Genomic DNA, 56,742 nt, shown 5'->3' on the forward strand with positions numbered 1-56,742 from the left:
ACCGGCCCCGCAGGACCGTCACCGCACCCACAACAACCCCAGCCCGCCGCTGGGGGCACCTCCCACGCCCTTCAGGCAGTGGGGGAGCCACGGCGAGAAACCCCCACGGCGGGACAGCCAACTACGTACGCGGCGCCGCAAAGCGCAACCGCGCGGCAGCCGACGACGTGGGGCGTCAAACAGCCCGTAGTGCCACCGCGAGGGCTTCCGCTCCTTCCTCGGCCTCGGCCACCGTCAAAGACATCGGTGGAGCGATCCGCAGTGCCGCGCCGCCCTGGCCGCCCTTGCCGATCAGGAGGCCGCGTTCGCGGGCGGCCTCCAGGACCTGGGTGGCTGCTTCGGGGGACGGGGTGTCCGTGCCGGGGCGGACCAGCTCGATGCCGATCATCAGGCCCCGGCCGCGTACCTCGCGTACCACGTCGAGGCCGGCCGCGACCGCCCGTAGGCGTTCGATGAGCAGGCCGCCGACCCGCCGGGCGTTGCCCTGGAGGTCGTGTTCGAGGAGGTAGGTGAGGTTGGCCAGGCCGGCGGCCACCGTGACGGGGCTGCCGCCGAAGGTGGAGATGGAGTTGGCGGGCAGCGCGTTCATCACCTCGGCGCGGGCCACCACCCCGCCGAGGGACATGCCGTTGCCGATGCCCTTGGCGAACGTGAGCAGGTCCGGCGGGCCGTTGTCCGCGTGGGCCTGCCAGCCCCAGAAGTGGTCGCCGGTGCGGCCCCAGCCGGTCTGCACCTCGTCGCTGATCCAGAGGATGCCGTGCCGGTCCAGGACCTCGCGGAAGGCGGCGTAGAGGCCGTCCGGCGGCAGGGTGAAGCCGCCGACGCCCTGGACCGGTTCGGCGATCAGCGCGGCGACGCCGCCGGCCGTCTGCTGGAGCATGTCCTCCAGGTCGGCGACGCAGGCCGCGATGTACGCCCGGTCGTCCAGGCCGGCGTACGGGCCGCGGCTGCGCACCCCGCCGTGGACGTAGAGCGTCTGGAGGGGCGAGAGGCTGGTCGGGGACCAGCTGGCGTTCCCGGTGACGCCGACGGTCGAGAAGGACCGGCCGTGGTAGCTGTTGCGCATCGCCAGGATCTGGTTGGAGCGGCGGTAGTTGGTGGCCAGCAGCAGGGCGGTGTCGTTGGCCTCGGTCCCCGAGGTGGTGAAGAAGACCCGGGCGTCGGGGATGCCGGAGAGCGCCGCGATCCGCTCGGCCAGCTCGACCATGGGCCGGGAGAGGTAGAGCGTCGAGGTGTGGATGATGCGGCCGGCCTGCTCGCTGACGGCCTTGGTGACCTCGGGCAGCGCATGCGCCGTCATGGTGGTGAGGATGCCGCCGAAGAAGTCGAGGTAGCGGTTGCCCTCGGCGTCCCAGACGTAGCGGCCCTCGCCGTGGGTGAGTTCGAGGGGCCGCTCGTAGTAGAGGCTGAGCCAGGAGGGCAGGACGGCCCGGTGGCGGGCGTGCAGGCCCGCCGCGTCGTGGGGGTGGTGGGTCACGGCTGCACCAGCCCCTCGTACGCGTCGGGGCGGCGGTCGCGGTAGAACGCCCACTGCTGGCGGACCTCGTCGATCAGGGCGAAGTCCAGGTCGCGGACGACCAGTTCCTCCTTGGAGTCGCTGGCGACCTCGCCGACGAACTGGCCGCGCGGGTCGACGAAGTAGCTGGTGCCGTAGAAGTCGTTGTCGCCGTACTCCTCGACGCCGACCCGGTTGATCGCCGCGATGAAGTACTCGTTGGCGACCGCGGCCGCGGGCTGCTCCAGCTTCCACAGGTAGGCGGACAGGCCGCGGGAGGTGGCGGACGGGTTGTAGACCAGCTGGGCGCCGTTGAGGCCCAACTGCCGCCAGCCCTCCGGGAAGTGGCGGTCGTAGCAGATGTAGACGCCGACCTTGCCGACGGCGGTGTCGAAGACCGGCCAGCCGGCGTTGCCCGGTTTGAAGTAGTACTTCTCCCAGAAGCCCTTGACCTGCGGGATGTGGTGCTTGCGGTAGCTGCCCAGGACCGTGCCGTCGGCGTCGATGACGGCCGCGGTGTTGTAGTAGAAGCCGGACTGCTCGACCTCGAAGACCGGGACGACGATGACCATGCCGGTTTCGCGGGCGAGTTCCTGCATGCGCCGTACGGTCGGGCCGTCGGGCACCGGCTCGGCCCAGCGGTAGTGCTCGGGCTCCTGGACCTGGCAGAAGTACGGAGCGTTGAAGACCTCCTGGAAGCCGATCACCTTCGCGCCCTGCGCGGCCGCCGCCCGGGCGTGTTCCTCGTGCTTCGCGATCATCGATTCGGTGTCGCCGGTCCAGGTCGCCTGGACCAGTGCGGCACGCACAACATCGGCCATGAGCTGCTCCCTCGTCCGTAAGTCAGCCTGCAGCCCACGCGGGATCTACGCGTGTGGAGGTGACCGTAGGCCTCGCCATGGGCGCTGGCAAGACCATCTCCTGCGTGGCGCGTCCGCGGTGATCGGACCATTTCGACAGGCAACCTTGCAAGTTTGCCTGTCGATCTCTACGGTGGGGGTATGTCGGAAATGGACCAGGAGCGGCTGGCGACGGACCTGCGGGCCGCCGTCTCCCAGCTGATGCGCCGGTTGCGCGCCGCGTCGTCGGACGGCGAGTTCACGCCCACCCAGCGTTCGGTGCTCTCCCGCATCGAGACCGACGGGCCGGCCACGATCGCGGCGCTGGCCCGCGCCGAGCTGGTCCGGCCGCAGTCGATGCGGGTGACCGTCGGCGCACTGGAGGAGCGGGGGGTCCTCGCCCGCAGCCCGCATCCGACGGACGGCCGGCAGGTGGTCTTCTCGCTCACCGAGGAAGGCCGCCGGCTGATCGACGCGGTACGCCGGGCCAAGCACCACTGGCTCGCCGTGGCCGTCGCCGACCGGCTGACACCGGAGGAGCGGCGGACCCTGGCCGAGGCGACCGGGCTGATACGGCGGCTGACGCAGGAATGAGCGATCCCGCCGCCAAAGGAAGAGCCGGCGCCCCCTCGGCGGACGCGCCGAGCAGCACCGCCGGGCCGGGGCGCCCGGACGACCGGGCCTTCGGCGCCCGGCTGATGACACCGCTGCTGCTCGGCTCGCTGCTCAACCCCGTCAACTCGACGATGATCGCCACTTCGTTGGTGGCCATCGGCCAGGACTTCCACGTAGGCGCCGCGGACACCGCCTGGCTCATCTCCGCGCTCTACCTCTCCAGCGCGGTGGGCCAGCCCGCCATGGGGCGGCTGGCCGACCGGATCGGCCCGCGCCGGGTGTTCCTCGCCGGGATGGCGGCCGTCTGCGCGGCGGGGCTGATCGGGGCGCTGGCGACCGGCTTCACCCTGCTGGTCGTCTCCCGGGCCGTGCTCGGCCTCGGTACCGCGGCGGCCTATCCCGCGGCGATGGCCCTGCTGCGCGCCGAGTCCCGCCGGCTGGGCCGGCCGACGCCCCGGTACGTGCTCGGGCGGCTCTCGCTGGCCGCGCTGGGCAGTGCGGCGGTCGGGCCCACGCTCGGCGGACTGCTGGTCGCGACGGCCGGCTGGCGCGCGGTGTTCGCGGTCAACGTCCCGTTGGCGCTGCTGGCCGGGGCGGGTGCGCTGGCCTGGCTGCCGGCGGACGGCCGGCGGAGTGCTGTAAGGGGCGGAGAACGGGGCCGGGAACGGGGCGCTGCCCAGGGGCGCGCCGCGGACCGCACGGCGGCCGGCGCCGGGGCGCTCGACCCGCTGGGTATCGGGCTGTTCGCCGGCGCGCTGACCTGCGCGATGTTCTTCCTGCTGCGGCTGCAGGACCCGCAGTGGCCGCTGCTGGTGCCGACCGCCGCGCTGGGTGGCGTCCTGGTGTGGTGGCAGCTGCGCCATCCGGAGCCGTTCATCGATCTGCGGATGCTCGCCGGCAACCGCGCGCTGGTGCTGACGTATCTGCGGCAGGGGCTGACGTACCTGGTCGTCTACTGCGTGCTCTACGGCTTCAGCCAGTGGCTGGAGGAGGCGCACGGCTACTCGGCCTTCCACGCCGGGCTGGTCATGCTGCCGATGTCCGGCGCGGCCGCCGTCTGCGCGCTCGTGGGCGCCCGGACGAAGGGGATCCGCGCGCCGCTGACCGTCGCCGCGGGCTGTCTCACCGTTGGCAGCGCGGTCTTCCTGCTGCTCCAGGGGGCCAGTCCGCTGCCGGTGCTGCTGTGCGCGGGGGCGCTCTTCGGCATCCCGCAGGGCCTGGCGTCGACCGGCAACCAGGCGGCGGTCTACGCCCAGGCACCCGCCGACGGCGTGGGCGCGGCGGCCGGGCTGCAGCGCACCGCCCAGTACCTCGGCGCGATCACCGCCTCCGGCCTGATCGGGCTGCTCTACGGTCAGCGGGCCGCGGACCCCGGGCTGCACCGGATCGCCCTGATCGGCGTCGTGCTGGGCCTGTTGCTGCTCGTCCTGACCGTTGCCGACCGCACGCTGCGCCGCGGCGCCGCCACCCCGGCCGACGGCTGAATCCGGCCATCGGCCACCGGTCACTCACCGCGCTCGCACCACATCGACCGCACCCATGTCCTCATCCCCCACGCCCAAGGAGCGTCATGCCCGTCACCACTCTCGACCCGAAGACCGCCCTGGTCCTGATCGATCTGCAGAAGGGGATCACCGGGCTGCCCACCGTCCCGCTGCCCGCCGCCGACGTCGTCGGGCGGGCCGCCCGGCTGGCCGCCGCGTTCCGCGCCCGCGAGCTGCCGGTCGTCCTGGTGAACGTCACCGGTGGTGCGCCCGGCCGTACGGAGTTCCCGACGGGTGGCGGTACGCCGCCGGCCGACTGGGCGGAGCTGGTGCCCGAACTGGACCGGCGGCCCGGTGACCTCACCGTCAGCAAGCAGCGGTGGGGCGCATTCCACGGCACCGGGCTGGACCGGGAGCTGCGCGACCGCGGGGTGACCCAGATCGTGCTGGCCGGCATCGCCACCAGCATCGGTGTGGAGTCCACCGCCCGCGCCGCGCACGAGCACGGCTACCACGTCACCCTGGTCACCGACGCCATGGCGGACCTGGACGAGGCGGCGCACCGCAACAGCCTGGAGAAGGTCTTCCCGCGGCTGGGCGAGACCGGCACCACCGAGGCGGTCCTCACGCTCCTCGGCTGACCACGGCGCCGTCGATCCGGGCCGGGTGGGCGGGCGGCCGGTGCTCGTACCAGCGCAGTTCGGCTTCGAGCTGGGCGGCCAGCGAGATCAGCCGCGGCTCGCCGTGGGCCGGGCCGAGGAGCTGGGCGCCCAGCGGCAGACCGTTCGCGCTGAACCCGGCCGGTACGCTCACGCCCGGCCAGCCGAGGACGTTCCACGGCCAGGCGTACGGGCAGGCCGCGATCATGGCCTGATCCGTGCGCCAGCCGTTCATCTTGGCGAGGGTGCCGATGCGCGGCGGCGGGGTCGCCGTGGTGGGCGTCAGCAGGACGTCGTAGCGGCCGAACAGGGCGCCGATGCGCTGCTGTTGGTGCTTCTCGGCGGCGCGGGCGCGGCGCAGTACGGGGCCGCTCAGCAGCCGGCCCAGCCGCGCCGACCCCCGCGTCCGGCGGTCCAGCAGGGAGCGGTCCGGGACCCGGGCGGCCCACTCCCCCACTCCGACCGTGGCCCGCGGGACGAAGGCCAGCCCCACCAGCCCGTAGTCCGGCTCGGCCTCCTCGACGAAGTGGCCGAGCCGGACCAGGGCGCGGGCCACGTCGGTCACCGCCGCCCGGACGTCGGGGTGCAGCGGTTTGCGGGTGAAGGTGGTGGCCGCCTTCCAGGACAGCGCGATCCGCAGCCGGCCCGGGTCGCGGCGGACCGCTTCGTGGGCCGCGATGGCGGGCGGGCGGTGCAGGTCGCCGGCGTGGTTGCCGGCGGCCACGTCCAGCAGCAGTGCCGCGTCCTCGACCGTGCGGGCGAGCGGGCCGATGCCGGTGATCCCCTGGAACGCCTCCGGGTCCGGCCAGGTGGAGATGCGGCCGCGCTGGGGTTTGATGCCGACGAGGTGGGACCAGGCGGCGGGGATCCGTACCGAGCCGGCGCCGTCGGTGCCGAGGGCCGCGGCCACCAGGCCGGCGGCGACCGCGGCGGCCGAGCCGCCGGAGGAGCCGCCCGGGGTGTGTGCGAGGTTCCAGGGGTTGCAGGTGTTGCCGAAGGCCGGGCCCTCGGTGAACGGCCACTGGCCCAGTTCGCAGGCGTTGGTCTTGCCGACGATGATCGCGCCGGCCGCGCGCAGCCGCCGGACCACCTCCGAGTCGCGTTCCTTCGGCGGGAATTCACCGGCGCAGCCGAACGCGGTCGGCTCGCCCGCCACGTCGGTGTCGTCCTTGACGGCGACCGGCACGCCGAGCAGCGGCAGCCGCTCGCCGGCGGCGAGTCTGCGGTCGGCATCGGCGGCCTCCGCGAGCGCGGCCTCGGCACGTACCCGCCGGAAGGCGTTGACGGTGCCCTGGGTGGCCTCGATGCGCTCCAGGGAGCGCCGGACCAGCGCGGTGGAGGTCACGCTGCCGTCGGCCAGCGCCCGGGACTGCTCGGCGAGTCCCTCCAGCTCCCCGGCCGCGGTCCCGGTGTGCCGGGCCGGGGCGCCGGTCGCACTCTCCTGGCTCTCGTCAACGCTCACGCTGCGTGCCCTCCCTGGGACCGCCCATTCGAACGAACGGTCCCAGGAGGCTAATCGGCGCCGCGGCGACCATCAACGTCGCCGCGCGGGACGGTACATCGACGACACACGGACGGCACACAGCGGCCGCGGGAGGGCGGTGACGTCACGTTCCGGACATCCGGCGGGCGTCACGGGCGGTGGCGTACGTCGGGCCGGGCGGTGGCGTTGCGACGGGCCGGGGGGCGGGCCGTCGGAGGCGCTTTCCGCGGCCGTCCGGTGCCCCGCCCTCGAACACCCGGCCGGGCAGCCGCTACGCTCCCCGGCCATGGATGACACCCTGCTGCTCCTGACCGTGGCGGCCGCGGCCCTCGTCGTGGGGCTGGTGGCGGGCTGGGCCGGCCAAGCGGCCGCGGCCCGCCGGAAGCTGGCCCGCGAACAGAGCTTCTTCGGGCTGCCGGGCGGTTCGGAGTGCGTACTGGTCACCCACCGCGACAGTTCCTCGCCCCACTGGTCCATCCCGCGCCATGACGCGCTGGCGCTGCTGGGCCTGGCCGCGGTGATCGAGAACTGCGGTGCGCACCCGGAGGTGGCCCCGCACGACACCGGGCTCCAGGGGTTCGGGGCGCGCACCGAGTTCTGCGTGGGCGACCCCACCGCGCACCGTCGGCTGGCGGCCCATGTGGCCAGTCTGCTGCCGGGGGTCGCGGTGCATCCGGGCGACGAGTCGGGGGCCGGCCGGGGCACCTTCACGATCGGCGGTACGGCGTACCGGGTGGAGCCCGGGACGGTGGAGTACGTGCTGCTGGCCCGTCTGACGGCGGGTGAGGGCGGCCGTCCGGTGTTCCTGGCGGCCGGGCAGCGTCCGGTCACCCACCGGGCCGCGGTCCGCCATCTCGTCCGCAACCGGGCGCGGCTGGCGCGCCGGCACGGTGCCGACGGCCAGTTCTGCCTGCTGCTGAAGGTGGTCAACTCGCAGGCGTACGGGCCGGACGTGGTCGAGCTGGTCGCGGACGTCACCAAGGCCGCGACCGCACCGGCGGAGCCGAAGGGGCACCGGGCGGCGGCCTGAGAGCGGTACGGCGGTCGGCCGGAGCGCGGTGCGACCGGCGGTCCGGGTGCGGGGCGGCCCCGGGTCTGAGCTCGGTGTGACGGGCGGCCGGAGCGCAGTGCGACCGGCGGTCCGAGTCCCGGGCAGCCCGGGTCTGAGCTCGGTGTGACGGGTGGCCGGAGCGCAGGACTTTTGCTGGGAATCGTCCGGCTCATCTGCGAAGCTCATCGGCGTGCTCGCCTCTCTCCGTTCGCCCGTCCCGCACTGGACGACGGCTTGGCTCGGCGATGGCCGGCATCGGCCCGACCATCCCCGCGGCCGCGCTGGCCACGGTCTGGCTGCCGGTGCCGCTGGGCCTGGGCCTGGGCCTGGGCGCCAGCCATACGGTGCTGTTCGCGCTGACCGTGATCGTGGGCACCCTGACGGTCGTCCCCGGCCGCGCCACCCCTCTTCAGGGCGGCGTCCATCTCACCCTGCTGGCCGCGTACATCGTGCTGGCGCTCAGTCCGTAGAACGGTCCGGGCGCCCCGCTTCCGCCGGTGCCGGGCCCTGGGGCGACGCGCTCCGCGCCCCTGGGGCAAACGCCCGGCGCCGGCCCGCCGATCGGGTACGGAACCCGCCGCCCCCGGTGTCGCTCCCGCTCGCGCCGAAACCGGCATGAGAGCACCTGAAGGATGCCATCGGACCATCACCCCCATACGAGGCGGAGGTTGCTGCAGGCCGCGCTCGCGGTGGGTGCGCTCTCCGCCGGCCGCTTCTTCTTCCCGCCCCAGGACGGCACGCCGGAGGCGGCCGCGGGCCGGCCGGACCGGCACCGGCCGCCACCCCACGACACCCCCCGCTACCCCGGTCCGGCGCACCCCTCGGAGGCGTACCGGCTGCGCCCCATGGCTGGCGAGACCTCGCTCTCGGGGCCGGGGGCCTCACCTCCGCACCCGGACGTCGCCCACACGCTCGGCACCGGCCGCCGGGAGATCTTCCTGACCTTCGACGACGGCCCGCACCCCCGCTACACCCCGGAGATCCTGCGGGTCCTGCGCCGCAACGGCGCCCGGGCGACCTTCTTCGTCATCGGGGAGAACGCCGACGCCTTCCCCGAGCTGCTGCAGGACATCGCCGACGACGGCCATGCCGTCGGCAACCACACCTGGACCCATCCGCAGCTCACCAAGCTGCCGCCGGGCGCGGTACGCAGCGAACTCGGCCGCACCAGCAGCCTGATCGACGACGTCCTGGGCACCGCCCCGAATCTGGCCCGGGCCCCGTACGGCGCCTGGGACGACCCCTCGCTGAGCATCTGCAACGAGCTGGGCATGTCGCCGGTCGGCTGGGCGATCGACTCGCGGGACTGGACGGAACCGGGGGTGGACGGCATCACCGACGCGGTCATGGCGGAGATCCGCCCGGGCGCGATCGTGCTCTCGCACGACGGCGGCGGCGAGCGCAGCCAGACCGTCGACGCGCTGGACCGGTATCTGCCGCACCTGATGGCCGACGGCTACCGGCCGGCCCGGATCGAGCCGTGAGACCGTGGACGGAGGCGCGCCTCCCGCCGCCGGCGGCGGGAGAGCTCGGGCACGTCACCACACGATCACAAAAAGGCATCAAAGGGTGAGAACGGTCACTCCGCAGCGTATTGCTCCGGTGAGTGATTTATCGTTCAATTGGAAGCGGCGCCGAGCGCCCTCCCCCAAAGCTGCCCCGGCCGAATTCCCCCGTTCGGCCGGGGCTTCCCCTTTTCCCGGCTCACCTCAGATGCGAGGCACCGTTCACATCCAGTACGGCCCCCGAGGACCAGACCGCCTCCGGTGAGGCGAGGTAGTGGACCGCCGACGCCACGTCCGAGGGCGCGGCGACCCGCCCGAACGGGCTCTGCTGCCGCACCTCCGCCGTCAGCCGGTCCGCGACCCGCTCGGTGGTCACGAAGCCCGGCGCCACCGACGCCACCGCGATCCCGTACGGCGCGAGGTGCACCGCCAGCGACTGGCCCATCGCATGCAGCGCCGCCTTCGTCGCGCCGTACGCCGGGTGGTCCGGCTCGCCGCGGTACGCGCCGCGCGAGCCGATGCTGACGATCCGGCCCTCCACCTCGCGCTCGATCATGTTCCGCGCCGCGCAGTAGCTCACATGCGCCGCGCCGAGCAGGTTCACGTCCACGATCCGCCGCCAGGCCCGCTGCCAGTCCTCGAACGAGGTGCGGTCCAGCGGATGCGCCTCGTTCGCCGCCGCGTTGTTGACCAGCACGTCGACGCCGCCGAGCCCCTTCACGGCGGCCGCCACCACCGCCTCGGCCCCCTCCGGCGTGCTCACGTCCCCGTGCACCAGCACATGCCCGCTCCCCGCAAGCCCGGCGAAGGCCTCCTCCGCCGCCTCGCGCCGGGACGCGTAATGCAGCGCGATCCGGTCCCCGCTCGCGGCGAACCGCTCGGCCACCGCCTGCCCGATCCCCCGCGAGGCCCCCGTGACCAGCACTCCCCGACTCATCGGCACCCCTCCGTCGCTCGCTCGGTCCACGCCTCTCGGCATACCGCAAACGATCTTAGGGAGCTGGGCGAGGGCCGGGGGTGGTCGGGGGCCGACCGCGTCACGGGGAGCGGCCTGCGCCCGGGGGGGCATGCGTGGTCTGGGGGCATGCGCCCCTCGCGTTCCGGGGGTGGCATGCGCGCCAGGGGGTGGCATGCGCGCCAGGGGGAGACGGCGGCGGCGGCGCCTGCCGGGCGCGGCCTTCCGTACAGTCTCCCCATGCCGTTCGATCACAACGACCACTACCACCGGCTGCTGTTACGGCAGCTGCCGCCGCGCTGCCGTACGGCGCTCGACGTCGGGTGCGGCACCGGGCGGTTCGCGCGGCGGCTGGCCGCGCGGGGCATCGATGTGCATGCGGTCGATCCGTCGGCCGAGGCCCTCGCCCGGGCCCGCGCCGCGTCCACGGGAACGCCCGGCGCGACGCAGCCGTGCTACCAGCAGGCGGACGCGTCCCGACTCCAACTCCCGCACGGTCACTACGACTTCATCTCCTGCCTGGCGAGCCTGCACCACATGCCCTTCGAGACCGTGAGCGCGCTGCGGGCGGCGCTCGCGCCGGGTGGTGTGCTGGCCGTCCTCGGCTGCTATCCGGAGCGGTCGCCGGCCGACTACGCCTGGAGCCTGGCCGCCGTTCCGGTGAACGCCGCCGCCCGGCTCGCCGTGGGTGCGGCGGAGGCGCTCCGGCCGTCCGGTACGGCGGCCTCGGCAGGGGCGCCGACCGCCCCGCCGACCGTGCCACTCGCCCGGATCCGCCGGGAGGCGGCGGAGCTGCTCCCCGGGTGCCACATCCGTCGGCTGCTCTTCTGGCGCTATCTGCTGGTCTTCCGCCGGCCGGACGGCTGAGGCGGGGGGGCCGGTCCCAATGACTAAGGCGGGGGCCGGTCCGGACGGCTGAGCGGAGGGGGCGGTCCGGGCGGCTGAGGCGGGGGCCGGTCCGGACGACTGAGCGGAGGGGACGGTGCGGACGGCTGAGGCAGGGGGCCGGTCCGGGCGGCTGGTTCGGCGTACGGGCGGAGGGCCTCTCGGCGGCGGCCGGGCGTCGATCTGCGAACCCCCGCCCGGCGGCCGATCATCGAACCATGGCCCCCTCCACCGGGCACGGCCCGGCCCCGTACCCCGTGATCCAGCCGATGCTGGCCGCGGTCGGGCCGCTGCCCGCCCCGCACGAGGAGACGGCCTGGGCGTTCGAGGCCAAATGGGACGGCGCGCGGTGCATCATCAACACCCCGGGTGACGGCACGATCCGGCTGGTCACCCGGGCGGGCAACGACGCCACGACGACGTATCCGGAGCTGGCGCCGCTCGGGGCGCAGTTGCAGGGCCGGATTGCGGTGCTGGACGGTGAGGTCGTGGTCCTCGATGCGCGCGGACGGCCGGACTTCGGGCTGCTGCAGCGCCGGATGGGCGTGACGAATCCGCGCCGCACCGCCCGGTTGGCCATGGAGCATCCGGTGCACCTGGTCATCTTCGACCTGATGTACCTGGAAGGCTCGCTGCTGGGCGCACCGTACTTCGAGCGCCGCACCGCACTGGCCGGGCTGGGGCTGCGCGGCCCCAACTGGTCGGTGCCCGGCCATGTGGAGGGTCACGCTCAGCAGGCGTGGGAGGCCTCGCTGCAGGGCGGGCTCGAAGGGGTGGTGGCCAAGCGGCTCACCTCCCTGTACCTGCCCGGGGTCCGGTCACCCGAGTGGCGCAAGACCAAGCACCTGCAGACCCTCGACGTGGTCATCGGCGGCTGGCTGGAGGGGCACGGCACGCTGGCCGGACTGCCGGGGTCCGTGCTCGCGGGGGTAGCGGAACCGTCCGGGCTGCGGTACGTCGGCTCGGTCGGCTCGGGGCTGTCCGACCGGGAGCGCCACGAACTGGCGCAGTACCTGGGGGTGATCCCGCTCGACCGCTCCCCGTTCGTCAACCCGGTGGACGCATCGGGCGCCCACTGGGCCGAGCCCCGGCTCGTCGCCGAGATCGCCTTCAGCGGCTGGACCTCGGCCGGCCGGCTGCGCCACCCGATCTGGCACCGACTGCGGCCGGACCTGACCCACCTGGGGTGAGGGGAGGGGGCGTGAAGGTCTGGGGATACGCAGGCGTGGGAGGGGGAGGGGGATAGGGAGGGAAAGGGGAAGGGAAAGGGGGCAGGGACGGCTGCCCCGTTGACACCATCACGCACGGCGCGCCATGTCCCGCAGAGCGGAACCTGGCACGCACGGCGGAACCCTGTTCCAGACCGTAGAAAAACGCGTTACGGACCGCAGAAGGAACCCTGTTCCGGACCGGACCGCAGAAGGAACTCGTTACGGACCGCAGAAGGGGCCCGTCACCGGTGGCAGAACGACGCCTCGGTGATCGAGCCGCCGGCGTTCTCGTCGTCCGAGCCCAGGATGCCCTTGTGGGACTTCGGCAGACAGGCCAGCGCCTCTATCTTGTGCCCGGAGAAGGTGGCGAGCCGCTTCGGTGCGTCGGAGACCTTCAGCCGGACGACGCCGTGCTTGCCGACGGAGAGGCGCCCGGCGGCGTAGAGCGCGGAGTCGAAGGGCCCGTCGTCACCCGGGTCCGACGTGGACGACACGGTGAGCGCGCCGTCGGCGGAGAGCTTCACGTCGGAGATATGGCGAACGTCCTTCTTGGGGTACGGCGCCCGGAATTTCGCGGAATCCCGGGAGCCGAACGCGTTGGTGTCCGGGTTCCATTCCGCCGCGGTGAGTTTCCCGGGGTGCTCACTGCTTCCCCGGTCCGCCCAGACCGCGGCTATTTTCCCGTGTCCGACGGCGGCGAGCGCGAATCCTTCGTACTTTCCGTCCGACGAAACACCGGGCAGCCGGAAGGCGCGCAGTACCCGGACGGTGCTGCTCTCGCGGCGTATGCGGTACGCCGTTCCGTCGCTCGCCAGGGCCACGTACTCATGGGCCCGGCCCGGTACGGCGTCGATCGCCTCCAGGTCGACGGGCAGGGTGCCGCGCCAGGTCACGGGGGTCACCCGGGGGGCGGTGCCGGGGCGGTAGGCGACCGCGACCAGGCGGTTCTCACCGGGCTTCTTGTTGTCACGGACGGCGAGGGTGTCCACCGTGTCGCCGTGCCGGCCGTCGACCACGATGCCGCTGAGACCGGCCGTGATGCCGTCCCCGACGCGCTGCCAACCCTGCGCCGCGCCAGCCGTCGCGGACGGTGCCAGGAGTGCGGCGCCCACCAGGGCGACGCTGAATGCTTTCTTGATCATCGGGCGATGGTAGGCAGTGCTCCGGGTTACTGAACAGGTCCGGTAGGACACCTCTCTCACCTTCCATCCCGCATTCCGGCGGAATTCCCACGCAAGCCCACCGCGAGACACCCGGCCTGCCCGCAGGGGACCCGACCCCGGCAAGGATCCGGAATGCCGGCACGGGTCAGGTGCGCCGGCATGGGTTTGGTATGCCCGTACGGGTTCGGTATGCCCGCATGGGCTTGGTATGCCCGCATGGGCTTGGTATGCCGTAAGGGCCGCCCGGGATCCCTCGCCATGAGGTTCGGACCCGGAGGGCACACGATGGAGAACAGGGGGTGGATGAGACCTGAGTGGGTGAGACCCGAGGGTCCGCGTCATCGCAGACGGAAGGAGCCGGTGATGCCCGGCAAGGGAAGTGAGAACGGCAAAGGAAGCAGCAACGGCAAGGGAAGCGGGAACGGCAAGGGGAGTGGCAACGGAAACGGCGGCGCCCGGGGCGATGGCAGCACCAAGGGCGACGGCAACGCCGCGTACGGCAGTAAGCCCTTCAAGCGCTCCAAGAGCCACTTCGCGGACCGCATCACGGCGGACGGCCGCGACGGATGGCCGGTAGAGGCCGGCCGCTACCGGCTGGTGGCCAGCCGCGCCTGCCCATGGGCGAGCCGTGCCGTGATCTCCCGTCGGCTGCTCGGCCTGGAGGACGCACTCTCGCTCGCCATCGCCGACCCCATCCAGGACGACCGCAGCTGGCGCTTCACCCTGGACCCGGACGGCCGCGACCCCGTGCTGGGCATCCGCTACCTCAGCGAGGCGTACGACGCCCGCGAGAAGGACTACCCCGGCGGGGTCAGCGTGCCCGCCATCGTGGACATCCCCAGCGGTCAGCTGGTCACCAACGACTTCCAGCAGATCACCCTGGACTTCGCCACGGAATGGACGGCGCTCCACCGGCCCGGGGCGCCGGATCTGTACCCGGAGCCGCTGCGCGAGGAGATCGACGTGGTCATGGCGGGCGTCTACCGCGACGTCAACAACGGGGTCTACCGCGCCGGATTCGCCACCGGGCAGAGCGAGTACGAGTCCGCCTTCCATGATCTCTTCCGCCGCCTGGACCTGCTCTCCCGGCGGCTTTCGGACCGCCGCTACCTCGTGGGCGACACGATCACCGAGGCCGACATCCGGCTGTTCACCACACTGGTCCGCTTCGACGCCGTCTACCACGGCCACTTCAAGTGCAACGGCTTCAAGCTGGCCGAGGACCCGGTCCTGTGGGCGTACGCCAGGGACCTGTTCCAGACCCCGGGCTTCGGCGACACCGTCGACTTCCACCACATCAAGCAGCACTACTACCGGGTGCACACGGGCATCAATCCGGCCGGCCTGGTCCCGGTCGGCCCGGACCTGTCCGGCTGGCTGGACCCGCACCACCGCGAGGAGTTGGGCGGCCGCCCGTTCGGCGACGGCACGCCACCGGGTCCGGTGCCGCCGGCCGAGGAAGTGCCGCCCACCGGCCGCCCCGAGCCGCTGCACTGACTGCGGCCGTGGGGCCTGGGCCCCAGGTCCCGGGTCCCGGCCACAGGCCCGGCCGTCGAGCTGCCTGACCGCTTGCTTGGCCATCGACCTGCCTACCTGCCTGCCTGGCCGTCGACCTGGACCTGCCTGCCTGACTGTCTGCCTGTCTGCCCGGGTGGCTGCCTGCCTGGCCTGACCGCCGAGCCACGCCGTGAGACGCTGAAACAAACAGGAGCCCTGGGAGATACCGGCCCCTGGGAAATACCGGCCCCTGGGAGACACCGGCCTCTGGGGAAATACAGCCCCTGAGGAGCACAGGAACAGACGAACACACAGGGACAGACAGAGGTACAGGCCCAGACGGGACTCCAAAGTCAGCCAAGGAGTGAGTCCGATGAGGATGGTCCTGAAGGCCCGGATACCGACCGAGGCAGGCAACGCGATATTCAGGAACGGCGACCTGTCGAAGATCTTGGATGCGGCGTTCGCCGCCCTGCAGCCGGAGGCGGCGTACTTCACCCTCGAAGAAGGCGACCGCACCTGCTTCTTCTATTTCGACATGCAGCAGTCCTCCCAGATGCCGCCGCTGCTCGAATCGTTCTTCATGGACCTGAATGCGAAGGTCTCGCTGCAGCCGGTGATGAGCGCCGACGATCTCCGCACCGGTCTCGCGGACATGATGAGCGGCACCTGAGCCAAGGGGCCGGGGCGGCCCCGGCGACCGCCCCGACGCCCCGACGGCCCATCCAGCCCACCCGTCCTACGTGTCCCAGCCGTCCCAGCCGTCCGCTCACTCCGCCGGACCGCTGTCCTCCGGTGCACCCCGGGCCAGTCCGGCCAGTACGTCGAGCGCCTCGGCCAGGGCGTCGAACGGCGGAGAGGCGAGCGCCAGGCGTACGGCATTGGGAGCGTGCCCCGTACCGACGGCGAACGCTCCGGCCGGAGTGACGGCGATCCCGCGGCGTGCTGCGGCCGCGACGAAGGTGTCGGCCCGCCACGGCTCCGGCAGGTCCCACCAGCAGTGGTAGGCCTGCGGATCGGCCCGGATCCGGAAGCCGGCCAGCCGCTCGGTGACGATCCGCTGGCGGTCGGCCGCATCGGTGCGCTTGGCCTCTTCGAGCGCCGCCGCGGTGCCGTCGGCCATCCAGCCGGTGGCCGCCTCCAGCGCGAAGCCGGACGCGGTCCAGGTCCCTGACCGGAGAGCGGCGGCCAGTTCGCGGGTGAGGCCCTCGGGGGCCGTGAGGAATCCCAGGGACAGGCCGGGCGCCAGCCTCTTGGACAGGCTGTCGATCACCACGGTGCGCTCCGGCGCCAGGGCCGCCAGCGGCGGGAGGTCGGGGCGGAGGAAACCGTAGATCGCATCCTCGACGATCTTCAGGTCCAACTCCCGTGCGACATCGGCCAGTTCACGCCGTCGCGGGTCGGGCATCGTGATGCCGAGCGGGTTGTGCAGCGCCGGCTGGAGGTAGACGGCACGCAGCGGGGCGGCGGCCCGGACCGCGGCAGGCGCCAGACCGTGCTCGTCCATGGCGAGCGGGACGAGGGTGATGCCCAGCCGGGCCGCGATGCCCTTGACCACGGGGTACGTCAGCGCTTCGACGCCCAGCCGTTCACCGGCCGGCACCAGCCCGGCGATCGCTGCGGCGATCGCCTGCCGCCCGTTGCCCGCGAAGAGCAACTGGCCGGGTCCCGGGGCCCAGTCGCCCCGGGCGAGATGGGCGGCCGCAACCTGCCGCGCCGCGGCCGTACCGACCGGACCCACCGGACGGAGCGCAGCGGCCAGGGCCTCGGGGCGCACCAGGCGTTCCAAGCTCTTCGCGAGCAGCGCGGGATGGTCGGGCAGGACCGGGAAGTTGAGCTCCAGGTCGATCCGGGCCTCCGCCGGCTCGGCCAGGGCGGCTTCGGCGCGCGGTACGGCGGTACGGACGTAGGTGCCGCGGCCGACCTCGCCGACGGTCAGGCCGCGCCGACCCAGTTCGCGGTACACCCGGGCGGCGGTGGAACTGGCGATCCGCCGATCCCTGGCGAACCGCCGCAACGGCGGCAACCGCTCACCGGGCCGCAGCCGCCCCGCCGCGATGTCCGCCGCCAACCCGTCCGCCAACACTCGATAGTCGTCCATCGTCACCTTTCCCATCTTCTTTCCCGTCTTCCCGCTCCCCTGATCCGGCCTGGTCCGAAGCCCGAGTCCGGGGTTTGGTCCGGACTCTGGTTCGGGATTTGGTCCGGACCCTGGTTCGGGTTTGGACCCTGTCCCGGACCAGGCACCGGGGGCCGACCAGGACCTGGCGCCCCGCCCCGCATTCCGCGTTCCGCGTTCCGCATCCCGACGTCCCGCACCCCGCACCCCGCACCCCGCACCCCGCACCCATAGTCGTAATCGCCTCGCCGCGAGGGTCGGCATCGACATTGCACCGAGCACATTATTCCTATTGTGCCGAGTTATTGCACCTCATAGCATCGAAGCATCGAGGCGTCACACTGCCCTGGAGGGGATGTCAAGCATGGGATCGGTCGTCATGGGTGGAATCACCATCGGCTACGAGGACACGGGCGATCGGAAGGAGGGCCACCGGAACGAGGCCGGCAGCGAGCCACTGGTGCTCATCCACGGGCACCCCTTCGACCGTTCCATGTGGCGTCCGCAGATCGCCCACTTCAGCCGGGCCGGCCGGCGGGTGATCGCCCCGGACCTCCGCGGATACGGCGAGAGTTCGGTCGTCCCCGGCGTCACCCCGCTGGAGACCTTCGCCCGCGACATCGTCGGGCTGCTCGACCACCTGGACGTCGAGCGCTGCGTATTGGGCGGACTCTCCATGGGCGGCCAGATCGTCATGGAGTGCTACCGCCTCTTCCCCGAGCGGATCAGCGGCGTGGTGCTCGCCGACACCTTCGCGGCGCCGGAGACCGACGAGGGCAAAAAGGGCCGCCGGGCGATGGCGGAGCGCCTGCTGCGCGAGGGGATGACCGGCTATGCGCAGGAGGTGCTCGACAAGATGATTGCACCGAGCACCATCGAAGCCCGCCCGGAAGTCGCCGCCCACGTCCTGGGCATGATGAGGGGCACCCCGGCCGAGGGCGCGGCGGCTGCCCTGCGCGGCCGCGCCGAGCGCCCCGACTACCAGGAGCTGCTGACGCGGATGTCCGTACCGGCACTCGTGGTCGTCGGCACGGAGGACGCGTACACCCCCGTGAGCGACGCCGAGGACATGCACCGGCGCATCCCGAACAGCACCTTGGCGATCATCCCGGAGGCGGCCCACATGCCGAACCTGGAACGAGAGGACGACTTCAACACCGCCCTCTCGTCTTTCCTGACCGCTCTCCCCGCCCCCACCCCTCCCACCGCCTCCACCAGAAGGTAGACGTCCGCCCTTCCGGGGCCGCCTCTTCCTCGTCCACCCGTTCCGCCTCCGCCGTTGTTCACCCGCTCAGCGTGCGTCGTAGATGCCGCTGTAGCGGTAGTGGGCCAATGCGGTGGCACGCACCTTGGGGTCGGTCGACCCAGTTATCGAATCGCCCCGGCGCCAACCGGTCCGGGGCCAACCAGTCCGGGGCCAACCGGTCCGGGACCAGCCGGTCCGGGGCCACGACCGGCGGCGCGTCGCTTCCCCGTAGCTGCTGTGCCAGCCGCCGCCCGACGCCGCCTGCATACGTGACCCGGCCGGCCTCGGCAACCCACCTCCGCCCACCACCGGGTCCAGCCCGGCCCGACCCGCCCCGGCCCAGCCCGACCCGACCCCACCCGGCCCGGCGAGCGGTATCTCACCCGGAGCGAGGGCGAACACCCCATGGAACCGCCGCCCCGCTCCGGCCTCCCGAAAAGCCGGCACAAGACGGCTCGACTTACCGAATACCGCCCCGAAGTTACCTTCCCCAAACGGCAGTTACTCCCCGCACGGAAGATCGGTGCGGGACAACGGTTCGCCGCTGCCCCGGACAGCAGTCGGCGAACGTCCCGGCACCCACGACACCCCCATCGTCACTCCGCGGCGGCCACCAGGAGGTGGACCAGACCCACCCGCTCCGCTCGCCTTTGATCGCCGCGCCGAGCCGCGCTCAGGACGCCATAACGAGCCTGCCACCGCACCACTGCGATGCCCCCCGCGCCCCTCACTTCCCCTCGCTTCCCCTCACGCCGTCTGGTGCACCCTCCCGTACGCCAACAAGGCCCGGTGCGGCAGCACGAGGCCACCGTGCCCGTCCGCGAACTCCTCAGCCAGCAAGGCAAACTGCTGCCGAATACGCTCGACTCCCTCCGCCCCCTGGCTGGTGACGATCCGTCCCATCGTGGCCACCCCTGCCGCCGCCCCCTGCCACCACTCCGCCGCCGTCGTGTGGTGCTCCCAGGCCAGGGAACGGCACCCCGTCTCGACGAGCCCCGCCTCGTTCAGCAGCGCCGCGAGCCCGTCCTCCGTGCGCGGAAAGTCGTCCTCCGGCGCAAGCGCAGGCACATCGGCCGGTCGCGGCACCCCGGCTGCCGCTACGGCCCGCCCGAGCAGCGCCTGCCCGGATGCTGCGGGCGCCGCCCAGATCGTCACGGCGATCCGCCCGCCCGACCGGGTCACCCGACGCAGCTCCGTCAGCGCCACCCGCGGTCGCCCCACATGATTGAGCACAAAGTTCCCCACAACAGCGTCGAACTGGCTGTCCCTAAAGGGCAGGCGAGCCAACTCGGCTATGTATACAGAGGCGCCCGGAACAGCCCGGGCGGCACGCCTGGCCATCCCTGGCTCGGCATCCACGGCCACCACCTCGGCACCCCGCGCGCCCGCCGCCGCAGCGACCGACCCCGGACCTGTCCCCACGTCGAGCACCCGCATGCCCGACCCCACCCCTACGGCTTCGAGCAGCGCGGGCACCGGATACGTACACAGCCTGCCGAACCCAGCCTCGTACGCAGCCGCACTCCCCGCCCAAGCCCGCCGCTCACTCACATCGAACGGCGTCTGCACCCGCGCCACACCGCCAACCTCATCGGTCTCCAGCACCTCAGCCACCTCCGCCACCTCCGCCGCATTCATGGACTATCCCCCTCAACTGCCCGCCAACCGACCGTCAGGCTCATCTCGACTCCCCCGCCCCGCCCCTCCCCCGCCCCGCCTCTCCACCACCCTCGCCTGCCTCTCCACCACCCTCACTCCCCCACCCACCCCCACTCCTCCACCCGCCTCCCACTCACACTTCGACTCGCCCCAAGTCAGCCCAGTCGCGGCCTGACACCGCCCAGCGGAGCCGTGCGCACCCTGGCCCGCCCCGGGCCTGGATCGCCCCAACTGACCATGCTTCGGCCGGAGTCGGCCAGAGACAGGCGCGCCCCGCCCTCCGGCTTGTCCCGGGCTCAGCCCGACTCACCCTGGACCCAAGGCTGTTACCCACCCGTAACCTACCGATGGGTTACCTTCGGTAAGGGTCGGACTTTACTCTCCAGTCACCTCGGGCCGGGCGTATGCCCCTCCTGTCCCCGGACAGCGTGCGCCGGCTCGCATCGAGATCTGGAGCAGAAGATGACCCCCTCTCGTACGACCCTGCGCGCCGCGATCGGCACCGTTTCGGCGGCGGTGCTGGCCACGACCGTGCTCACCGGCGCACCGGCCACCGCCCAGGCGGCAACCCCGGAGGCCGCCCCCGCGGCCACGGCATCCGCCGGCTCCGCTTCGGTGCGGTTCGTCGACATCAAGGGCGAGGGCGGGATCACCCTCAAGGCCAACGTCTTCACCCCGGCCGGTGCGGACGGTACCCGGCGGTACCCGGTCATCGTTCTGCCCACCAGCTGGGCGATGCCGCAGGTGGAGTACATGGCGCAGGCCAAGAAGTTGGCCGACGCGGGATATGTGGTCGTCGGATACAACTCGCGCGGCTTCTGGCAGTCCGGCGGGCAGATCGAGACCGCCGGGCCCGAGGACATCGCTGATGCGTCCAAGGTCATCGACTGGGCCCTTGCGAACACCCCTGCCGATCCGCAGAAGGTCGGTATGGGCGGGGTCTCCTACGGGGCCGGGATCAGTCTGCTGGCCGCCGCGTTCGACAAGCGGATCAAGGTGGTTGCGGCACTCAGCGGCTGGGCCAACCTGATCGACTCGATCTACAGCGGACGGACCCAGCATCTGCAGGCTGCGGCGATGCTCGGCGGCGCGGGTGAGCTGACCGGACGCCCGAGCCCCGAACTCCGCACCGTCCTCCATGACTTCATGACCTCCAACCTCGCCAAGGAGAAGGACCTGCTCGCCTGGGGGAAGAAGCGCTCCCCCGCCACCTATCTGGACCGGATCAACGACAACGGTGCGGCGATCATGTTGGGGAACGCGTGGGGCGATTCGCTCTTCCCGCCCAACCAGTACGCCGACTTCTTCGAGAAGCTCAAGGGGCCGAAGCGGCTGGAGTTCCGCCCCGGCGACCATGCGACCGCCGAGGCCCTCGGGTTGTTCGGGCTGCCCGACGACACCTGGACCGACACCAAGCGGTGGTTCGACCACTACCTCAAGGGCACCGACAACGGGATCGACAAGGAATCTCCGGTACTGCTCAAGTCGCGTTCCACCGGTGCCTACGAGGGCTACAAGAGCTGGAAGGACGTGCCGTCCGCACACCGGAAGATCGCCCTGGACGGCAGCCGGCAGATCCACACCAACTGGGACTCCGGCGCCGACGGCGGGCTGATCTTCCTCTCCAGCATGCTGGACCAGTTCTTCCGGCTGCCGCCGATGGCCTCGATCCCGCTGCTGCCGCGCTCGCTGGCCGCCGTCTGGCAGACCGAGCGCTACGAGACCGGGCAGCGGGTCCGCGGCACCACCCGTCTGCACACCACCGTCACCAGTACCGCGGAGAGCGGTACCGCGATCGCGTACCTCTATGACGTCGGCCCGCTCGGCATCGGCAAGCTGGTCACCCACGCGCCGTTCACCTTCCACGGCAAGACGCCCGGGCAGCCGTTCGGCGTGGACCTGGAGCTGTTCTCCACCGCCTACGACGTCCCGGCGGGCCACAAGCTGGCGGTGGTCGTGGACACCGTCGATCCGCTGTACATCGAGCACAATCCGTCCGGCGCCCGGCTGACGTTCTCCTCCCCGGCGGACGATCCGTCGTACGTCTCCGTCCCGGTGCGCGACTAAAGAGCACGGGGGTGCGGGCCCCAGGTCGTCGGCGCGGAGGAGAGTGCCGGCGAGGGAAAGACGGACGCCGAGGGAACGGGCGACGTCGAGAGGGCTGAGAGAGCTGGGAGAGCTGGGAGGGGTTGGAGGGCTGGGAAGGGTAGGAGGGGTGGGAGGGGTGAGAGTCGGCATGGCGGGGTCTCCTCAAAGGGTGTCGTTTGACGGGTTGTTCGTGTCATCAACGGTTCCATGAACGCCGGGCCCGGTCATCGCACCACGGGTTGACCCCACCTCAACCCGTGGTTCTCATACCGTGGTTCTCATGCCGTGGTTCTCGACCTGCGCTCCCTCTCAACCTGTGGGTCTGCCCCTCAAAGGCCGCCGGCTGTCGGCCGCCCACAGCCCGAGCCCGAGGACCGGTCGTAGGCCCCAAGACGTACAGCGCGCGCCCGAGGCGGCGGGGGTGCGTCGTCGCTAGCCTCAGCGCATGGTCACCTCCCCACCTCCGGCCCGCGACGCCGGGCAGCGGAAGCACGATGTGCTGGCACGACTGATGACGGACGAGGACGCCTGGGTCTCCTCGGCTTCCGCCGACGGCGCGCCCCACCTCGTGCCGTTGTCGTTCGTCTGGCACGACGAGCGGCTGGTGATGGCCACGAAGAAGAACAACCCGACGGCCCGCAATCTCCGGGTCAACGGCGCCTGCTGGGTGGCGCTGGGCCCCACCCGGGACGTGGTCCTCATCGAGAGCACGGTCGAGACCGTCGCCTCCGACGCGCTGCCCGACGGCACAGGCAGGGCGTTCACCGAGAAGCTCGGCTGGGACCCGCGCGGCCGGGACGCCTGGGTGTTCCTCGTCTTCACGCCGCGCCGGATCCTGGCCTGGCGCGAGGAGAACGAGCTCGCGGGGCGGGAGCTGATGCGGGACGGGGTGTGGCGGGTGTAGTAGCCCCGCGCGGCCGTATGCCCGGGTGGGGGCGGCCGGTGACCCGGTGCGGTCCGGTAGTCCCGAAGCGGTCGGTGGCCCGGGGCGGCCCAGTAGTCCCGAAGCGGCCGGTGGCCCGGGGCGGCTCGGTAGCCCGGAAGCGGCCGGTGGCATGATCGCCGGTATGGGAAATTCCGCCCCGCGCCCGCAGTCGCGGCCGCAGCTGCCCACGACCGAGTCCGCCGTCACGGCCGTCCGGGAGGTCGCCGAGGAGTACCGCCTCGAAGTGACCGTCACGGAAGACATCGGTGCGGATGTGACCTCCCGGCGTACCACCGCCGGGGCGTTCACCGTGCTGGACCCGGACGGCTCGCTGCCGCACGAGGCGTTCCTGGAGCTGGGCGGGGACCCGGCGGTCACCGTCCAGTTGTTCCCGGAGGACGATGCGAAGATCACCGTGGACGGGGTGGAGTTCGCGGATGTGCCGCGGGATGCGGTGCCGGCGTTCCTGCGGTCGGTGTACGGCGGCTTGGCCCACGTCAAGACGCGGTTCTTCCCGCCGGGTCAGTGGCTGGTCGTTCCGCTGCCCGGCGATGAGACGTACAAGGAGCTGATCCTGGGCGGAGCGCTCAGCCCCTGGCTCGCGCGCCGTGTCCGCTGACGGAGGCCCAAGAGCAGCACGGGAGGGCCCGGGGCAAGCGGACCCCGCCCTCTGCCGCAGGGCACCTCCCTCAGGGCACCTGTCTCAGGCCGCCTACGGGCACGCATGCCTCAGAACGCCTGCTTCAGGGCGTGTGCCGTTGGTGGTCGCCCGTCATGAGGTTTCCCGGTTCCGCGGCGGCCACCTCGGCGGACTCGACCTTGGGGTTGCGCTTCTGGCGCCGGGAGACCCAGTTGGCGAACCAGGAGAGCAGCATGCACATCCCGATGTAGATCGGCGCGATGATCATGACGACGGGGATGAACGGCAGGTCGTAGTCGAGGTTGGAGGCGATGAGCTTGCCGGCGTGCAGGAACTCCTCGTAGGTGATGAGGAATCCCAGTGAGGTGTCCTTGAGTGCGACGACCAGCTGGCTGATGATCGCCGGCAGCATCGCCCGGACCGCCTGCGGCACCAGGACGTACGTCATGACCTGCGTCTTGCGCATGCCGAGCGCGTAGGCGGCCTCGCCCTGGCCGCGTTCGACGGCGTTGATGCCGCTGCGGAAGACCTCGGCGAGGACCGAGCCGTTGTAGAGCGTCAGGCCGGCGACCAGGGCGGGCAGCGGCGCCACCTGGAGCGCCACGTAGATGAAGAAGATCATGACGAGCAGGGGCATCGCGCGGAAGAACTCCACGATCAGCGTGCACAGCCAGCGGAGCGGCCGGTGGACGGAGAGCCGCCCGGTGGCGAGCACCGCGCCGAAGGCCAGCGAGAGCACCGCGGCGAAGCCGAAGGCCCGCAGGGTGTTGGCCAGGCCGTTGAGCAGGAGTTCCTGGATCCCTGCGTAGGTGAAGGGGCTCCATTTCGCGGTGGTGAACTGGGCGGTGACGAAGAGCAGGTAGAGGATCCAGCCGATCAGCGCGAGGATCACGAGCGTCCCGGCGAGGCCGTAGGCCCGGTGGCGGGCCCTGGCCCGGGGGCCGGGGACGTCGTAGAGGGCGTTGGCGGTCATCGGGCGACTCCGTAGTGCTTCTCCAGCACGTTGAAGATCGCGCTGATGGACAGGGTCACGATCAGGTAGCCGACGGCGATCCAGACGAAGGTCCAGATGATGCTGTAGCCCAGCTCGTTGAGCGGTTTGTAGACGCCGAGCAGTTCGACGACGCTGAAGGCGCCGGCGATCGCGGAGTTCTTGGCGAGCGCGATCAGGGTGGAGCCGATGGGTGGGATGACGGAGCGGAACGCCTGGGGCAGGACGACGATGCCGAGGGTCTGCGGGAAGGTCATGCCGAGGCTGCGGGCCGCCTCGCCCTGTCCGGTGGGGACGGTGTTGATGCCGGAGCGGACCGCCTCGCAGATGAAGGCGGAGGTGTAGCAGCCGAGCGCCAGGATGGCGAAGAGCTTGAAGGGCAGGACCAGGCCGAAGCGTGGCAGGCCGAGCACCACGGCGAAGAACAGCAGGGTGAGCGGGGTGTTGCGGAGCACCGTCACCCAGGCGGTGCCGAAGGCTCGCAGCGAGCGGACCGGGGCGACCCGGAAGGCGGCCATGAGGAAGCCGATGGCGAGCGCCAGCAGGGAGGAGTAGACGGTGAGTTCGACGGTGCCGAGCAGCCCCTCCGCGTAGAGGGAGAGGTTGTCGAGGAGAACGTTCATCGGTCGGTTCCTTGGCGGCTCAGGTCGCCGGGTAGCGGTCGATCGGGGGCGGCTTGGGGGCGGGCGCCCCGGACAGGCCGAGGGTGGCGTCGTAGGCCTTGTTCCAGTTGCCGTTCTTCTCGTTCGCGGCGAGCGCGTCGTCCAGGGCGAAGCGCAGGGCGTTGTCGGCGCGCGGGACGCCGATGCCGTACGGCTCCTCGGAGAAGGGTTTGCCGACCACCTTGAGCTCGCGGGGGACCTTGGCGGCGTAGCCGAGCAGGATCGCGTCGTCGGTGGTGACCGCGTCGACCTGGTACGTGAGCAGGTTGTCCACGCACACCGAGTAGGTGTCGTAGGCGACGAGGACGGCCTTGGGGTACTCGGACTGGATGCGCTGGTAGGGGGTCGAGCCGGCCGCGGAGCAGACGCGTTTGCCGGCCAGGTCCTGCGGTCCGTGGATGTCGTGCTCGTCGGTGCGCACCAGCAGGGACTGGCCGGCCATGTAGTAGGGGCCGGCGAAGCCGACCAGTTTCTTGCGCTTGTCGTTGATGGTGTAGGTGCCGACGTAGAGGTCGATCTGGCCGTTCTGGAGGGCGGTCTCGCGGTTGGCGGAGGCGATGGTCCGGAACTGGATGGTGCGGGGCGGGAATCCGAGGGCGGCGGACATCATCTTGGCGATCTCGATGTCGAAGCCCGTGTAGACGCCGGTGGCGGGGTCCTTCTCGCCGAGGTAGGGCTGGTCCTCCTTGACGCCGATGATGAGGTGGCCGCGGCGCTTGGCCGCCACCCAGGTCGGGGAGGACGGCAGGCGGAAGTTTTTGGCGACCGGGTACCGGGGCAGTTCGCTGCCCTTGGGGCCCTTGACCGGTGGGCTGCCGGCCCGGCCGCAGCCGGCGAGGACCAGCGCGAGGACGGCCACTACGGCGAGCAGGAGGGCCCTGCGGGTGCGGGGCAGGTGCGCGGTGTGTCGGTATGGCATGGCGGCACCCCCGTTCAGTGCTTGAGGATCTTCGAGAGGAAGTCCTTCGCCCGCTCGCTGCGCGGGGCGGTGAAGAATTCCTCGGGGGTGCGGTCCTCGACGATCCGGCCGTCGGCCATGAACACCACGCGGTTGGCGGCGGACCGGGCGAAGCCCATTTCGTGGGTGACCACGACCATCGTCATGCCCTCCCGGGCGAGCTGCCGCATGACCTCCAGCACCTCGTTGATCATCTCCGGGTCGAGTGCGGAGGTCGGCTCGTCGAAGAGCAGCGCCTTGGGGTCCATGGCGAGCGCGCGGGCGATGGCGACGCGCTGTTGTTGGCCGCCGGAGAGCTGGGCGGGATACTTGTCGGCCTGCGAGGCGAGCCCGACCCGGTCCAGGAGCTCACGGGCGCGCCGCGCGGCCTCGTCCTTCCGCTTCTTACGGACCTTGACCGGGGCCAGCATGATGTTGTCGAGCACGGTCCGGTGGGCGAAGAGGTTGAACGACTGGAAGACCATGCCGACGTCGGCGCGCAACTGGGCGAGTGCCCGGCCCTCTTCGGGCAGCGGTCTGCCGTCGAGGGTGATCGTGCCCGATTCGATGGTTTCCAGGCGGTTGATGGCCCGGCACAGGGTGGACTTCCCGCCCCCGGAGGGCCCGATGACCACGACCACCTCGCCACGACCGACGGTGAGGTCGATGTCCTGGAGGACGTGCAGTTTTCCGTAGTGCTTGTTGACCCCGCGCAGTTCAATCAGCGCCTCACCGGCCATGTCCGATCTGCCCACTCTCATCCGTACAGCGGAGAGCCCGCAAACTACCGGGGAGAGGGGGGTGCTTCGCCCTGACACGCACGTACAGCGATGTTTGAGAGGATAAATCGGTTAAGTCGGTTTGATGCTGTCCGGGTTCCGGCGGTGCGCCCGGGGCGGGTGCGGGGCCGGTCGGGGCGGGCCCGGCCCGCGGGTCAGCTCTCCGCGGCCTCGGCGTACACCTGGGAGAGCTCGGGTGCGCCGTCGTCGGCCCACTGGTGGCCGGCCGCCACCACGTCGATCTCGCGCCCGGACGCCAGCCGGACCACCGGCTGCCCGTCCGGCCAGACGTGCCAGGCCGCGCCGCGGACCGTGCGTACCAGTACGGTGCCCAGGTACAGGCCCGCGTCGTTGCCGAGCCAGGGGGCGACCTCGGGGTCGTCCCGCCAGTCCGGCTGGAGCTGGTCCAGGCGCTCCAACGAGCGTACGGAGTCGTCGAGTTCGACCCCCGCGGTGGCGGCGTGGGACCGTAGCAGCTCGCACTCGGACAGCAGCTCGATGACGCTCTCCGGGTCGGCGCGCACCGACTCCGCGAGCGGCACGGACCGGCGGGAGGGCGGTCGCTTGCGCCACTTGTCCAGGAAAGACATGTTCATGGTGTGCAGGGTCCCACCCGACCTGTGGTCGGGGCCACAGGCGCGCGGCGTGACCCGGGCGCCGTACGCCTCCTTGACGCGCCTGCGCCGGCTCCCTACCTTCAGTGCGCCCGGAGCGGTTCTGCGATCGGAGGGGGACACGGACCGATGCGCCTATGCCGATGGGGTACCGCCCTGACACTGCTGCTCCTGACGACCGCCCTGCCGGGCACCGCCCTCGCGCCGGCGGCCGCGGCCACCACGGCGCCGGCGGCGCCCCGCCCGCTGCCCCGGCTCTTCGACAACACGGCGGTGAGCGACAACTCCCGCCCGGACGCGGCCGATTTCGACGGCGCGGGCCACTCGCTGTCCGCCCAGGACCTGGCGGCGGCCGGCTGGTCGCCGGGGACCGTGCTGACCCTCGACGGCGCACGGCTGAGCTGGCCGCACAGCACGGCCGGGACGCCGGACAACGTACGGGCCGACGGGCAGGCGGTCGCTGTGCGCGGCCGGGGAGATGCGCTGACCTTCCTCGTCGCCGGTACGGGCGGACAGGCCACCGGCCGCGGAACCGTCCGCTACCGCGACGGCTCACACCACGCGTACCAACTCACCGCCCCTGATTGGCGCTCCGGCCCCCTGAGCACCAAGGCGGTGGCGCTGCCGCACGTCAACGGCCCGGCCGGGCCGTCGGCCGGTCCGGCACGGCTGTACGCGGTGACCGTACCGCTGCGGCCCGGGCGGAAGGTGGCGTCAGTGGTGCTGCCGCCCGCGTCCCCGGCGGCCGCCCTGCACGTCTTCGCGCTGTCGGTACGGGACACCGGGCGCGGCCGCACCGGGAGTTGGGCGGCGAGCACGGCCGGCTACCGCGCCGTCGGCCCCTGGCGGGACCGTACGGTGCGGCTGGTCATCCACAGCGGCGCGGGCGGGCCGCGGGCGCGGATCCGGGTCGCCAATACCTTCGCGGCGGCCCCGGTCTCCATCGGGGCGGCGAGCATCGCGGTGCGCGGTGCGGGAGCGGCCGCCGACGGCCGGCCGGTGGCGCTGACCTTCCGGGGGCGGGCCGGAGCCCGGATCCCGGCGGGCGCGGAACTGTTCAGCGATCCCGCGCGCTTCACCGTCCCGCCGGACACCGATCTGCTGGTGAGCCTCCATCTGCCCGGGACGGTGGCCGCGGCGCCGGTGCACCAGGAGGCGGCCCAGCTCTCGTACGTGAGCGCCGACGGCGGCGGCGACCGCACGCGGGACCCGGACGGCGGCGCCTACCCGCAGACCATGGCCTTCTGGCCGTTCCTGACCGGTCTGGAGGTCGACGGCGGGCCCGGCTCGATCGTCGCGCTGGGCGATTCGATCACCGACGGGGTGAAGTCGACGAGCGGCGCCGACCGCCGCTGGCCGGACGTCCTCGCCCGCCGCTTCGGGTCCCAGCACGGGCTGCCCCGTTACGGCGTGCTCAACCACGGCATCTCGGCGAACCGCATCGTCACCGACCGCTATCCAGGCGACGGGGTGAGTACGGACACCGGAGGGGTCAGCGCCCAGCACCGGCTGGAACGGGACGTACTGGCCCAGGCCGGGGCGCGGACCGTGGTGGTCTTCGAGGGCATCAACGACGTGCGCTGGGGCACCCCGGCCGAGGACGTCATCGCCGGTCTGCGGGCGCTGGCCCGGCGGGCGCACGAGCGGGGGCTGCGGGCGGTCGCGGCCACCCTCACGCCGTGCGGCGGCTACCCGGACTGCACGCCGGCCGTGGAAGCCCGCCGCCAGGCCGTCAACGCCTTCCTGCGGGACGGGGCCGGCCGGGGCGCCTTCGACGCGACCCTGGACTTCGACGCCGTACTGCGCGACCCGGCGGCTCCGGACCGCATGCTCCCCTCCTACGACAGCGGCGATCATCTGCACCCGGGCGACGCGGGGCTGCGCGCGCTGGGCGAGTCGGTCGAGCTGCGGGCGCTCGTGCCCGCACGGGCGTTCGTGCGCTGAGCAACCCGCCTCGTGCCGCTCTGAGGGAGGCCGCTACGCCCCGACGGGCTGGACGTCCAGGTCCACCACCACCGGGGCGTGGTCCGAGGCGCCCTTGCCCTTGCGCTCCTCGCGGTCGACGTAGGCGTCGGAGACGGCCTTGGCGAAGGGGGCGTTGCCGTAGACCAGGTCGATGCGCATACCGCGGTTCTTGGGGAACGCGAGCTGGCGGTAGTCCCAGTAGGTGTACGGGCGGTCGTACTTGAGGGGGCGCGGGACGATGTCCGACAGGCCCGCCTCGCGGAGCGCCTGGAGGGCGGCGCGCTCGGCGGGCGTGACATGGGTGGAGCCGACGAAGACGGCGGGGTCCCAGACGTCCTCGTCCGTGGGGGCGACGTTGTAGTCCCCGAGGACCGCGAACGGGCGGTCGCCCGCCGCGTCCTCGGCGACCGCGGTCTTCAGGGCCTCGAACCAGCCGAGCTTGTAGGCGTAGTGCGCATGGTCGACCTCGCGGCCGTTGGGAACGTAGACCGACCAGACCCGGGCCTGGCCGCAGGTCGCCGAGATGGCCCGGGGCTCCTCCACGCCGTCGTACTGCGGCCCGCCGGGGAGGCCGATGACGACGTCCTCCAGCCCGACCTTGGACAGCACGGCGACGCCGTTCCACCTGCCGTTGGCATTGACCGCGGCCTCGTAGCCGAGCTCGCGGAGCTGCTCGTACGGGAACTGCTCGGCGGTGCACTTGGTCTCCTGGAGGCACAGCACGTCCGTGCCGGAGCTCTCCAGCCAAGCCAGCAGCCGCGGCAGGCGGGCGGTGATCGAATTGACGTTCCAGGTCGCGATGCGCATGTCTGCAAACCTACCGCCCGCCACTGACAGCCCGGGTCCGGTCCCGGCGCGGACCGGGTCCGGCCCCGGGCGCTGGGGCCCGGTCACCCGGGGGGTTCAAGGGCTCAAGGGTTCAGGGGTTCAGGGGTTCAGCCCACCGCGGTGTGGCTGCCGGGGGTGAGCCGGCCGTGGTCCGTGCCGCCGAGCTTGTCGATCATGGAGTCGTAGACCGGGCGGGCGTGGTCCTGGAGCAGGCTGTCGTGGATGTCGATGGCCCGCCGGGGCGCGACCTCGCGGACGTAGTCGATGACCTCCGCCACCTTGTTCCAGGGGGCGTGGACGGGCAGCAGCAGGGTGTCGACCGTACGGCCCTCGGGGACCGTGAGGGCGTCGCCGGGGTGGAACACCGCGCCGCCGTCGAGGAGAAAGCCGACGTTGGTGATGCGCGGGATGTCGGGGTGGATCACGGCGTGCAACTGGCCGTGCACCTCGACCTCGAAGCCTGCCGCGGTGAAGGTGTCGCCCTCGCCGACGGTGTGCACGCGGCCCGGGAACGCGGCCGAGAGCTGCTCGGCAACACTGGCGAGGGTCCAGATCTCGGCGCCGGGGTTGGCCTCCATGCCCGCCCGCAGCCGGTCCTCGTTGAAGTGGTCCATGTGCTCGTGGGTGACCAGGATCGCGTCCGCGCCGACGGCCGCGTCCTCCTCGCTGAAGACACCCGGGTCGATGACGAGCGTCTGCCCGTCCTTCTCCAGCCGGACACAGGCATGGGTCTTCTTGGTGAGTTCCATGCCTGCCATCTTGCCGTCCCATGGGGCGGGCGGGGCGCCGCACGGCGGGGCGGGGCCCGACCCGCTCCCCTGATGCCTGTGCGGGCCCCCTATTCCTCCGGCGTCGTCTCCTCGCGGATGATCTGCTGGGCCACCGCGAAGGCGGAGTTGGCGGCCGGAACGCCGCAGTAGATGGCGGTGTGGAGGAGGACTTCCTTGATCTCGGACGGGGTGAGGCCGTTGCGGAGGGCGGCGCGGGTGTGCAGGGCCAGCTCCTCCTTGTGGCCGCGGGCGGTCAGTGCGGTGAGCGTGATGATGCTGCGGGTGCGGCGGTCCAGGCCCGGCCGGGTCCAGGTCTCGCCCCAGGCGTAGCGGGTGATGAAGTCCTGGAAGTCGCCGGTGAAGTCGTCGGCGGCGGCCTGGGCGCGGTCCACGTGGGCGTCGCCGAGGACCTCCCGGCGGACCTTGATTCCCGCCTCGTACGTGCCGCCGCGGTCCTGCTCGGGCTGGGCGAGGCCGGCCTCTATGGCGGCGGGCGGTGCCTGCGGGGGTGGCGGGGGCGCGATCTGCGGCTTGGGGGCGGCGGCGCCGATGGCCGCCTGACCGCCGGGGCCGGGCTTGTCGTGCCAGGCGGTGGTGAAGTGCCGGATGAGCAGCTCGGTGACGGCCGCGGGCTGCTCGACGGGCGCCAGGTGGGAGGTGCCGGGCACCAGCGCCAAGCTCGCGTCCGGTATGCCGGCGACCAGGGTGCGGGCGTCCGTGGTCGGGGTGACCTGGTCCTCGGAGCCGACGACGACGAGCGTGGGCACGCCGACCCGGCCGAGCGAGGAGCGTACGTCGAAGGAGGCCAGTGCCTCGCAGGCGGCGATGTAGCAGCCGGGGTCGGTGGTCCGCACCATCTGGACGGCCCATTCGACGATGGCGGGCTGGGCGCCGGCGAAGCCCTGGGTGAACCAGTGCTCGGGGGCGGTGCGGGCGATCGGGTCGAGTCCGTTGGTGCGGATGACGACGCCGCGCTGCCGCCAGGCGTCGGCGGTTCCGTAGCGGGGTGAGGAGGACACCAGTGCCAGGGAGGTGACGCGGTGCGGGCGGGTGAGCGCCAGCTGGGTGCCGATGGCGCCGCCGATGTTGCAGCCGGCGTAGCCGAAGCGGTCCACGCCGAGGCCGTCGAGCGTGGCGATCAGCCGGTCGGCCAGCTCGGCGACGGAGGACGCCGCGTGGGCGGGAGAACCGCCGTGTCCGGGCAGGTCGAAACGGATGACCCGCCAGTGGCGGGTCAGCTCGGGGATCTGCCGGTCCCACATGTGCCATGTGGTACCCAGAGCGGCACCCAGGACGAGTACGGGGGCGTCGTCGGGACCGTCGATCCGGTGCTGCAGGGTCTTCTCACTCACCCGACCACGCTACCCACTCTCTGACGCGTTCCTTACATCCGGGTCAGGAGGAGCCGTCGGAGCGCGGCCGCCGACCGCGCCCGAAGCGGGGTTTGCGCAGGTCAGAGCCTCAGTGTGGAGACGACGTGGACGATCGCGTGCCTCGTCTCGTCGTAGCTCACCGTGGTCTGCTGCTACGGATGCGGTGCCTTGCTCGTGATCAGGGCCGGGGTCTTCTGGCCTGGAGAAGTGGCGTTGCGGGGTGGGCGCGGACAGCTCACTCACGCCGTGCTCGCTGTGGCGCCCTCCAATCGCAGCTCGCGAGCGCGGAGTGGGGTCGTTCTGCCACCCTTCCTGCGTCGTGGTCTGCTGGATCACCGTGCCGATGCCGGAGCCGCCCTCACGGCCGGAGCCCCGTCTCTGGAATCCACGCGTGTCGCCAAACCTCTCGACTGGTCGGCTGGCTCGTCCAGTTGGGCCACGGCGTGTTCCTCCCGTCGCAGCAGACCGAGTGACGTGGGGTTTTCGGAGCCTGTGAGATCAGCCCGGGAGGGGGATGAACAGCAGGAGGCCGTGGGCGGTGGCTGCGGTGTAGCAGGCAGTGCCGGGGAAGGTGGCGGTGTAGAAGGGGGTGCCGACGGCGAAGACGGGGACGATGGCGTTGTGGATGGTGGCGGTGCCGTTGGCGTCGGTGACGGCGGTGCCGAGGTTGACCGGGCCGAAGAGCGTGGTGGCGGTGAAGGTCACCGGCTGACCGGCCACCGGCATCCCCGAGGCGGTCGTCAGGGTGGCGCTGAGGGTGGGGATGTAGAACTCGGGCAGCGGGGTCAGCCGGAGCCGGATCGTGCCTGGTTGCGCGGTCAGTGTTGTGGGGGTGGGGTTCACGGTGACGGGGGTGCTGGTGGTGGAGCCGGTGAAGCAGCTGTCACCGCCGTAGGCGGCGGTGAGGGTGCCGGTGGTCAGGGCGGTGGTGGTGAAGCAGGCCTGCCCCGAGGCGTTGACGGGGACCACCTGGGTCTGGCCGTTGGGGAGGGTGAAGGTGACCGTGCCGGTCGGCACGGTGGTGGTGCCTGGTGCCGGGGTGATGGTGGCGCACACGGTCACGCTCTGCCCGCAGGTGGAGGGGTTCGGCGTCACCGACAGCGTCGTCGTTGTGGGGTTGGGGCTCACGGTGACGGGGGTGGGGTTGCCGTTCACGGTCGCGGTGAACGAACCGGCGGTGTAGGTGTGGGTGGTCTGCCCGCTCCCGGTGGCGTCCAGGGGGACGGTGACCGTGGGGCTCGCGTCCCCGAAGTTCACCACCGCTGTCCCGTTCGGAGTCCCCCCGGAAATATTGAACGTCACCGGTTGCCCGCACACCGGCGACGCCGGCGAGGTCGTCACGGTCAACGGCGAAATCTCCGTCACGCTGGCCGAATTGGCGTTGGTGACGTAGACATTGCTGTTCTGCGCCGCCGCCACCGAGAACGGGAACGCGCCGACGGGGACGGTGGCCAGGACGGTGTTCGTGGTGCTGCTGATCACCGTCACGTTGTTGGAATTGCTGTTGCCGACGTAGACGTTGCCGGTCGGCGCCACCGCCACCCCGAACGGGCCCCCGCCGGTGGGAACGGTGGCCAGGACGGTGTTCGTGGTGCTGCTGATCACCGTCACGTTGTTCGAAACGGTGTTGGTGACGTAGACGTTGCCGTTGGGCGCCACCGCGATCACCCCCGGGACCGTGCCGGCGGGGACGGTGGCCACGACCGTGTTCGTGGCGCTGTCGATCACCGTCACGTTGTTCGAGGTCTGGTTGGCGATGTAGACGTTGCCGTTCTGCGCCACCGCCGCATAGCCCGGGAAACCACCGGTGGGGAGGGTGGTCAGGACGGTGTTCGTGGCGCTGCTGATCACCGTCACGGTGTTCGCGTTCCGGTTGGCGACGTAGACGTTGCCGTTCGCCGCCACCGCCACCGCGTCCGGGACCGCGCCGACGGGGACGGTGGCCAGGACGGTGTTGGTGGCGCTGCTGATCACCGTCACGTTGTTGGAAGTGCTGTTGGCGACGTAGACGTTGCCGTTCGGCGCCACCGCCAGCGCGAACGGGCCCCCGCCGACGGGGACGGTGGCCAGGACGGTGTTGGTGGCGCTGCTGATCACCGTCACGTTGTTCGAGCTCTGGTTGGTGACGTAGACGTTGCCGTTCGCCGCCACCGCAATCATGGCCGGGTCTGAGCCGGCGGGGACAGTGGCCAGGACGGTGTTCGTGGTGCTGCTGATCACCGTCACGTTGGCCGAATTGGCGTTGCCGACGTAGACGTTGCCGTTCGGCGCCACGGCCACCGCCAGCGGGGTCGTGCCCGCCGGGATCGTCACCGTGGAGAACGCCGCACTGAACGGCGCGGCCACAAGCCCCCGTACGGCGGCCACCTCGGATCCACCGGCCGGCACAACCGGCCGAACCCCGCAGGCTACCGCCGGAGCTCCCAGCCAACCCGTAGTCGATTCCATGACAAACCTCTCTCAGCTGAGAGGGCCGCCCGAGAACTCCCATCCGGGGCCCGCGTCGCACGGCGCCGGCATACGCGCGCCGGACCACCGCTTGCACACCGGGACAGAGAGAGGACGCACCGACACGTACCACGCACCGGTGCACCGCAGGGGTTGCCCATCTCTCCCCGGAGAGATGGGCAACCCACCGGATAACGGTCACCACCATTAACCCGAAATGGTCAATGGAACACCACCCTCTTGACTCGACTGTCACCCGGACAGACCAACGCACACAGCCCCACCCGGGCACGTCGTTGGAGAGGACGAACCTGGCAGGCGGCCGACTCGACGGCCACGTCACCGTCGAAGCCTTGTCGAAGCCTTCTCTCCGCAGCACACCAGTGCTCGGCCGGGAAGCCGAAGACCACCACCCAGCGGGCAGGTGCGCCTCCTTCCGGCAGGAGTGATCCACAGGCGTCGACGTTCGCTCCACTCGTACCAAGCGCCGCGTCCTGGGGGCCGACAAGACCCTGACCGCGGCTCCCGCCGAGGCGGGACCATGTGACGGTCACGCTGCCCGCGGCTCGATTCAGGCGGTCGCGCCGTGCAGGAGGATCGCGTTGATGAAGTCCGGGGCTTGGCGGACGCCCATGTGACCTTCGAGTGTCAGCTCCCACGCGGTCTCGGCCAGGCCGCAGAATGTCGAGGCCAGCCAGGTGGCCGGCATGTCGTTGCGCAGCAGTCCGGAGTTCTGGCCGCGTTCCACCAGCGAGGCGGTCCGCTTGAAGACCGCCTTGGCCCGCTCGCTGGCCTCGGGCACGCCCAGGACCTCCGGCTCCACGTAGACGAAGTTCCAGAGCTGGGCGAACGGCGTGTACTCGGCGACCACTGTGGCCAGCACCTGCTTCATGGGCGCGGTGTCGGCTTCGGCCCGGGCCAGCACCCGGTCGCAGTCGTCCAGGATCTTCTCGGCCATCGCCTGCACCAGCAGCTGGCGTGTGGGAAACAAGCGCAGCAAGGTGGCCCGGCTGATGCCCGCGCGCACCGCGATGACCTGCATCGAAGCCCCTCGGTCTTTGGCGAGGACCGCCGTTGCCGACTCCAGTACCTCCGCCGCGGCGGTACGCATCGTCGCGCCACCCTCCATTGCCTCTTTTGAAGCATTGATGCTTCAATGTATCCTCTGAAGTGTCAGTGACATTGTACTGAAGGGGGGTGTCACTGTTGTCCCGCAGCCGGACCGGCTGAGCGATCGCCACGGTGAGGCACTGTCTCTCCGCTGTGCGCCCCGCGTCACCGACGCGGATCGTCCGGGGGCCCGGCAGGAGCACCACAAGCCCGGTCCCGGGCACTTCCACGCCCTCGGCGCACTGAGCACGGAGCCCGCTTCGGCCACGCCCCCTCGGTGACGCGGCGGAGCAAGAGCGGCGCGCGAGCCCGCGCCACGCGAAGCCCGCGCCACGCGACGCGCCGACCAGCACGTACACGAGCGTGGGGTTTGTTGCGGCCCGAAGGGATCGGGTCGCCGCTGGTGCCTGCGCGCCCTTTTCCGCCCAAGGGACTGCCGCCGCTCGCGGCTGAGCGTTCGTCGAGACCTTGTCGAAGACAGATCACAGACACAGATCGGTACTCAGTCATGACCATGCACCGCCGACGATTCCTGCAGAACATGGGCCTGAGCCTGCCCGGCCTCGCCGCCCTCACGTCCCTGTCCGCCTGTAAGGGCAGCGCGACCGATGCGAAGACGTCAGCCTCGTCCGGGGGTGAACGGGTGATCGTCGTCGGTGCCGGGATCAGCGGCCTCGCCGCGGCCCGCCACCTGGCCGACCAAGGGAAGGACGTCGTGGTCCTCGAAGCGCGCAACCGGATCGGCGGCCGCATCTGGACCAGCGAGAAGTGGGCCGGTGTGCCGCTCGACCTCGGCGCCTCATGGATCCACGGCATCGACGGCAATCCGATCGCCGCGCTGGCCGCGAAGGCCACAGCGCGGACGGTCGTGACCAACCCCGACAGCTCCACCGACTACCTCGCCGACGGCAGCGAGGTCGACGATGCCCGGGCAAAGGCGATCGAGCGCTGGCAGAGCAGAATGGAGGACGCTCTGGCCTCATACCAGGAAGGCACGGACAAGGACGCGTCGGTGCGCAGCGTGGTGGAGCGTGCGCTGGGCTGGTCCTCGCTGTCGGACGAGGACAAGACTCTGGTCTCGTTCGGGCTGAACGACTACGAGCACGAGTACGCGGGCAGCGTGCGCCAGATGTCGGCCCTGCACTTCGACAGCGGGGCGGATATCAAGGGCAAGGACGTGCTGTTCCCCGGCGGCTACAGCCAGATCACCGATCTGCTCGCGCGGGGGCTGTCCATCCGGACCGGGCACGTCGTCGAACACCTCGACTGGGACTCCGGCGGTGTGACGGTCGGCACCAATAAGGGCACGTTCCACGCCGGCCACGTGGTGGTGACGCTGCCGCTGGGCGTGCTGCAGAGCAGCGCGGTCACGTTCGGCTCCCGCCTGCCCGCATCCAAGCGCACCGCCATCGACAAGCTCGGCATGGGGGTGCTCAACAAGTGCTACCTCCGCTTCCCCAAAGTGTTCTGGCCGGACACCGACTGGATGACCTACGTGCCGGAGGTGGACAAGTACGGCCAGTGGGAACAGTGGATCAACATCAGCCGCCCCACCGGCCAGCCGGTACTGCTCGGCTTCAACGCCGCCGATTTCGGCCGCACGATCGAAGGCTGGAGCGACACCCAGATCGTCAACAGCGCCATGGGAACGCTGATGACCATCTTCGGCAGTGACATCCCCGCCCCTGCCGGCTACCAGATCACCCGCTGGGCGTCCGACCCGTACGCGCAAGGCTCGTACTCGTTCAACAGGATCGACTCCACACCGGCCATGCGCGACCATCTCGCCGCCAGCGTGGACGGCCGGGTGCACTTCGCCGGCGAGGCGACGCACCGCAACTCCTACCAAACCGTCCACGGCGCCTACCTGTCGGGAATCCGCGCCGCCAAGGAAATCGCGGACTGAAAGAGTCGGCCTCGGCGGCGTCCACGCCTGCTCCATCCTTCAATGGCCGGCCCGGGCCTCAAGACGCGGCGCCGACCCGGGTCTCTGCCAAGTCGTCCGAGAGCTGCACTCCTCGCCACCCGGACCGACGCCTGGCCCACCTGCCACCGCGACATCTCCACACCCACACCACCTGACCAAGCACTGCTCAGTGCTTGCGTGAACAAGCGAACCAAGTGTCGGGCTCCGGCGCACTCGGCGCGGATCCCGACCCGACGGGAGGAACAACACCGTGGGCATCATCAGCTGGATCATCCTCGGCCTGCTCGCCGGAGCCATCGCCAAGATGCTGCTGCCCGGCCGCAACCCGGGCGGCCTGCTCGGCACCACTCTCATCGGCGTCGCGGGCGCCTTCGTCGGCGGCTGGCTCTCCGCCCGCTTCCTCGACCGCCCGGTGGAGGAGGACTTCTTCGACCTCTACACCTGGGGCGCCGCGATCGCCGGTTCCCTGGTGCTGCTCATCGGCTATCGCAGCTTGGCCGGCAACTCCCGCGGATGACCCGCCGTTGCCGTAGAGCTCGCCGAAGTCCTTCGTCGTCCCGGCAGGAGTTCCGCATCGGGCCGACGCTCCGGCAGGGCGCGCCGTCGTCGTGGCCCCAGGCTCACGACACCTGCGCTCGGTCTCGGCGCCTCCCTGCTCAGCAGGACGTCGCCCCCTGGACGGCGACAAACCGATGGTGCGTCCCTCGCCCCCTGTCAGTTCGTGCGCGCCATCGGCAGGCTGCCGCTCGGCCAGCGGTTCCTCGCAGCGCCTTCAACCGCTCGGCGCGGGCGGCATGGGCCGCGTCTACCTGGCCTATACCGCCGGCGGCCGCCCAGTTGCACTCAAGGTGGTCCGGCCCGAACTCGCCGAGGATCCCGGGTTCCAGCACCGCTTCGCCCAGGAGGGCGCCAGCGCCCGGCGTATCCACGGCCTCTACACCGCCCAGGTGGTCGACGCGGGCACCGACGCCACCACCCCCTGGCTCGCCACGATCTTCGTGCCCGGCCCCTCCCTCCAGCAGGTCGTCCACCGCCACGGCCCGCTGCCCGAACGGACTCTCCTGCTGCTCGTCGCCGGTATCGCCGAGGCCCTTCAGGCGATACACGCCGCGGGTGTCGTCCACCGCGACCTCAAGCCCGGAAACGTCCTTGTCGCCGCCGACGGCCCCCGCGTCATCGACTTCGGCATCGCCCGCGCCGCCGACGCCAGCCCGCTCACCGGCACCGGCCTGCGCATCGGCTCACCGGGCTTCATGGCTCCCGAACAGGCCCTCGGGCTGCCCGCCACCCCGCCCACCGACGTCTTCGCCCTGGGCTCTTCGATCGCCTACATAGGCTCCGGCGCACCCCCCTTCGGCGACGGGCCCGAGTCCGTCTGCCTCTACCGAGCGATACACGAGGAGCCCGACCTTTCCCACCTTCCGCACGGACTGCACGAGTTGGTCCGGCTCTGCCTGGCCAAGAACCCCGAGGACCGGCCGGACACAGCCTGGCTGATCGAGGCCGCCCGCCGCCACCCCGCAACCGGCGGCGAACTCCGCTTCTCCGACGGCTGGTTGCCCCAGCAGGTCAGCACCGATATCCACCGCCACACCGACCTGCCGACCACGGCTCCCCCGCCCGCGACCCTCCTCGACCCGGCCCGGTTCGCGGCCGACGCCCCGGCCGTACCCGTCCTTCCCTCCCCGACTGTCTCAAGGGCATCAACACCCAGCCCACCTCCACCCTGCCCTTCACCACCCTGCGCGCCGACCGCAGCTTCTGCGTCCGCGCCCACGGCGGCCGGGACATCGCCATCATCCGCACGCTCACCGACGGTTCGAACGACGACCCGGTGAAGATCTCCCTCACCTCCTACCGCTACTCCGACTGAGCCTGCCGGGAACACCGGCCAAGACCGGGCCGTCTCGACGACAGACCCCGTCACGGCCCCCGTCGCGCCGCCCTCACGCCACGGCTGAGCAACGCCTTCACCGCGCGCCGAGCGGACTGCCACGAGAACGACCTCTGCCTACCTCCGCGACCTCAAAGTCGGCCCGGCACGGCCGAGGGCGGGTGACGCGGCACACCGGGTGCGTCAGCGGTCGCCCGCGTCGTGGATCAGGAGGGCGATCTGCACCCGGTTGGTGAGGCCGAGCTTGGTCAGGATGCTGGAGACGTGGGTCTTCACCGTGGGCACGCTGATGAAGAGCTCCGCGGCGGCCTCGACGTTGGTGAGCCCCCTGCCGACCGCCACGGCGGCCTCACGCTCCCGGTCACCGAGGACCGCCAGCCGCTCGCGGGCCGCCCGCCGCCGCTCGTCGGCATCCGACTCCACCGTCACGGCCGTGATCAGCTGATGGATCACGGACGGCGACAGGACCGGATCCCCCGCGGCCACCTTCCGTACGGCTTCGACCATCTCGCGTGGCGGGGTGTCCTTCAGCAGGAACCCGGCCGCGCCCGCACGCAGCGCCCGCACAACGTACTCGTCGCTGTGGAAGGTCGTCAGCATCACGACCTCGGGCGCGGGCGGCCGGCTGCGCAGCAGCCGGGTCGCGGCCAGACCGTCCATGCCCGGCATCCGGATGTCCATCAGGACGACGTGGGGGGTGAAGGCGCGGACCAGGGGCTGCACCTCGGTCCCGTCCGCGGCCTCGGCGACGACGTCGATGCCGTCGGCCCCGGCGAAGAGCAGGCGCAGACCGGAGCGTACGAGGGGGTCGTCGTCGACGACCAGGAGGCGGATCATGCGGCCCACGGTAGCCAGGCCCTCAGGTGGTACCCGCCTTCGCCCCGGCCGTACGTGAGCCGGCCGCCCGCCAGCTCGGCCCGTTCGCGGAGGCCGATCAGGCCGAGGCCGCCGCCTGGTACGGCGGTGCGGAACGCGTCCGGCGGGACGGGGTGCTCAGTTCCACCGAGACCCCCTCCGACGGCCCGCCGGTGACCTCCACCCGTACCTCGGCCCCCGGCGCGTGCTTGCGGGCGTTGGTCAGACCTTCCTGGACGATCCGGTGGACCGTGCGGCCGGTGAGCGCGGCCACCTGTTCCGAGGCGGTGACGTCCAGCCGGGCCCGGATGTCCGTACCGGCCTCGCGGCTCTCCGCGAAGAGTCGTTCCAGGTCGCCCAAGCCCGCCTGTGGCCGGGTGCCCCCGGTCTCCTCCACCGTCGGGGCGCGCAACACCCCGATGACGGTGCGCAGTTCCTGCAACGCCCGGTGCGCGCTCTCCCGGATCACGGCAGCGGTGTGCGCGATCTCGGCCTCGGGCGCCCCCGGACTGAACTCCAGGGCGCCCGCGTGCAGACTGAGCAGCGACAGCCGGTGGCCGAGCACGTCGTGCATCTCCCGGGCGATCTCCTCCCGCGCCGCCCGCTGCGCCTCCTCGGTGCGCCGGGCCGCTTCCGTCTCGGCGCGGTCGACGCGCTCGTGCATCGCGCGTACGAACAGGCCCCAGCCGACCGCCGCTGCCACCAGCGCCACGCCGAGCAGACTCGGCCGGATGCAGTTCGACTACCTGCTGGAGCACGGGCTGCGCGGCGACCACCGGATGCTGGACATCGGCTGCGGCAACCTGCGGGCCGGACACCACTTCATCGCCCACCTGGATCCGGGCCACTACTACGGCATCGACATCTCACCCGACATCCTCGTCTCGGCCAAGCAGACGCTGACGGAGTACGGGCTGCAGAGCAAGCTGCCGCACCTGACCATCACGCAGGACCTGACGCTCGACTTCCTGCCCGACGCCCACTTCGACGTGGTGCACGCGCACAGCGTCTTCTCGCACTCCCCCATCGGAATCATCGACGAGTGCCTGGGCCATGTGGGGCGGGTCCTGGCGCCGGGAGGCTTCTTCGACTTCACCTTCGACCGTACCGAGGGCGTCGAGCACCAGGTATTGCGGGAGGACTTCTACTACCGCACCGAGACGCTGATCCGGCTGGCCGAACAGCACGGACTGACCGCCCGCTTCATGGACGACTGGGAGACGCGGCCGCACGGCCAATCGAAGATCCGGGTCACGGCACCAGACGGTTACCGGGCCTAGATGCACCGCGGGACGGCGTTGGTAACAGTGTTTCCGCTGGGCTACAGTGTTACCCATGAGCACGCTCTACCAAGACGCGCTACGGGCCGGCCAGGACGCCGTGCGCACCACGATCCTCGATTGCGCCATCAATCTGCTGGTCACGGACGGGCCCGGCGCGTTGACCATGCGGCGGATCGCGACCGACATCGGCTCCTCGACCAAGGTCCTCTACACCATGTTCGGTGGCAAGGAAGGGCTGGTCGATGCGCTGTACCGGGAGGGCTTCGCGCGGCTGCGCCGGGTGCAGGAACAAGTACCGCGTACGGACGACCCGTTGACGCACCTCACCCACCTCGGGGCGGCCTATCGGGAGCACGCGCTCGCCGAACCGGCCTACTACCGGGTCATGTTCGAGCAGGCCGTACCGGGCTTCCGGCCGAGCGCGGAGGCCCTCGCCATCGCCGAGACCGCCTTCGACACCTCGGCCGCCGCCGTGGCCGCCTGCATGGAGGCCGGGATCTTCCAGCCGGGCGATGCCCGCGAGTTGTCAAAGATCTTCTGGGCGGCATCGCACGGCGCGGTGAGTTTGGAGATCGCCGGACATTTCACGCCGGAGGACGGTGGCCGGCGCTATGAAGCGCTGATGGCGGCCGTGGCACGGGCGTTCAGCACCCAGCACGAGTCGAAGAACGAGGGGCAAGGAACATGACCACCACGCGCAACCGCTACCTGTCGGGGAATTTCGCCCCGGTCACCGAGGAAGTCACCGCCTACGACCTGCCCGTGACCGGGCGGATTCCGGCCCATCTCAACGGCCGCTATCTCCGCAACGGCCCCAACCCCCTGGGCATCGAGGACGCCGCCGCGCACATCTGGACCCTCGGCGCGGGCATGGTCCACGGGGTGCGCATACGGGACGGGCGCGCCGAGTGGTACCGCAACCGTTGGGTCCGTTCCGGCGCGGTCGCCGACCACCTCGGCGAGCCGCGCCGCGGCACCCCGATCGACGAACAGTTGGACATCTCGCCGAACGTGCAGGTCGTGGGCTTCGCGGGCAGTACGTTCGCACTCATCGAGGGCGGCATCCGTCCCTACGAACTCACCTACGAGCTGGAGACGGTGGGGCCCTGTGCCCTGGGAGCGACCCCGGAGGGGTACAGCGCCAACGCCCACTCCCTCTTCGACCCACGCACCCGCGAACTGCACTCGCTTGCCTTCCGCTACGGCTCCGATGACGTGCAGCACATCGTGATGGACGACTCCGGCACGGTGCGGCGGACCACCACCATCCCGGTGCCCGGTAACCCGTACATGCACGACTTCGCGCTGACCGACCACTATGTGCTGCTCTTCGACTCACCCGTGGTGTTCAGCCCCGCGCATCTGTCCACCGGCGTGCCGTTCACCTGGGATGACCGCCGTGGCGCGCGCGTGGGGGTAATGCCGCGCGAGGGGGGCGAGGTGCGCTGGTTCGGGCTCACACCGAGCCTGGTGGGGCACACCCTCAACGCGTACGAGAGGCCGCACGAGGACCTGCGCGGGTCGGGCACGGGCGGTTGTGACATCGTCGTCGACGTGATCCGGCATCCCGAAGGGTTCGACATCAGGGACGTCGGGTCCAGTCGCCCCACCCTGGACCGGTGGACGATCGACCTGGCGGCGGGGACGGTCCGGGAAGAACGCCTCGATGACCGGGTCCAGGAATTCCCTCGCCTCAACTCCCGCTATACGGGGCGCCCTTACCGGTACGGCTACGCCGCAGCGGTCGAGCTCTACGCCCCGCCCTGCGGCCCGGAAGACGACCGGCCGGACGAGGGGTTCAGCAATGCGCTGCTCAAACACGATCTGAGCCGGGGAACGACGGAAGCGCACGAGTTCGGGCGGGACGCAGCCGTGGGCGAGGGGGTGTTCGTCGCGGCGGAGTCGCCGGCGGCGGAGGATGACGGGTACGTCATGGCGTACGTCTTCAACCCGGAGCGGTCCGCATCCGACCTGGTCATCCTCCCTGCACAGGACTTCAGCGGCGAACCGGTCGCCCGGATCCACCTGCCGGTGCGGGTGCCGTTGGGTCTGCACGGGAGTTGGGTTCCGGAGGAAGACCGGTGAACGCGGACCCTCAACCGGCTGCCTGACCTGGCCGTAGCGCTCCGGAACGACGTAGCGCCTGGGAGCCGCTGGTAGCTGCCCGATGAGGCCGTGGCTTCGCCTGCGGCGCGCCTGCCCGCTTACCCGTCCACGTCGACGTAGTCGCCGGGGGCGGTGGCGGTGCTGGTGGTGGAGGTACCGGCGAAGGACCAGCGCCAGTAGCCATCCGTAGCGGCCTTGACGGTGGTTTTCAGGGCGCCGCCGCTCCCCGTGGTCACCGTCTTGACGGTGGTGTAGGTGTGGGTGCCCTTCTTGCGGAACTGGAGTTTCACCGGCTGGCCTGTGTAGCCGGCGTACTTGTAGGTCTCCCAGTCGGCGCGGGTCAGGTTGCCGGTGACGGCGAGAGTCTTGCCCTTCTTCACCGGCTCCGGCGAGGCGTTGGCCGTCAGCTTGGCGTAGCGCCTGACCTTCACCGTGGCGGCGACGTCCTTGACGATGTCGGACCCGCCGTTGACGACCACCTTCATCGTGGTGTCGCCCACGACCTCGTCCGCCTGGGCGGCGCCGGGAACAGCGAACGCGGACAGCGCCAGGGCACTGGCAACGGCGGCCATGGTGGTGCGCTGACGCATAAGTGTGTTTCCCCCACACTCTGGTGGCCCCGGGCTCGCCCCGGGGCCACAGCTGGCACGACGCGTCCGGCGCAGGGGAGTCAGATCACCCGGGTCAGGGCGGCTTGATCCGCCTCGGCGGCGGCGCGGACGGCACCGAAGACCACTGCCGAATCCCCGGGACGGTTGCACCGCAGAGAGGGTCAGGCCGAGTTTGGCGAAGATGCTGCGGATGTGCTTGTGGACAGCGCTGTCCGTGACGACGAGCCGTTCCGCGATGGCGTTGTTGCCCAGTCCCTCGGCCATCAGGACGAGTACGTCCCGCTCGCGAGGGCTGAGCCGGTCCAGCCGGGTGTCCTGGCGGGACCGGGTGAAGAGCTGCGTGATGACCTCGGGGTCGATGGCGGTGCCTCCGGCCGCCACCCGCCGAAGGACGTCCAGGAACTCCTCCACCCGCCCGACCCGTTCCTTGAGCAGGTAGCCGAGGCCGCCCACGCCGCCGGTGAGCAGCTCCGTCGCGAAGGTCTGCTCGACGTACGCGGACAAGACCAGGACGGCCAGGTCGTGTTGCCTGCGCCGGGCCTCGACCGCCGCGACGATCCCCTCGTCGGTGTGGGTCGGTGGCATCCGCACGTCGAAGATGGCGACGTCCGGTCTGTGTGCGTCGATGGCGTCCAGTGCCTCGCCGGGGGAACCCGCGATGGCCACCACATCGAGGGACTCGGCGCGCAGCAGCAGGGCGAGCCCCTCGCGCGGCAACGGGTCGTCCTCAGCGATCACGATCCGCATGGAAGATCCACCTCAAGGGTTGTCGGGCCGCCGGGCGGGCTGGTCAGGGAGAGGTTGCCGTCGTGTGCCGCGATCCGGCGGCGGATGCCGGTGAGTCCGGAGCCGCCGTCCTCGTCCGCCCCGCCCCGGCCGTCGTCCTCGACGCACAGGTGGAGACGGCCGCCGCGGCTGCGCGCCGTGACGGTGGCATGGCCGGCGCCGCTGTGCTTGGCGATGTTGGTGAGGGCTTCGGCCACGACGAAGTAGGCGGTCGCCTCGACGGAGGCGGCGCACCGCTCGGGTACGTCGACGTCGATCCGGCAGGGCACCGCGCAGTTCGCGGCCAGCCCGGAGAGTGCGCCGGTGAGTCCCCGGTCGGCCAGCACCGGAGGCAGGATGCCGCGCGCGACCGCACGCAGTTCGGCCAGCGCCTGCTCGGCGGTGGAGTGTGCGCGTTCGAGGACCTCGTCGGCGCCGGCGAGGTCGCGGGCCACCATGCGGCGGGCGGCGCCGAGCAGGATGATGACGGAGACGAGCCGGTTCTGGGTGCCGTCGTGCAGGGAGCGCTCGATGCGGCGCAGTTCGGTGGCATGGGCGTCCAGGGCAGCCGCGCGCGTGGCGGTGAGCTCGGCGACGCGCAGCGACAGGTCCGTCTCGGGGCCGGCCACCAGGAGTCGTCGTCCCGGGCGGGCCTGCAAGCGCGCCATGCCGGGGGTGAAGCCCAGGATGACGGCGGTCCAGCCGAGGCCCAGCAGGCCGACGGCGACCGCGTCCGGCCAGGATTGCACGTTCCCGAGCCCCAGCGACGTAGTGGCCACCTCCTCGGGCGCGAACCGCCACCACAGCGGGAAGGTGCCGTCGCGGAGGGCCGAGACCGGCAACAGGACGCCGAACAGGCCCAGGAGGAGCCCCAGAGTGGCGTGGCGGACCAGCCAGCGCAGCTCCCGTCGTGTGGTGGGGTCGACGAGGGCGAGCCGCGGTTGCGTCGGCGGAGGTTCCGGGGCGACGACTTCGGGACCCCAGCGACCGAGCCGGTCGCGCTCCCGGCCGGCCAGAGCGTGCAGCGCGCGCAGTACGGCGGGTGCCATGAGCAGTCCCACCCCGTTCGGACCGGTCACTGCGGTGACGGCCAGCCAGAGCAGCACGAACAGGGCCGAGAGGGCGCTGCCTAGCCCGGAGGCGAGCTGTCTGATCGCGGCGGTCGCGGGCCGTACGACGGTGTCTTGGAAACCCGCCCGCGGGCAACCGGCTGCCGAGTCCCCCCGGATCGCCATCGGTCCTCCCTCCCCTCCCCTCCCCTGCTCCGCGGACGACCTTATGGCGCGGCCGGCTCGCCGTCCGGCGCGGGGTCGGGGAGTACGGCCTGCGGTATCTCGAACCGGGCGGTCTGTGGGATCGGCCGGGAGGGGTGCTCATCCATGGCGTCGGCCGGCGGCCGCTGGTGGACCGTCGGATTGTTCCGTCCGGTCTCCCCTTGACCATCAGCCCGCTGCCCGCGCCAAACAGGCCGACGCGCTCCTTGTGGTCGGTAGGCAGCGAGGTGCCCAGGCCGATCTTCGGCAGCGGCCCCGTCGACGCTCCCGCGCGGCCCGGGGGTGTTCCGGCGGGCGGCACACACGACGGGAGGCCGGCCTCCCCGTAGGTCAGGAAGGGGCGAGCGGCTCGTGCCGGCGCCTGGCCGTCACGGCATCCGCTTGTGGGCCGTCACGGCATCCGCTTGTGGGCCGCCCGGACGTCGTGCAGGTGAATGAGGACGTCGAAGGACTTCACGAGCGCGACGCCGCGCGGCTTCACGGGGAACTGTGTGCCGACGCCGAGCGTGGGCCGGGCGACGTTCAGCCAGGCCCGCGCGGGGGCCGGGCCGTTGCGGACGTCGAGGGAGAAGTCCCGGTAGCGGACCTGGTCGAGGGTGTACTCGTTCCTGCCGGGCTCGGCGCCGTCCACGGTGAACTTCTTCCAGTCGCCGACGAGAGCGGCATCCTTCGACAGGAAGGAACCTTGGTGGAAGGTGAAGCCGATGGGGACGTAGTTCTCGCCCATCGTGTCGCGCAGGAACGACCCCTGCGTCTTGGGATACAGCTCGGAATCGCCGGCGACGCGGCCGACGTGGTCGTTGTGCGCCGACAGCAGGACCTTGTGGCCGGTGTGCTGCTGCCACCAGGTGACGTTCTGGGCCATCACCTCGTCGCGGAAGCGCTGGAAGGAGGGCAGCGTGCCAGGGTCGTCGGGGTTCAGTTCGAGGGCGAAGGTGGTGAAGCCCTTCTCCTCGACGAGGCAGCGGAAGACCCGCTCCTTCATGGTGAAGAACTCGTGGGAACCGTGCGTGGCCTCGCCGAGGCCGACCACCTTGGCGTCGCCGGTCATCGCGCCCAGGGGCCGCAGGTCGGCCGTGCTCCTCCCGGGCTCGGTCGAGCGCAGCGGGTGGGCGGCCTGCTCCAGCGCGCGGACCGGGTTCTGCTTCCCGCCGGCCGTGTCGGCCGGGGCCGCCTGGACCGCCTGGATCGCCACAGGAGCCAGCACCGCTCCCGTCGCGATCACCGCCGTGACCAGCAGTCCCCGCCGGCTGATGCGCTTACGGTGCCTCACCATGCTCTTCGCCCCTCACTGTGCGCACGGCAACTTGAGAAGGATCATCGCTGGCGATTCCCGCGCCCCGCGCTGGTGGCAGCCACCGGACTTCTCCGGGTGGCTACTGCCCGCCGGAAGGGTAGTAGGGGGTACCAGCGGGGGTCGTTGCCCGTTACCCACGTCCCCGGACAGCACACCTGGTGCGGTGACCGGGAACGGTCACTGTCGACCGGCAGGTTGGCGGCACTTCGGGGTACGAGTTCGCACCGGAAGCGATCACCGAGCCCTGTCGTGGGGCGCCGCGCCACACGTGGGTGACAAGCGCACGCCACACCTGGGCAACCGGCGGCGGTCGGCGTGCTCTTCACCCCGTGCCACGCCCCTAGGATGATCGACGTACGGTCAACACGACTTGACGGTGCCGGACGGACAGGACAACGGGGAGACAATGACCAGCCCGACCCAGGCTCCAGAACGGGCCAAGGCCTATGAGCCCCACCCCTACATCGGGGGGCGCCATGCCGCGCTGCGCGCGCTCACCACGTGGCGGATGGAGTGGCCGGGCGCGCCTCGGGTCGTCATCCTGACCGGAAGTCCGGGCACCGGGTGTTCGCGGCTGCTCACGGGGTTCCTGATGCTCTGCGACCCGGAGTACCGCAAAGGGCTCGACCTGGACGCGTTCGATCCGGCGACCGTGCCTCCGGACTTGCCCGCACCCGCGGTGCCGAGCGTCGCCGGGCTGACGGCAGCGCAGACCCTGTGGCTGCTCGCCGATCACTACGGGTTGTCCGCGACCCGTACCGCCGACATCTTCCCCGAACTCGGTCAACTCGCTTTGTCGGGGCGGCCGGTGACGATCGTGGTGCCGGATGTGGATCGGGCCGGTCCGGTGCGGGGGGCGGGCGGGCCCGCGCACGTGGTGCGGGACGTGCTGAAGCCCCTCGCCGCCGTCGAGTCCCTACGCCTTCTCGCCGACGTGCCCCGGGAGTTCGCCGTCGAGCTCGCCGAGGGCCTGCCGCCCGGCGTGGCCCGGATCATCGACCTCGACGCCCCCGAGTGGGCCGACCCCGAAGGGCTTGTACGGCAGGCCGAGGCACTGCTCGATCCCCGGTTCGGCGCCCCGGACCTGCCCTTCACGACCGAGCCTGGCGCTCGGCGCGCGCTCGCCGAGGTGATCGCCCGGCACGCGGGAGACGGCGCGGGCAGCCGTCTGACCGTGCATCTCGCCGTGCAGTCGATCCTGATGCACCCGGAGGGGTTCGACCCGGAGGATGCGAGCCAACTGCCCGGCAGCGTCGGCGAAGTGCTCGACCTGCACGCCCGGCGGCTTGACGTCCCTCCCCGCACCCTGCGGCAGATCCTCGCGCCCCTCGCCCTTGCCGAGGGCGACGGCCTGCCCGTGCATCTGCTGACCCCGCTCGCCTCCGCCGTCGCCGAGCGGGACATGCGCGAGGACCTGGCGCGGGGCATGCTGCTCGTCGCCCCCTTCATCCGCCCCATCGAGAGGGCCGGTGAAGGCATCCCCGAGGACGAGCGGACGCTCGTCGGATTGCAGCACCCGGGCATCGGCGAGGCCGTTCGGGCAGGCTTGCCGGATGTTCCGGGCGCTCAGGCGCGTATCGCCATGGAGTTGCTGGAGGCCGTACCCGATCAGGACTGGGCAAAGGCAGGGGTGTACGTGCGCGATCACATCGCGGGACACACCCTGGGGGCCGGTTTGCTCCCCCGGCTCCTCACCGACCCCGGCCTGTTCACCCACGCCGATCCGGTGCGGTTGCGCGCCGCGGTGGAGGCCGTACCCCCGGAGCAGCTGGACGCACCGGCGCGCACGTATCTGCGTACGGCCCCGCTGCTCACCCGCACCCAGGCACCCGCCGTCTTTCGAGCGGCGCTCCTGGAGACCGCGTTCGTCGAAGACGGACTGCCGGAGTACGCGGCGGTGTTGCGCCGCACGGTACCCGAGCTTCCCTGGCACACCCTGTGGAGCGTACCGGTCGCCGGGGTCGAAGCAGTGACCGTCGGTGAACTGCCCGCGTCCGCGGCCGCGTCGGACAGCGGCGCGCAGGCTCCTGCGAAGCAGGAGCCCGCGGCGTCGGCCCGGCTCGCGGTCGCCGTGAGCTCGGTGCCTCGGGGCACCCCGGGTTCACGCCCGTTGCAAGCCGACGATCCCAAGGCCCCCGCCGTGCTGGTGCAGGACCTCGCCACCGGCTCCGTCATCGATGCCGACCCGGCCCGGATCCTGCGCCCCTCGGATGACGAGCGCGCCACGGGGCCGCTCGGGTTCAGCCGCGGCGCCGACTACGTACGCGTCTGGCGTCGCGGCGAGCAGAAGGGCGACCAGGAGATCGTCACGGCCCTGATCTCCGCCACGCCCTTCACGGGAACCGATCTCTCCCCCGACGGCATCCTCCTCGTGGCCACGGAAAGCGGTGTGAAGGCGCTGCAGATCCGCCCGGCGCAGCCCTCCGCCACGACCGCTCGGCGCTCCGTACCCGACCCCCGGGCAGTCGCGTCCGAGCCCGCACGGGCCCCCGAGCCCACACCGGAGGCCGCACAGGCTCCGCAAGCCCCCGGGCCCGGTGCCCACCCGGCCGCCTGACACCCACCCCCCGCAGACGGTTAGGCTCAAAGGCCGGAAGCCTCTCGAAGGCGCCCGTATCAGACCGCCTGCACTCAGGCCCACTCGGACGAGGGCCGCGGAGCTCGCCCGGCACCGACCCCGGCCGCACCGGCCCCGTCCATCCGAAGACTCGTAGGGAGTTCCCGTGATCAGCCAGGAGCAGGCGCTCGCGACCGCCGAGGGGTGGCTCAACCCCGAGGGACAGGAGCACCGTGAGGTGCGGATGCAGGAGTTCGACCTGGGCTGGGTGGTGTGGGCCGCGGCCCCGCCGATCGAGCGTGACCCGGTCACGGGCAAGCGCCGGCCGCCGGCCACGATCGGCCACTCCTGCGGTGTGGTCGACCGCCGCACCGGCGAGCTGAGCACCTGGCCGTCCGTGCCGGTCGAGGAGGTCGTGCGGATGTATCAACACAAGCACGGCGGCGGCCAGGAGGCCGCGCCGCCCGCGCAGCCGCCGGTCACCGGCCCCGGCAACACCACGGTCATCACCTACGTCGACCCGCGCACCGGCGAGGAGACGAGCCTCGTCAAGAACTCCGCCCCCGGTGAGCCGCACTCCGAGTACCAGGCCCTGGTGGAGATCGATGTCCTCGGCGTCCCCACGCAGAACGTGGTCGCGATCCACACCGACCTCAGCTCCAGCCTGCTCCCCGGCGGGTACCCGGGCCTGCTGATCGGCCGTCGCTTCCCCCACGCCCGGTTCTCCTGCACGCAGGAGTACGGCCTGCGGGCCGAGGAGCGCGCCGAGGCGATCGCCGGGCTGATCCAGCACGTCGAGATGATGCACCAGATCGCGGGACAGCAGCCGCCGCCACGGCCTCACCGGGCGCCGGTGCCGACCGACGTCGAGCCGGCCGAGCCGCTCCGCGATGTTGCCCTGGGCCGCGAGCTGACGGAGGCCTTCGGCGCTGACGACGTACGTCGCTACGACGCCGACGACGTGGCGGGCACCCCGCTCCCGGAGGCCGCCAAGGCCACGCTGACATGGGCCGGGCTTCCGGCCGACATCCCGTTCTTCTTCACGGCCGACAGCCCGGAAGCGGAGCTTCCGGGCGGCCTGTTCGGCAACGCCGCCGCGCATCTGCGCCAGGTCGGCTCCCAGGCCGGCGCCGACTCCCTCGCGTTCCTGGAGGGTCACGTCAGGATCGGCACCGACGGGGTCGCTCTGATCACCGTCCAGTGCACGGGGTCCGAGCTGGCGGGCGAGCCGGTCGGCCAGCTCTGGGCCGTCACTCCGGAAAGCGGCGCGGGCCGCCGCGTCAACGCCTCGGTGTCCGCTTTCGCCCGCTCCCTCGCGCTCCTGCACACCACCCGCGAGGAGATGATCGCGCTCGACCCGATCATGGCGGGCAGGGCCGTCGCCGACTTCCAGGCTCAGCTCGTCGCCATCGACGCATCGGCCCTGGACGACCCGAGGAACTGGTGGTCCGTGATCGTCGAGCAGATGTGGCACGGGTTGTTCTGACCGGCCCCGATCGCCGGGGAGAACGGGACATGGGGAGGCCCTGGAGCTGCTGGTCGAGCGACGCCCGGAAACGGCGTACGACGTACTGCGGCTGATCCCCGACGACGCGAACAGCCCGGAGGACTGGCAGTCGCTGCTCCGGCGATCCGGTGCCCTGGCCCTGTGACGGGCGAACGGCCGGGGCTCCCCGCCGGCGAGGTGGCCCGCCTGCTGCACGACTGGCCGGCGGGCGAACCGACGTGGCGTGTGCGTAGTGACGAACTGGTGGGGTTGCCGGAAGGCGGGGGTGTCATCCACCGTCACTATCGCCCGCACCGGGACGCGGAACCCAACAGCTGGCGCAGCGCCCCGGGCATCTGCCGTACGCCGATGGGCCGTGAGGTGCTGTGCGCAGGGCTGAACCGCCAACGCGAACGCCTGCGCGCAGGCCTCGACCTGAACGGGCACGTGCACGTGCGCGCCCCCTTCGGGCACATCGGCGGGGTCGTCCCCGAGCTGCTCAAGAACGAGGCGGCAGCACGGGAGTTCGCGGCCGTCGACGTGGTCGCGCTGGTCCTGGCCGACTTCCCGACCGAGGCCGACCGTCCAGGGGCGAAGGGCTGATGGCCACGATCCGTCCCGAGGACCTGAACCGATGCGTCACTCGTTGTGTCTCTTGTTGTGTCACCCGTTGTGTCACTCGTTGTGGAGGACGTACGACCATGCGGGCTGACCACCGCCCCTCTCATCGACTTTGGCCAGTTCCCCCAGGACCCAATAAGGGATCTGCCCCCGCTCGGAGTTGCCCGGAGGAAGGAGGGCACGGGTGCGGAGCCCGGTGACCCACAGCGCGACCATGGTGAGGAAGCTCTCCAGGCCGCGTGCAGCGGGAAGCCCGGCCAGATACTCCTCGTCGGGCCCGGTCGGGACGCGGAGGATGTGCCCGGTGGGCCCGTCGATGACGATTTCGCCCCCCATCCACTTGCCGATCTGGAAGAAGGGTCCGCGTTCCGCCACGGGTTCGACATCACCCGGCCAGTCCACCTCGTCGAAGAGGTCGATTTCCCAATTCCCGTACGGCAGTAGCGCCATGGCGCCCTCGTTCATGTCCGGCAGGCCGAACTCGGTGCAGAGCTCGCGAGTCGGCTGGTGGGTCAGCTCCTCGGGAATTTCCTCGGGTTCGGCCTCGTAGATGTCGTCTTCGCCGAAAAGGGCGATCAGGTCTTGGTGGTTCGGGGGCGCGGCATCAACGGGGGCGCTTGGGCCCGAGTCCGCGTAATCCCAGGACAGCGGCCGCTGCCGGGAGCCGAAAGTGTCCGAGGGGTCCACCCCTTTCGCTGACTGGATGGCGATCAGCCCCAGGTCGCCCCCGAACACGACGACATCGCCCACGCTCAGTGGGGTGCAGGGAAGGAGGAACGCACTTTTGCTCCGAGGAAGAGACGACGAGTCGAACAGCTCGCGGAGGCGTGTGGGATGCCCGGGACTCTCGCCGGCCGGTGAGGCCGAGGGAGTCGGTGTCGTAGTCGCCGGGGGCACGGCCAGGTCCGTGCGATGTTCCTGCGGAATCTCATCCTGCTCCCAGGGACCTGCGACGAGCTCACCGGTCTCCACGTCCCGGACGGAGACATACGGTTGCGGCGATCCGTCTACCGTACGCTGCTGAAAGCCGGCAATGGCGGGCCGTCCCTGCCAGCGCACCTCCGCCAGCCTGACGAACCTGCCCGCTTCGAGGAAACGCACATGGTAGCCACCCGGCGGCCGCCAATGGGCCCACTTCGTACGCCAGGGAAGTGAGACGCCGGACGAAGCCACGGACGAGGCGAATTCGAGATCGTTGCGCGACCAGGCCATCAAATGCAGCCAGGAAGCCCACTCACCCTGACTTTGCGGTACAACTCCCCATCCCCACAGATGAATTGCATCGGCGGCGGGACTGTTGCCGGGAATGACGAAGCTGCGGCTTCGCGCCGAGTCCATGAGGGCGGTCTGCGGTAGATGGGCCACCGTACGCCCATCGCGCAGAAGTTCTTCGTACGCCCCCGCCTGCACGGCGTGCATGGCCAGCCCGGTGGCCGCGTACAGGCCGACGGCACCGCGCTTGGCCCATCCCTCGGGGTGGCGGAACCCCGGAGCCGAGCGCATCAGCCACGCCACCACATGCCTGTTGACACGGGAGAGGTCGGCAGCGTCGATCTCCCGACGCAAGGCCTCGGCCAGGCCCTCGTCGACAAAGGAAACCCCGAGAGGTCCGAGCCGAAGAATTCCGGACCCTTCGCTCGCGAATTCAGCGAGTTCGTCTTCGGATGCCGCTTCACCGGCCAGCGCGGTGACGAGCTGGGCCCAGACAGGGACGGGTACGAAGCGGGGCTCGGCCAGTGCCAACGCCCGCACGGCAACGGACTCGGCTACCGCCGGCAGAGACTCGACGGCCGCCGCGGACAGCCGAAACACCGCCCTGGGATCAACGCGGGCCGGCAGCAACTCGGGAACCACATGAACCACCACGGCCAACTTGCCACGCGCCAGCCACGGAAGGGTCCCGGTCACCAACCGCTCGGGCTCGTACGACCGCCGTGTCGGCCCGGCACGATGAGCGTTGACGACCAGCAGCAACCGCTCCTCGGGCCACGCGCCGAGCGCGAAACGCCAGTCGTCCCGCTTGTCCGCGGACAGCTCGACTCCGAGCGCCGTGAGGGCCCGCTGCATGACCTGCTCGGCGGTGAGACCGGTGGCGTCGACGACAACACTGCCGGGCACCTGCTCGTGTATCTCCCGCATGACGGCCGAGGCGTCATGGCCGTCCGCGGGGACAAGATAGGCCACTTGGCCGCCGAGCCCACCCTCACGCCACCATGCGCCGACACGACCGGCGACCTCCTCCTCGGGGATTCCGGGGGTGTCGGTGGTTGGCTCTGGCATGGTCCTCCTCAGTTGCGCGTTGACTCCTCGACCCTACGCGTGGTGGGCAGTGGCGGAATCAGGCTGGGGCAGGCGCTACACGGCGCAGCACCACGGTCCAGTCGTCCTCGCTCGGCCAACCCGTCAAGTCGGCGAGCCGCCATGTCTCGTCGCCCACGGGGAAGGTCTCACCCACGCGGAGGGTGTGAAACTCCTCCTCGGCGGCGACGATCCCGAGCCGAACCCTGACCGAGCCGTCGGATTCCCTGAAGATGTCCATCACCGCGAAGCTCGCTTTCCCGGTGTTTCGCTGAATTCCTTGCCAGAGATGAATCGCGCCGGCACTACTCACTTCTCATCCCACAAAGACGCGTACTGGTTGCTACAACATTTCATGAATTTCCTGATGGTCAGCGGCCGGAGATGCCTCCCTTCTCTAGTTGCCCACGCCCGTGACCTCTGGGATGGGTGCTGATAGCGACCGGTCTGCCGCTCTATGACCCCGAATACCCGCCCAGGAGTGGGATCGACGAGCGGTCGATGCCCGCAGGTAGAGCAAAGCCCTCACGATAGAAGTCCGGCATGTCCACGTCATCAAGCGCGGCCGCCAGTTGTGGAGTGCTCCCCTCGGGCGAGTCATGGATGCTCACGACGTCACCCTCCGGGCTGTACTCGAAGACGTAGTGCAGTTGACCGTCACTGTCATAGGAATTCTTCTCGATTTTTTTCAACTGCCGCTGAAGGTCGATCTGTAGCGTCATCAGTGCGGCATCGTAGGTGTTGATTCGCTCCAAGTGGACCAGATATCCGGCAAGATCACCTGAATTTCCGTACCTGCGAGAGACACTCCAGCGGTAATTGCCGATTTGCTGAACTGTCAACTGGATTCCGAAGGGGATGCCCGGATGGTGCAGCAGGTGACTATTCCTGACGCTATCCGGATCACTCGTCCAGTAATCAACGTGGAAAAGGCGACAGGAATCGTAGAATTCAGCGAAAAGGGGTGCGCCGGATTCGCTGAACTGGACCCGCGTGTAGTCACCCTCGTCCAGGGCTTCCTCGCGAGTGACCTCTTCCCCGGGGTAGATTCCCCAATCCAGGTAGAAACGCTGAATTTCGCTGGACACTTAGACCTCACAATTCCATGCTCGGGTACATGGCGTACCTACTGCTCTCGCGCATGACCGAAAAATCGATTCCCGGCAGACCGAATTCTTCAGTCAGTCTATACGCCTCGCCGGCGAAGGTGCGATCAGGATCGCCAGGGATCCTGTCCAGCAGGAAGCTGGGGACGAAACCCTTGTTGTTGTATCCGCGGAGGTCCTTCCGCAGCTTGCGGCTGCCCTCCAACGTGTTGCGATCTATGAGGCCTTGCTTGCACTTCTCCACGTATGCATCGAATGCTTCATCCGACACGAAGATCGCAAAGTCGACATCCTTTGCGTCCGGCTTTCGCAGGGAAGACCCTTGTACCACGATGCTGCCTTCGGGGAGGCCGAATTCCCGGGCGAGATCTCGCAGTCGAGAAGTGAACTGATCGAAGCGCTCTTTACTCTCGAAGTGGTAGGGATAACCCCGAGGTTCAACCTCGTTGCGCCAGTTTTGCATCTGTTGGATGATATTGGCATCGGCTATGGGGGTATCCCCTTCCTTTGCCCTTTTGTTCTTGATGGCGGCCACGTTGACGAAATCCGCGATCTGTAGCGGACTGAGTCCGAGCTCTTGGCCGACACGGAACACCCTGATCAGGTCTCCCGGGATCGACGGGAGGGGTGTGGCGTTGCTGCCCGAGTTCAGAGGGATGAAGCTCT

Annotated in this window: 48 protein-coding genes and 2 pseudogenes (1 of these 50 only partly in view); 24 read left to right on the forward strand and 26 right to left on the reverse strand. The window is 71.0% G+C overall.

Translation table 11 applies throughout. The annotated features are described in order from the left end of the window. Positions 1–175 precede the first annotated feature (175 nt). The gene (locus tag AB0G35_RS27410) at positions 176–1,477 is read right to left on the reverse strand and encodes an aspartate aminotransferase family protein (protein ID WP_360954921.1); all 1,302 of its coding nucleotides are present in this window, start codon (positions 1,475–1,477) and stop codon (positions 176–178) included. Beyond that, positions 1,474–2,316, reverse strand: a complete 843-nt coding sequence (locus tag AB0G35_RS27415) for a nitrilase-related carbon-nitrogen hydrolase (RefSeq protein WP_360954924.1) — start codon at positions 2,314–2,316, stop codon at positions 1,474–1,476. The genes AB0G35_RS27410 and AB0G35_RS27415 overlap by 4 nt, the downstream gene beginning before the upstream one ends. Before the next feature lie 180 nt (positions 2,317–2,496). Between AB0G35_RS27415 and AB0G35_RS27420 the strand changes: the two genes are divergently transcribed. The 3 genes from AB0G35_RS27420 (at position 2,497) to AB0G35_RS27430 (ending at position 5,074) form a co-directional block, all read left to right on the forward strand. Then, entirely contained in the window at positions 2,497–2,928 is a 432-nt protein-coding gene (locus AB0G35_RS27420) for a MarR family transcriptional regulator (protein ID WP_360954927.1), read from the forward strand. Then, positions 2,925–4,433, forward strand: coding sequence for an MFS transporter (locus tag AB0G35_RS27425; protein ID WP_360954930.1), 1,509 nt, complete (start codon positions 2,925–2,927; stop codon positions 4,431–4,433). Before AB0G35_RS27420 ends, AB0G35_RS27425 begins: the two co-directional genes overlap by 4 nt. Positions 4,434–4,519: 86 nt before the next feature. Next, positions 4,520–5,074: an isochorismatase family protein gene (locus AB0G35_RS27430; protein WP_360954933.1), complete on the forward strand. Its 555-nt coding sequence runs from the start codon at positions 4,520–4,522 to the stop codon at positions 5,072–5,074. On the opposite strand, the gene AB0G35_RS27435 is transcribed toward AB0G35_RS27430, so the two are convergent. Then, positions 5,058–6,554 carry an amidase gene (locus AB0G35_RS27435; RefSeq protein ID WP_360954936.1) on the reverse strand — a complete coding sequence of 499 codons (1,497 nt, stop codon included), beginning with the start codon at positions 6,552–6,554 and terminating at the stop codon, positions 5,058–5,060. The genes AB0G35_RS27430 and AB0G35_RS27435 overlap by 17 nt on opposite strands. 307 nt (positions 6,555–6,861) lie before the next feature. On the opposite strand from AB0G35_RS27435, the gene AB0G35_RS27440 reads away from it, so the two are divergent. From AB0G35_RS27440 to AB0G35_RS27450, 3 genes and pseudogenes are all read left to right on the forward strand, one after another. Continuing rightward, entirely contained in the window at positions 6,862–7,605 is a 744-nt protein-coding gene (locus AB0G35_RS27440; protein WP_360954939.1) for a hypothetical protein, read from the forward strand. 254 nt (positions 7,606–7,859) lie between these two features. Beyond that, positions 7,860–8,096: pseudogene (locus tag AB0G35_RS27445) on the forward strand (ionic transporter y4hA); the annotation flags it as partial. A 162-nt stretch (positions 8,097–8,258) separates the two neighbouring features. After that, positions 8,259–9,110, forward strand: coding sequence for a polysaccharide deacetylase family protein (locus tag AB0G35_RS27450; RefSeq protein ID WP_360954942.1), 852 nt, complete (start codon positions 8,259–8,261; stop codon positions 9,108–9,110). Positions 9,111–9,330: 220 nt separating this feature from the next. On the opposite strand, the gene AB0G35_RS27455 is transcribed toward AB0G35_RS27450, so the two are convergent. Then, positions 9,331–10,068 carry an SDR family oxidoreductase gene (locus tag AB0G35_RS27455; RefSeq protein WP_360954945.1) on the reverse strand — a complete coding sequence of 246 codons (738 nt, stop codon included), beginning with the start codon at positions 10,066–10,068 and terminating at the stop codon, positions 9,331–9,333. A 258-nt stretch (positions 10,069–10,326) separates the two neighbouring features. Between AB0G35_RS27455 and AB0G35_RS27460 the strand changes: the two genes are divergently transcribed. Next, on the forward strand, positions 10,327–10,953 hold the full coding sequence (locus AB0G35_RS27460; RefSeq protein WP_360954948.1) for a class I SAM-dependent methyltransferase: 627 nt from the start codon (positions 10,327–10,329) through the stop codon (positions 10,951–10,953). Positions 10,954–11,189: 236 nt separating this feature from the next. Further along, positions 11,190–12,161 carry a non-homologous end-joining DNA ligase gene (gene ligD, locus AB0G35_RS27465; protein ID WP_360954951.1) on the forward strand — a complete coding sequence of 324 codons (972 nt, stop codon included), beginning with the start codon at positions 11,190–11,192 and terminating at the stop codon, positions 12,159–12,161. A 263-nt stretch (positions 12,162–12,424) separates the two neighbouring features. On the opposite strand, the gene AB0G35_RS27470 is transcribed toward ligD, so the two are convergent. Then, the gene (locus AB0G35_RS27470; RefSeq protein WP_360954954.1) at positions 12,425–13,324 is read right to left on the reverse strand and encodes a hypothetical protein; all 900 of its coding nucleotides are present in this window, start codon (positions 13,322–13,324) and stop codon (positions 12,425–12,427) included. A 384-nt stretch (positions 13,325–13,708) separates the two neighbouring features. On the opposite strand from AB0G35_RS27470, the gene AB0G35_RS27475 reads away from it, so the two are divergent. Then, entirely contained in the window at positions 13,709–14,842 is a 1,134-nt protein-coding gene (locus tag AB0G35_RS27475) for a glutathione S-transferase C-terminal domain-containing protein (protein WP_360954957.1), read from the forward strand. Positions 14,843–15,215: 373 nt separating this feature from the next. Then, complete coding sequence (locus tag AB0G35_RS27480; protein WP_360954960.1) at positions 15,216–15,515, forward strand: hypothetical protein; 300 nt, start codon at positions 15,216–15,218, stop codon at positions 15,513–15,515. A 96-nt stretch (positions 15,516–15,611) separates the two neighbouring features. Here AB0G35_RS27480 and AB0G35_RS27485 read toward each other — a convergent pair whose 3' ends face one another. After that, positions 15,612–16,943 (reverse strand): PLP-dependent aminotransferase family protein, encoded by a 1,332-nt coding sequence (locus AB0G35_RS27485; protein WP_360954963.1) that lies wholly within the window; start codon positions 16,941–16,943, stop codon positions 15,612–15,614. A gap of 382 nt (positions 16,944–17,325) precedes the next feature. Here AB0G35_RS27485 and AB0G35_RS27490 point away from each other — a divergent pair, with 382 nt between their 5' ends. Continuing rightward, positions 17,326–18,186, forward strand: a complete 861-nt coding sequence (locus AB0G35_RS27490) for an alpha/beta fold hydrolase (protein WP_360954966.1) — start codon at positions 17,326–17,328, stop codon at positions 18,184–18,186. A gap of 768 nt (positions 18,187–18,954) precedes the next feature. On the opposite strand, the gene AB0G35_RS27495 is transcribed toward AB0G35_RS27490, so the two are convergent. Beyond that, a complete protein-coding gene (locus tag AB0G35_RS27495) occupies positions 18,955–19,845 on the reverse strand; it encodes a class I SAM-dependent methyltransferase (protein WP_360954969.1) in 891 nt (296 codons plus the stop codon). 483 nt (positions 19,846–20,328) lie between these two features. Here AB0G35_RS27495 and AB0G35_RS27500 point away from each other — a divergent pair, with 483 nt between their 5' ends. The 3 genes from AB0G35_RS27500 (at position 20,329) to AB0G35_RS27510 (ending at position 23,498) form a co-directional block, all read left to right on the forward strand. Further along, a complete protein-coding gene (locus AB0G35_RS27500) occupies positions 20,329–21,933 on the forward strand; it encodes an alpha/beta fold hydrolase (protein WP_360954972.1) in 1,605 nt (534 codons plus the stop codon). Between the two features lie 466 nt (positions 21,934–22,399). Then, complete coding sequence (locus AB0G35_RS27505; RefSeq protein WP_360954975.1) at positions 22,400–22,858, forward strand: pyridoxamine 5'-phosphate oxidase family protein; 459 nt, start codon at positions 22,400–22,402, stop codon at positions 22,856–22,858. A 163-nt stretch (positions 22,859–23,021) separates the two neighbouring features. Then, the gene (locus AB0G35_RS27510) at positions 23,022–23,498 is read left to right on the forward strand and encodes a hypothetical protein (RefSeq protein ID WP_360954978.1); all 477 of its coding nucleotides are present in this window, start codon (positions 23,022–23,024) and stop codon (positions 23,496–23,498) included. A 124-nt stretch (positions 23,499–23,622) separates the two neighbouring features. Here AB0G35_RS27510 and AB0G35_RS27515 read toward each other — a convergent pair whose 3' ends face one another. From AB0G35_RS27515 to AB0G35_RS27535, 5 genes are all read right to left on the reverse strand, one after another. Then, complete coding sequence (locus tag AB0G35_RS27515; protein WP_360954981.1) at positions 23,623–24,492, reverse strand: amino acid ABC transporter permease; 870 nt, start codon at positions 24,490–24,492, stop codon at positions 23,623–23,625. Beyond that, complete coding sequence (locus tag AB0G35_RS27520; RefSeq protein WP_360954984.1) at positions 24,489–25,133, reverse strand: amino acid ABC transporter permease; 645 nt, start codon at positions 25,131–25,133, stop codon at positions 24,489–24,491. The genes AB0G35_RS27515 and AB0G35_RS27520 overlap by 4 nt, the downstream gene beginning before the upstream one ends. A gap of 19 nt (positions 25,134–25,152) precedes the next feature. After that, the gene (locus tag AB0G35_RS27525; protein WP_360954987.1) at positions 25,153–26,091 is read right to left on the reverse strand and encodes a glutamate ABC transporter substrate-binding protein; all 939 of its coding nucleotides are present in this window, start codon (positions 26,089–26,091) and stop codon (positions 25,153–25,155) included. 14 nt (positions 26,092–26,105) lie between these two features. Further along, entirely contained in the window at positions 26,106–26,849 is a 744-nt protein-coding gene (locus AB0G35_RS27530) for an amino acid ABC transporter ATP-binding protein (RefSeq protein ID WP_360955112.1), read from the reverse strand. A gap of 194 nt (positions 26,850–27,043) precedes the next feature. Beyond that, on the reverse strand, positions 27,044–27,484 hold the full coding sequence (locus tag AB0G35_RS27535; protein ID WP_360954990.1) for a DUF6278 family protein: 441 nt from the start codon (positions 27,482–27,484) through the stop codon (positions 27,044–27,046). Between the two features lie 147 nt (positions 27,485–27,631). On the opposite strand from AB0G35_RS27535, the gene AB0G35_RS27540 reads away from it, so the two are divergent. Then, entirely contained in the window at positions 27,632–29,446 is a 1,815-nt protein-coding gene (locus AB0G35_RS27540) for a GDSL-type esterase/lipase family protein (RefSeq protein WP_360954993.1), read from the forward strand. 33 nt (positions 29,447–29,479) lie between these two features. On the opposite strand, the gene AB0G35_RS27545 is transcribed toward AB0G35_RS27540, so the two are convergent. The 5 genes from AB0G35_RS27545 to AB0G35_RS27565 all read right to left on the reverse strand — a co-directional run bounded on the left by AB0G35_RS27545 (position 29,480) and on the right by AB0G35_RS27565 (position 35,997). Further along, a complete protein-coding gene (locus AB0G35_RS27545) occupies positions 29,480–30,274 on the reverse strand; it encodes an exodeoxyribonuclease III (protein WP_360954996.1) in 795 nt (264 codons plus the stop codon). A gap of 128 nt (positions 30,275–30,402) precedes the next feature. Further along, positions 30,403–31,044 carry an MBL fold metallo-hydrolase gene (locus AB0G35_RS27550; RefSeq protein WP_360954999.1) on the reverse strand — a complete coding sequence of 214 codons (642 nt, stop codon included), beginning with the start codon at positions 31,042–31,044 and terminating at the stop codon, positions 30,403–30,405. 89 nt (positions 31,045–31,133) lie between these two features. Continuing rightward, positions 31,134–32,417, reverse strand: coding sequence for a 4-carboxymuconolactone decarboxylase (gene pcaC / locus AB0G35_RS27555; RefSeq protein ID WP_360955002.1), 1,284 nt, complete (start codon positions 32,415–32,417; stop codon positions 31,134–31,136). A 519-nt stretch (positions 32,418–32,936) separates the two neighbouring features. Beyond that, on the reverse strand, positions 32,937–34,805 hold the full coding sequence (locus tag AB0G35_RS27560; RefSeq protein ID WP_360955005.1) for an Ig-like domain repeat protein: 1,869 nt from the start codon (positions 34,803–34,805) through the stop codon (positions 32,937–32,939). 652 nt (positions 34,806–35,457) lie between these two features. After that, on the reverse strand, positions 35,458–35,997 hold the full coding sequence (locus AB0G35_RS27565; RefSeq protein ID WP_360955008.1) for a TetR/AcrR family transcriptional regulator: 540 nt from the start codon (positions 35,995–35,997) through the stop codon (positions 35,458–35,460). 513 nt (positions 35,998–36,510) lie between these two features. On the opposite strand from AB0G35_RS27565, the gene AB0G35_RS27570 reads away from it, so the two are divergent. The 3 genes from AB0G35_RS27570 (at position 36,511) to AB0G35_RS27580 (ending at position 39,761) form a co-directional block, all read left to right on the forward strand. Beyond that, positions 36,511–37,902 carry an FAD-dependent oxidoreductase gene (locus tag AB0G35_RS27570; RefSeq protein ID WP_360955011.1) on the forward strand — a complete coding sequence of 464 codons (1,392 nt, stop codon included), beginning with the start codon at positions 36,511–36,513 and terminating at the stop codon, positions 37,900–37,902. 271 nt (positions 37,903–38,173) lie between these two features. Further along, positions 38,174–38,440: a GlsB/YeaQ/YmgE family stress response membrane protein gene (locus AB0G35_RS27575; RefSeq protein WP_360955014.1), complete on the forward strand. Its 267-nt coding sequence runs from the start codon at positions 38,174–38,176 to the stop codon at positions 38,438–38,440. A gap of 175 nt (positions 38,441–38,615) precedes the next feature. Next, positions 38,616–39,761 (forward strand): serine/threonine-protein kinase, encoded by a 1,146-nt coding sequence (locus AB0G35_RS27580; protein WP_360955017.1) that lies wholly within the window; start codon positions 38,616–38,618, stop codon positions 39,759–39,761. Positions 39,762–40,000: 239 nt separating this feature from the next. On the opposite strand, the gene AB0G35_RS27585 is transcribed toward AB0G35_RS27580, so the two are convergent. Both AB0G35_RS27585 and AB0G35_RS27590 read right to left on the reverse strand, forming a co-directional pair. Then, positions 40,001–40,654 (reverse strand): response regulator transcription factor, encoded by a 654-nt coding sequence (locus AB0G35_RS27585; protein ID WP_360955020.1) that lies wholly within the window; start codon positions 40,652–40,654, stop codon positions 40,001–40,003. A gap of 97 nt (positions 40,655–40,751) precedes the next feature. Beyond that, positions 40,752–41,375 (reverse strand): histidine kinase, encoded by a 624-nt coding sequence (locus AB0G35_RS27590; RefSeq protein WP_360955023.1) that lies wholly within the window; start codon positions 41,373–41,375, stop codon positions 40,752–40,754. Between AB0G35_RS27590 and AB0G35_RS27595 the strand changes: the two genes are divergently transcribed. The 3 genes from AB0G35_RS27595 to AB0G35_RS27605 are packed head-to-tail and all read left to right on the forward strand — an operon-like array spanning position 41,257 to position 44,040. After that, on the forward strand, positions 41,257–41,952 hold the full coding sequence (locus AB0G35_RS27595; RefSeq protein ID WP_360955115.1) for a class I SAM-dependent methyltransferase: 696 nt from the start codon (positions 41,257–41,259) through the stop codon (positions 41,950–41,952). The two genes, AB0G35_RS27590 and AB0G35_RS27595, sit on opposite strands and share 119 nt — an antisense overlap. A 55-nt stretch (positions 41,953–42,007) precedes the next feature. Next, positions 42,008–42,643 carry a TetR/AcrR family transcriptional regulator gene (locus tag AB0G35_RS27600; protein ID WP_360955026.1) on the forward strand — a complete coding sequence of 212 codons (636 nt, stop codon included), beginning with the start codon at positions 42,008–42,010 and terminating at the stop codon, positions 42,641–42,643. Then, complete coding sequence (locus tag AB0G35_RS27605; RefSeq protein ID WP_360955029.1) at positions 42,640–44,040, forward strand: carotenoid oxygenase family protein; 1,401 nt, start codon at positions 42,640–42,642, stop codon at positions 44,038–44,040. The genes AB0G35_RS27600 and AB0G35_RS27605 overlap by 4 nt, the downstream gene beginning before the upstream one ends. Before the next feature lie 791 nt (positions 44,041–44,831). On the opposite strand, the pseudogene AB0G35_RS27610 reads toward AB0G35_RS27605, so the two are convergent. From AB0G35_RS27610 to AB0G35_RS27620, 3 genes and pseudogenes are all read right to left on the reverse strand, one after another. Next, positions 44,832–45,419, reverse strand: a pseudogene (locus tag AB0G35_RS27610) (response regulator transcription factor); the annotation flags it as partial. Then, the gene (locus AB0G35_RS27615) at positions 45,407–46,672 is read right to left on the reverse strand and encodes a sensor domain-containing protein (RefSeq protein ID WP_360955032.1); all 1,266 of its coding nucleotides are present in this window, start codon (positions 46,670–46,672) and stop codon (positions 45,407–45,409) included. The gene AB0G35_RS27615 and the pseudogene AB0G35_RS27610, both read right to left, overlap by 13 nt. Positions 46,673–47,102: 430 nt before the next feature. Next, entirely contained in the window at positions 47,103–47,987 is an 885-nt protein-coding gene (locus AB0G35_RS27620; RefSeq protein WP_360955035.1) for an erythromycin esterase family protein, read from the reverse strand. 427 nt (positions 47,988–48,414) lie between these two features. Here AB0G35_RS27620 and AB0G35_RS27625 point away from each other — a divergent pair, with 427 nt between their 5' ends. From AB0G35_RS27625 to AB0G35_RS27635, 3 genes are all read left to right on the forward strand, one after another. Beyond that, positions 48,415–50,565, forward strand: a complete 2,151-nt coding sequence (locus AB0G35_RS27625) for an ATP-binding protein (RefSeq protein ID WP_360955038.1) — start codon at positions 48,415–48,417, stop codon at positions 50,563–50,565. Between the two features lie 166 nt (positions 50,566–50,731). Beyond that, positions 50,732–52,051, forward strand: coding sequence for an SUKH-4 family immunity protein (locus tag AB0G35_RS27630; protein ID WP_360955041.1), 1,320 nt, complete (start codon positions 50,732–50,734; stop codon positions 52,049–52,051). A gap of 162 nt (positions 52,052–52,213) precedes the next feature. Further along, a complete protein-coding gene (locus AB0G35_RS27635; RefSeq protein ID WP_360955044.1) occupies positions 52,214–52,654 on the forward strand; it encodes a hypothetical protein in 441 nt (146 codons plus the stop codon). A 72-nt stretch (positions 52,655–52,726) separates the two neighbouring features. On the opposite strand, the gene AB0G35_RS27640 is transcribed toward AB0G35_RS27635, so the two are convergent. From AB0G35_RS27640 to AB0G35_RS27655, 4 genes are all read right to left on the reverse strand, one after another. Beyond that, complete coding sequence (locus AB0G35_RS27640; protein WP_360955047.1) at positions 52,727–54,952, reverse strand: SUKH-4 family immunity protein; 2,226 nt, start codon at positions 54,950–54,952, stop codon at positions 52,727–52,729. Positions 54,953–55,010: 58 nt separating this feature from the next. Further along, positions 55,011–55,283 carry a DUF6406 domain-containing protein gene (locus tag AB0G35_RS27645; RefSeq protein ID WP_360955049.1) on the reverse strand — a complete coding sequence of 91 codons (273 nt, stop codon included), beginning with the start codon at positions 55,281–55,283 and terminating at the stop codon, positions 55,011–55,013. Positions 55,284–55,425: 142 nt separating this feature from the next. Continuing rightward, positions 55,426–56,058, reverse strand: a complete 633-nt coding sequence (locus tag AB0G35_RS27650; RefSeq protein ID WP_360955052.1) for a hypothetical protein — start codon at positions 56,056–56,058, stop codon at positions 55,426–55,428. Between the two features lie 7 nt (positions 56,059–56,065). Beyond that, a protein-coding gene (locus tag AB0G35_RS27655; protein ID WP_360955055.1) for a toxin glutamine deamidase domain-containing protein crosses the window boundary here: on the reverse strand, positions 56,066–56,742 show its end. Its footprint extends 6,613 nt past the window's final position; the window shows 677 of its 7,290 coding nt (coding positions 6,614–7,290); its start codon lies beyond the right edge, outside the window; its stop codon occupies positions 56,066–56,068.

Source organism: Streptomyces sp. NPDC021749 (assembly GCF_040640655.1).
Lineage (GTDB): Bacteria > Actinomycetota > Actinomycetes > Streptomycetales > Streptomycetaceae > Streptomyces.

Excerpts from the sequence above, each read along its gene's own strand:
- AB0G35_RS27470 (WP_360954954.1), bottom strand. The coding sequence starts at position 13,324 with ATGATCAAGAAAGCATTCAGCGTCGCCCTGGTGGGCGCCGCACTCCTG.
- AB0G35_RS27600 (WP_360955026.1), top strand. The coding sequence starts at position 42,008 with ATGAGCACGCTCTACCAAGACGCGCTACGGGCCGGCCAGGACGCCGTG.
- AB0G35_RS27580 (WP_360955017.1), top strand. The coding sequence starts at position 38,616 with ATGGTGCGTCCCTCGCCCCCTGTCAGTTCGTGCGCGCCATCGGCAGGC.
- AB0G35_RS27490 (WP_360954966.1), top strand. The coding sequence starts at position 17,326 with ATGGGATCGGTCGTCATGGGTGGAATCACCATCGGCTACGAGGACACG.
- AB0G35_RS27540 (WP_360954993.1), top strand. The coding sequence starts at position 27,632 with ATGCGCCTATGCCGATGGGGTACCGCCCTGACACTGCTGCTCCTGACG.
- AB0G35_RS27450 (WP_360954942.1), top strand. The coding sequence starts at position 8,259 with ATGCCATCGGACCATCACCCCCATACGAGGCGGAGGTTGCTGCAGGCC.
- AB0G35_RS27425 (WP_360954930.1), top strand. The coding sequence starts at position 2,925 with ATGAGCGATCCCGCCGCCAAAGGAAGAGCCGGCGCCCCCTCGGCGGAC.
- AB0G35_RS27505 (WP_360954975.1), top strand. The coding sequence starts at position 22,400 with ATGGTCACCTCCCCACCTCCGGCCCGCGACGCCGGGCAGCGGAAGCAC.
- ligD (WP_360954951.1), top strand. The coding sequence starts at position 11,190 with ATGGCCCCCTCCACCGGGCACGGCCCGGCCCCGTACCCCGTGATCCAG.
- AB0G35_RS27525 (WP_360954987.1), bottom strand. The coding sequence starts at position 26,091 with ATGCCATACCGACACACCGCGCACCTGCCCCGCACCCGCAGGGCCCTC.
- AB0G35_RS27510 (WP_360954978.1), top strand. The coding sequence starts at position 23,022 with ATGGGAAATTCCGCCCCGCGCCCGCAGTCGCGGCCGCAGCTGCCCACG.
- AB0G35_RS27615 (WP_360955032.1), bottom strand. The coding sequence starts at position 46,672 with ATGGCGATCCGGGGGGACTCGGCAGCCGGTTGCCCGCGGGCGGGTTTC.
- AB0G35_RS27620 (WP_360955035.1), bottom strand. The coding sequence starts at position 47,987 with ATGGTGAGGCACCGTAAGCGCATCAGCCGGCGGGGACTGCTGGTCACG.
- AB0G35_RS27520 (WP_360954984.1), bottom strand. The coding sequence starts at position 25,133 with ATGAACGTTCTCCTCGACAACCTCTCCCTCTACGCGGAGGGGCTGCTC.
- AB0G35_RS27500 (WP_360954972.1), top strand. The coding sequence starts at position 20,329 with ATGACCCCCTCTCGTACGACCCTGCGCGCCGCGATCGGCACCGTTTCG.
- AB0G35_RS27535 (WP_360954990.1), bottom strand. The coding sequence starts at position 27,484 with ATGAACATGTCTTTCCTGGACAAGTGGCGCAAGCGACCGCCCTCCCGC.
- AB0G35_RS27495 (WP_360954969.1), bottom strand. The coding sequence starts at position 19,845 with ATGAATGCGGCGGAGGTGGCGGAGGTGGCTGAGGTGCTGGAGACCGAT.
- AB0G35_RS27515 (WP_360954981.1), bottom strand. The coding sequence starts at position 24,492 with ATGACCGCCAACGCCCTCTACGACGTCCCCGGCCCCCGGGCCAGGGCC.
- AB0G35_RS27460 (WP_360954948.1), top strand. The coding sequence starts at position 10,327 with ATGCCGTTCGATCACAACGACCACTACCACCGGCTGCTGTTACGGCAG.
- AB0G35_RS27485 (WP_360954963.1), bottom strand. The coding sequence starts at position 16,943 with ATGGACGACTATCGAGTGTTGGCGGACGGGTTGGCGGCGGACATCGCG.
- AB0G35_RS27585 (WP_360955020.1), bottom strand. The coding sequence starts at position 40,654 with ATGATCCGCCTCCTGGTCGTCGACGACGACCCCCTCGTACGCTCCGGT.
- AB0G35_RS27570 (WP_360955011.1), top strand. The coding sequence starts at position 36,511 with ATGCACCGCCGACGATTCCTGCAGAACATGGGCCTGAGCCTGCCCGGC.
- AB0G35_RS27475 (WP_360954957.1), top strand. The coding sequence starts at position 13,709 with ATGCCCGGCAAGGGAAGTGAGAACGGCAAAGGAAGCAGCAACGGCAAG.
- AB0G35_RS27545 (WP_360954996.1), bottom strand. The coding sequence starts at position 30,274 with ATGCGCATCGCGACCTGGAACGTCAATTCGATCACCGCCCGCCTGCCG.
- AB0G35_RS27625 (WP_360955038.1), top strand. The coding sequence starts at position 48,415 with ATGACCAGCCCGACCCAGGCTCCAGAACGGGCCAAGGCCTATGAGCCC.
- AB0G35_RS27455 (WP_360954945.1), bottom strand. The coding sequence starts at position 10,068 with ATGAGTCGGGGAGTGCTGGTCACGGGGGCCTCGCGGGGGATCGGGCAG.
- AB0G35_RS27415 (WP_360954924.1), bottom strand. The coding sequence starts at position 2,316 with ATGGCCGATGTTGTGCGTGCCGCACTGGTCCAGGCGACCTGGACCGGC.
- AB0G35_RS27550 (WP_360954999.1), bottom strand. The coding sequence starts at position 31,044 with ATGGAACTCACCAAGAAGACCCATGCCTGTGTCCGGCTGGAGAAGGAC.
- AB0G35_RS27480 (WP_360954960.1), top strand. The coding sequence starts at position 15,216 with ATGAGGATGGTCCTGAAGGCCCGGATACCGACCGAGGCAGGCAACGCG.
- AB0G35_RS27640 (WP_360955047.1), bottom strand. The coding sequence starts at position 54,952 with ATGCCAGAGCCAACCACCGACACCCCCGGAATCCCCGAGGAGGAGGTC.
- AB0G35_RS27530 (WP_360955112.1), bottom strand. The coding sequence starts at position 26,849 with ATGGCCGGTGAGGCGCTGATTGAACTGCGCGGGGTCAACAAGCACTAC.
- AB0G35_RS27430 (WP_360954933.1), top strand. The coding sequence starts at position 4,520 with ATGCCCGTCACCACTCTCGACCCGAAGACCGCCCTGGTCCTGATCGAT.
- AB0G35_RS27440 (WP_360954939.1), top strand. The coding sequence starts at position 6,862 with ATGGATGACACCCTGCTGCTCCTGACCGTGGCGGCCGCGGCCCTCGTC.
- AB0G35_RS27565 (WP_360955008.1), bottom strand. The coding sequence starts at position 35,997 with ATGCGTACCGCCGCGGCGGAGGTACTGGAGTCGGCAACGGCGGTCCTC.
- AB0G35_RS27605 (WP_360955029.1), top strand. The coding sequence starts at position 42,640 with ATGACCACCACGCGCAACCGCTACCTGTCGGGGAATTTCGCCCCGGTC.
- AB0G35_RS27420 (WP_360954927.1), top strand. The coding sequence starts at position 2,497 with ATGTCGGAAATGGACCAGGAGCGGCTGGCGACGGACCTGCGGGCCGCC.